The following is a 57671-nucleotide window of genomic DNA, read 5'->3' as shown; positions in this document are numbered from 1 at the left end:
AGCTCTTTTTGGTATACTAGGCGATGAGGGATGACCAAAAGGAGAGACAGCATGCTAGAAGAGTTGATTCGCTTTACGGCAGACGAATTGGATGAAGGGCATACCGTACGGGACGTTTTGCAAAAACGTTATGGGGTATCTCGCCGTTTGCTCATTCGCGCCAAATTTAAAGGAAAAATTACACGCAACGATCAGCTGGTCTTCGTCAACGAGAAGCTGCAAGCAGGCGATGAAATTGTCGTCATGGTGCAAGAGGATGCGGAAGAAACGGTGGCACCTGAGGAAATGCCGCTTGCGATTCGCTTTGAGGACGATGATTTGATGGTGATTGCAAAGCCTGCCGGACTGGTCATTCATCCTACAGGTAACCATGCAAGTGGCACGCTTGCAAACGGAGTGGTCGCTTACTGGAAAAGTCGCGGGGAACACCGGAGATTTCGCGCGGTTAACCGTTTGGATAAAGATACATCAGGTCTTTTGATTGTCGCGAAAAATCAATGGGCTCATGAGCAGTTCAGCAGGATGCAGCAGGATAGAGAACTACATCGTACCTATCACGCGATTGCAGAAGGGGAAGTTCAAGCGGATGAGGGGACACTAGATGGACCGATCGGGCTTGCCGAGGATTCCTTTATTACCAGAATGGTGCGCCCAGATGGACAAGCAGCTCTGACCCATTATCGTGTCATGGCGCGAAGAAACGGGATGACTCACCTGGAGGTAAAGCTGGGAACGGGACGTACCCACCAAATTCGGGTACATATGAGCCATTTCGGGTATCCGCTGGCAGGTGATGATCTGTATGGCGGCGGTCGAGAGTACATCGGGAGGCAGGCGCTGCATGCCGCACGTCTGCGCTTTGTGCATCCCCGTAGTGGTGAGATGATGGATTTTACGGAGCCGATGCCTGCAGATATGCAGGAGCTGGCGAGACGCTTCTTATTGTTGTAAAAGGAACGGGAAATGGCATAGGCAAAAAATTTCGTCATTTTCCTCTGGAAAGTTGAAAGCGTTTTCGATATGATGAGAGTAAGAAATGATAAAACATGAAACAGTGGAAACACTGGGACGACAGCTGGTTGTCTGCGGGGGAGAATCCCGCAAAGATTTTTTTCGTTAGCAGACAAAGCCCAGCTTGCGCCTGACGCATGTTTCGGAACGTTTGACAAGGGGGTATCCCGCGTATTTGTCATGCAACCGATTCGGCTTGGGGGTGAGCTGGGCTTTTTGTTGACTTGAAAAGACGAAGGAGGAGAGAAGCATGGCTTTTTATCAACGTATGGGGGAAGTACCCAAAAAGCGACATACGACCTTTTACAAGCCAAACGGAGAGCTTTACCGGGAGCAAGTGATGGGCACAAAAGGGTTTTCCGGGATTCAGTCCATCTTGTATCATCACAATCCGCCAACACAGGTTCGGGAAACACGTAAATATGCGGATGTCCGGCTGGAATTTGTCGAGCAGGAGGAGTTAAAGCATCAGCATTTTCAAACCTTCAATCTGGAGCCAGGCGGAGATCCGATCTTTGGCAGGAAGTATCTCATGGGCAACAATGACGTCGTAATGGGCGTGTGCGCGCCGACAGAGCCGATGGATTACTTTTATCGCAATGCGGATGGGGACGAGGTGGTATTCGTACATCAGGGGGAAGGGGAGCTACAAACAATTTTCGGTACGCTCGCCTACAAGCCAGGCGATTATCTCGTCATCCCGATTGGTACGACATACAGGATCGTGCCATCGGTTCAGAGTCGGTTTTTAGTGATCGAATCACAAAATGAGATCGTTCCTCCCAAGCGCTATCGCAATGAGCACGGACAATTGCTGGAGCATTCGCCATTTTGCGAACGGGATATACGCGTGCCAGAAAAACTGGAAACGAACGTGGAAAGCGGGGATTTTGAAGTCCGCGTAAAACGCCAATCGGTCGTTTACAGCTACTTTTTTGATTTCCATCCGTTTGATGTGGTTGGCTGGGATGGCTATTTGTATCCGTATGCGCTCAGCATCCATGATTTTGAGCCGATTACAGGACGCATTCATCAGCCACCTCCAGTACATCAGACCTTTGCTTGCCAAAACTTTGTGATTTGCTCGTTTGTGCCGCGGATGTACGATTATCATCCTGATGCTATTCCGGCGCCGTATTTTCATAGCAATGTAGAAAGTGATGAAGTGTTATACTACGTGGAAGGCAATTTCATGAGCCGGAAAGGGATTTATGAAGGCTCGATTACGCTGCACCCGATGGGCATTCCCCACGGACCTCATCCTGGCAAAGCCGAAGCGAGTATTGGCAAGAAAGAGACGAAGGAGCTGGCGGTTATGCTCGATACGTTCCACCCGCTGCGCGTCACTCGGGAGGCACTGCCGATTGAAGATGGGGCATACATGTCAAGCTGGATGCCGCCACGTGATTAGAGAAGAGGGAGAGAGGCATGGAAATTTCCATTCAAGAGATCGATCGTCAGGACAAATACAAGCTGCTAATCGGATGCATCATCCCCAGGCCGATTGCATGGGTGACAACAGTTGGTAGTGACGGTGTCATCAACGCTGCTCCATTCAGCTATTTTAATGTTGCCAGTATTGAGCCGATGATGGTTTCAATCGCTGTCATGCGCAAGCCAGGGAGTCTCATGAAGGATACGGCCAGAAACATTCAGGAGACGGGAGAGTTTGTCGTCAATATGGTCGATGTCTACAACGTCGATGTGATGAATCAAACATCTGCCGACTATCCTTCGACTGTCAGTGAAGCAGAGGCGCTTGGACTTGAGCTCGTGCCATCCGCTCTGATCAAAGCACCGCGGCTTGCTGCTTCGCGCATCCATTTTGAGTGTAAGCTACATCAGATTGTAGAGCTGGGATCACCTACGACAAGTGACTTGATTCTGGGAGAAGTCATCCACGTGCAAGTGGCAGATGAATTGTACCAATCTGGCAGAATTGACGCCAAAGCATTCGCGCCTGTCAGCAGGCTGGCTGGGCATACGTACGCCGAGTTGGGCGAGCTGTTTGACCGCCCCCGCCCAGTATATACACCAGAGAACGATCAAAAATAAGCAGTGAATTCGTATCCAATGAGAAAAGACCGTTCCTTTATAGGGAGCGGTCTTTGCTTGTGTTTGCCCAGCCCTACTCCAGGCCCGGATAATGAGAAACTGCGTCTGGTCGGATCCAGCGATCGTATTCGCCAGAGGTGCTTGCGTTGACAGGTGGGCCATAGGGTGTGGCATTTGGCTCATGACCTAGGGGATGCACGACGTTTTGCTGATAGTAAAAATTGCGATCACTTTGAATGAATGATCGGTCTGCCTGATTGTCAGGAGTGCAGCCCCCGAGCAGACAGACAGCTACTATTATGAGCAGCGGCATCAGTAATCACCTCTTTGGTAGCGTAAACCTGAACCGGCTGTTTCATGCAGGCTTGACCAATATCCGTCCAGGGACGGAGGAGAAATCCCTCTACGGACCATTTTGCCGAAATCGCCCAAAGGGTATCCTGTAGATACAAGGAAAACGGATACTGTAGAGAGGACGGAATGCTATGATGGAAAGACGCTTATATCGCTCACAACAGGATAAAAAGCTATTTGGAGTCTGTGGTGGAATTGCTCACTTTCTCGGAATTGATTCTACATTAGTTCGGTTAGGAGTTGTCGTTTTAGCAGTAACGACAGGAATTCCGATTTTGATTTATATTCTTCTGGCGATGATTATGCCGAAGGAGCCGCGCTCCATTTTTGGCTCGGACGCCTATGACATGTACAATCCTCCCTATCACTCTGGAGCGAGGATGAACGATCTGGATTCTGAGATCGATCGTTTGGAAAAACGTGCACTGGTGCAGGAAGTATATCGCCTGCGAGAGGAATTGGGTAAATATAAAGGGATATAACAAAACGGTCACATCCACTTTTATGAAAAACGTCGAGACGTTTTTCACAGAAACAGGAGACTTTGGACCCTACGGGGACGAGTCTCCTGTTTGGGTAGAAAATGAAAATAAGGCATTTCGACTCAAAATGGTTGGTAACAATTGGAACAATCCGCATAACATGTAAGGTGGATAACGTACATAGGGAGGGAAAAGCAGTGTATCTTGGCGTTTTTGATTTACATCAGCGTTTAGAGCAGACCCGAAAAGTTTTGCGGGAAAAGCAGCATCTGAAAAAGCTGATTGAAGAAGATATTCAAGACCTGGAAAAAGACGTAAAAGATCTTGAAGCAATGACTGAAAAGAACAACTACGCAACAAGTATTCAGCGGTAACAGGAAGCAGAAAAGTGGCGGCTGCGCAAATGTGCAGAAAGGCCACTTTTTTATTTTGTGGAAGTAAAGCTGGACAAGCCATCGTAATCCTGATGGCCATTACGCTGCTCACTGCCAAGACTAAGTCCGTTACGAGCGGTGTTGAATCGGTCCATTCAGAGACAAGAAAAAAGCGGCCACTCACGAAGCAGCCGCTTTTCTCTCGATATATATTGTCGTTCGTCTTACGATTTCCAAATGTCTGCGACAATCTCGAAGGAGCGGATGCGATCCGCATGATGGTACATTTGCGTAGTGATCATCAGCTCGTCGGCTTGGGTCGCTTCCAGCAATTCCTCAAGTCCCTGCCCTACGGTGTCTGGGCTGCCGATGACCGAAGAGCGTAGCTGGGATTGCACCGAGATCTTTTCAAATTCGGACCATATTTCATCCATATTGTCTACTGGCGGCTGAATCGGCTGGAGGTTCCCGCGAACGATATTCAAAAAGGCCTGAAAATGAGAGGTCGCCAGGCGCTGTGCTTTTTCATCCGTATCCGCAGCCATCACGTTAACACCGACCATCGCGTACGGTTTGTCCAACATCTCGGAAGGGCGGAAGCAGTGACGATATGTTTGCAACGCAGTCTGCATGTAGTTGGGTGAAAAATGGCCGGCAAAAGCAAACGGCAGCCCGAGCAGGCCGGCGAGTCGTGCAGAAAAGTCGCTGGAGCCGAGCAGCCAGATCGGGATATTCAGCCCTTCGCCAGGAATTGCCCGTACACCTGTTGACGCACCTTCCGTTTGTGGTCGGAAATATTCGCGTAGCTCTTCCAGAAGCTCCGGGAAGTCCTCGCCGCCGATGCGCATATCACGACGCAGAGCACGAGCCGTACGCTGATCTGATCCTGGAGCACGGCCCAGACCGAGGTCGATCCGTCCGGGGTAAAGTGATTCAAGCGTACCAAACTGCTCCGCAATGACCAGCGGAGAATGATTCGGAAGCATGATTCCGCCGGAGCCGACGCGCAGCTTTGTTGTCCCTCCGGCGATATGACCGATAAGGACGGAAGTGGCAGAGCTGGCTACACTCGGCATCGAATGATGCTCAGCAAGCCAGTAGCGCAGGAAGCCCCATTTTTCAACGTGCAAAGCCAAATCAAGGCTGTTGCGAAAGGAATCTGCGGCTGTTCCTCCCTGTATGATAGGGGCAAGATCTAGAACAGACAAGGGAATATCGCGCAATGTCCGGGAATGATTTGTATCTGACATGAGTAAGTGACCCTCCTTTGACGATGAGCGGGACGTGTGTGCCAGGGCATCTGCACCCTGGAATGATGGTACTAAACGTACTTGCATGATACGTACCAGCCATTTTCATGTCAAGGCACCGATGTTCTGTGCAGCACATTGGCCGAAAAGAAAGAAGCCTTGTACCAGATTATGTACAGAGGCTTCTTTTTCTCTTGGTATCCCTATTGTTTGGTTAGAATGACTGGCCCATCCGCTGTAATGGCAATTGTATGCTCATACTGTGCGGACAGCTTTCCGTCACGAGTGCGGGCTGTCCAGCCATCTTCATCAATCGAGACATGATACGTCCCAATATTGAGCATCGGTTCAATCGTGATAACCATGCCTTCCTTCAGGCGTTGGCCGCGTCCGGCAGGTCCAAAGTGAGGTACAAAAGGCTCTTCGTGCATTTCCTGACCAATTCCGTGGCCTGTAAAGTCGCGAACAACCGAGTAGCCTTGGGCCTGAGCGTACGTCTGGATGGCATGGGAGATGTCTCCGATCCGGTTTCCGACGACGGCTTGCTCGATGCCAAGATATAGTGATTTTTCCGTAACTTCCAGCAGTTTTTTCGCTTCCGGGGAAACGGTCCCTACTTCATAAGACCAAGCTGAATCAGCGAGCCAGCCGTCTTTGCGAACTACCATATCAATCGTTACGATATCACCGTCACGCAGGGCCTCTTTTTTCGGAAAACCGTGGCAGATGACATCATTTACCGAGCCGCAAGTCGCATATGGGTACCCGTGGAAGCCTTTTTGCTCAGGGGTTGCACCGTGCTTCGCCAAAAACTGCTCAGCGAATTGATCAATGTCCCACGTCGAAATACCGGGACGGATCATGGACGCTATTTCGCGATGACACGCGGCAAGGATTTTGCCCGCTGCCCGCATCAGTTCAATCTCTTCAGGTGTTTTGAGGATAATCATTGACTCTCTCCTTGTCCTCGTTGTAAATTCTATGGCTCTCTTCAGTATATAGTGTAGACTTGTTTTCGGCTAATTGCCACAGTCAAAACAGCATGGTAGGATGAGGGAGAAATAATCAACCTGGGGGTAGGTAGCATGGACAAGTTTCAGGAACATCTGGCGAACTACCAGATACATGTAAAAGAGGACGTGGAAAAACGCGTTGCTTTTATTCGTGAACAAATTGATGGACCTGGGCTGGGCGGGGCAGTAGTCGGTATCTCTGGCGGCATTGATAGTGCAGTTACAGCGGCTTTATGTGTACGTGCCTTGGGACGCGATAGGGTAATCGGTGTATGGCTGCCAGCTTATTCCCTCGACGTTCATGCAGTGGACTCCCAGAAATTGGCTGATGCGATTGATCTGAATCTCGTGACGATTGATGTAGGTCCTGCGTACGATGCGCTCGTTCCTGTTATCGAAGGCGTACTGCCATTGGATGACAAAACAAAAGGAAATACCAAAGCACGTCTTCGCATGACGACCTTGTACGCCATTGCGAATCAAAAAGGATACCTCGTTGCAGATACTTGCAATCTTAGTGAAGTCCATGTCGGCTATATGACCAAGGGTGGCGACGGTCTGGCTGACTTTAATCCGGTTGCGAGCCTGACGAAGCATGAAATGAGAATCCTGGCAGCGGAGCTAGGTGTTCCCGATTCGATTATTACAAAGCCACCTTCTGCTGATTTGTGGGAAGGCCAAACAGATGAAGATGAAATGGGCTTCACCTACGAGGATCTCGATCGTTATTTAATTACTGGCGAGACACGACCAGAAGCAAAAGAGCGAATCGATTACTTGCACCGCATCTCGGAGCACAAACGCAACCTCATGCCAGGTATTTAGCATGGGGCAAACATACAAGCTGTTTACCAGCTATTTATGGCAAACGACGAGTACGGTCGTGTCAACAGAGGAGCGCATTTACCTGATTGATCCAGCGTATTTTCCGCAAGAGATCGATGGGATTGAAGGCTATGTGCAAAGCGTTCGGGAGGGGCGTGAGCTGGTTCTCGTGTTAACACATGGGGATTGGGATCATATTGCCGGCTACCCAAAGTTCCTGGATGCCAAGCTTATCGCACAAAAAGAAATCCTGGAGTCCGGACGGATGGAAAAGAAGCTGAACAAAGTGAAGCGATTCGACGGCTCGTATTATGTGGTTCGACCGTATGAGTTCGAGGTGCCTTCCTTTTATAAGCTTGTGGATGCAGCCGAGGATTGGCAGGAGGTGTATTTCATGCCTGTTCCAGGTCACACTCCGGATCAGCTGGCGACGCTTTTTCGGGACCAGAAGCTGCTCGTAGTTGGGGATATGCTCTCCAATTTGGAATTTCCGTTTATCGACGATAGTGCGGCCTATTTGGAAAGCCTCGAAAAAATCGAACGGCTAGTGAACGAGGGAAAGGTAGAAGAACTCATTCCCGGGCATGGAGTTCCAGTCAAAGGACGCGAAGACATTCTACATAGAATCAAGCGGGATCGACTGTACCTAAACGAAGCAAGAGCCATCATTTTCGAAGGTCTGGCGTCAGGAGCCGAGGAAAACGAGCTGGAGGAGCGGTTTGGGCAGATGACATACGATGACCAGCCGATCGACCCGTATCTGCTTTCGGCACATGAGCAAAACCGAAATCAACTGATGAAAGAAGCTGTTTCGCAGAAAGGTTGATTCTTGGGCAATTTTGTACGATAATAGAGGTTATGCATAGATCTCTCTAGAAAGAGGTGGAACAGATGTCGACGACTGAATTGATGCTGAAAACGAGTCTGGAAGGACGCGTGAAGCGTACCTTGCAAACGTACTTCCGTCGCCCCAACCTCGTGTTGGTGAGCGAGAGTCTGGGAGCGAACGGCCTGTCCCCAGAGCAAGTACAAGTTACGTTGGAGCTGTTGAATCAAGAGAGTACTGTTGCCGAAATCATGGAGCAACTGCGGGATAAAGGCTACTTCGCATAACTTTGTGAGCAGGAAAAAGACCGGTATGACAACGGATTTGTTGTCAACAACCGGTCTTTTTGTTTTGTCTCACGTAGTAGTGCGACCATGTGATAAAGAACGACACATCCTTTTCCGACGGTAGAACTGCAGTGCGGCAGAAACGAGGAAGTAACTAGAAAAAGCAACGATGAGCCCCATGACAGCACTGCCTGTGAAATACGCGAGTCCTTTTTCCTTCATCCAGATCAGCCATTTTTCCCAAGGCTCATTATTGTGGACGAGATGCTCCTGCAAAGGCTTGCCCGTGATCGCATATCCAAGATTGTAATTAATGACCATAAAAATAGGCAGGACGAGCTTGCCAATCACAAAAGCAATCAGGCTTGCGGGCAAACTGGCACGAAACAGCTTGACCAATGGGAACAGCAACAAAAATGCCAGCCCAAAGGTGGGAAGGGTAATAAATTCTACAAAAATCCCAACACTGAAGCCGCGAGCGACAAAGGATGGGGCCCCTTTCATGCGAATCAGCTTGTAGTATTCAAGTTTCAGCTTGCGATAAATTTTTGTCCACATGGTGTCTGTACCTCGTTTGTCACGTCTCAATTTTTTCATTATAACCAAATGGTGTTTTACTACTCAGCGAATTGCAGCGACAAATACAACGTAACGAAAACATGGATGATTCGTACTTGATTGTAGAATAGAAAATAGTTATCTGAGAAAGTGTTACCTAGGTAACCGTACACAGATGCTAGTTGGTTGTCAACTGAGCATGTGATTTGTGAATACTTATATATTTTGGCATAATGAAGAGGGCAGATTCGCTGGAAAAGTGGTGAAGGTTGTGACAGATGTAATGGCGACAATCGGTGATTCGATTTCGCAATACGGATACGGCGCTTTGTTTGGATTATTTTTTCTAGGGATACTGGGAATGCCACTGCCAGAGGAGACCTTGCTCGTATTCTCAGGCTTTCTTGTTTCGACAGGTAAGCTGAAGTATTGGCCAACCCTGCTTGTTTGCTTTCTTGGTTCAGTCTCCGCGATGACAGCTGCCTACTGGATCGGAAGAACGTTAGGCTTTGCTTTTCTGGAGCGGTATGGGAAACGCCTAGGCATGGGTTACACCCTTTATAAAAAAACGGAAGACTGGTTTAATCGAGTAGGCAAGTGGGCTTTGCCGATGGGATACTTTATCCCGGGTGTTCGGCAATTCACCGCCTATTTTGCCGGAATTACACGGCTACCTTTTCCTACCTTCATGATCTATACGTATTTGGGTGGATTATTTTGGAGTATTTTGTTTGTGACGCTTGGATGGCAACTAGGGGAGCGTTGGGAGGCTGTCTTTGATCTTATTTCCCGCAATCTCGCTATTTTCTTCATAGCCCTGCTGGTTATCATCGCTGGCGTGTCGTATATTCGCCGTAAAAGAAACATGAAAAAACGTATGCAGGAGGAATCGAAATGAACGAGGAAGACAGAAATCAAGACAAGCAAAACGAAAATTTACCTGCTGTCAGAAAGCCGGTTGAGCTGATTCCGGTTGAGCTGCCTGAGCCTCATCAGCGCTTCTACGACAAGCTGCGTGCAAAAATTGAAAGCTTTATCAAAGACAAGGGCGTCAACGAAACGGTCGCCAATTACATCCTGCTCGCCCCGGATTTGTTCGTCCTGCTTGCACGTTTGATCATGGACAAGCGGGTAGGCGGCACATCCAAAGCCATCGCTGGTGCCGCAGTTGCTTACTTTATTGCACCGATTGACTTTATCCCTGAGGCGCTCGTTGGCGGCTTAGGTCTTTTGGATGACGTTGTTCTTTCGGTGTATGCACTCCGTAGAATTCTCGTTGACGTAGATGAAGTTATTGTACGGGAGCATTGGAATGGCGAAGACGATTTGCTTGCGGTAATTACCAGAGTGATCAAAGCAGCTGACGATCTGGTTGGCAAAAAAATCGTGAAGAAGCTGGAAGAGATCGTGTTTCGAAAAAAATAAGGCGTAGGATGGGACGAGTCGATGAAATATCTCGCGGATTATCAAGAAGGAGAGCGTGTTGTCGCGTTTTGCCTGGTAAAAAACAAGGAAGCTGGTGTCGCAAGCAATCAAAGTGAGTATCTCAATCTGGAGCTGGGAGATCGCTCTGGTACACTCATGGCCAAGGTGTGGGATGTAAGTGCGGAAATGAAAGAAGCCATTGCAGTGAAGTCAGTTGTAAAAATTGATGCTGCGGTTCAAATGTACCGGGGGAAAAAGCAACTGGTCATTCAACGAATCAGGCCAGCCTCGGCTTCGGATGAGGTTCTGATGGAATCACTTATTCCGGTCTCGCCTGTACCTGTTGATGAACTATGGGACAAGCTGGAACAGAAGATTCACGGCTTGCAAAGCGGTACGCTAAAAGCAATTATCAACGAAGCGCTAGCAGATGGTGAGATTCGCGAGAGAATCCGTCATTACCCTGCCGGAGTTCGGATGCATCATAACTACTATCACGGCTTATTGGAGCACATCGTTTCCTTGCTCACTGCTGCAGAAAGACTGCTTCCGCTCTATCCGCAAGTGGACAGAGATGTTCTCTATGCTACCTGCATCATGCATGATATCGGCAAGCTGTACGAGCTGTCTGATCCAGTAGCTCCTGATTATACAACACCGGGTCAATTAATCGGTCACCTGGTTATGGGAGTAGAGATGGTAAGCAGTATTTGCCGCAAGCTGGATATTCCTTTGGGTGATGCTGAGGTTCTGCATCTGAAGCATTGCATATTAAGCCACCACGGTGAAGTTGAAAATGGCTGGGGCAGCGCAGTTTCGGGCAAGACACCAACTGCTGTCCTGTTCCATTATCTTGATCAAATTGACAGTAAAATGAATGCCTTGGGTCAAACGCTCGCAGACATGGGCGAAGAGGATGAATGGGCATATGCTGGTGTATTGAAAAGAAAGGTTTGGCGTGGATATTAAGTCAAGGCTGCTGCACAATGTGTAGCAGCCTTCATTTTTGTATGAGTAATGATGAAAAACAGTAACGTTTTTCACTTCCTATACGTCATCGGAGTGATGGATATATTGGGAGGGAAATGAAGTGAAGGCACGAAGCAAAGAGGCAGCACTTTTGCTGATAGCAAGTGTTTTGACAGTAGCAGGAACGGATGTGAAGCCAATCATTGTTCACGCTTACGTAGAGAAATCGAGCGAGGATACAGTTGAATTGCCACCAGACGTGATCGAAACACTGGAAGAGCTGCAAGAAAATTATTTGCCAGCCATTCAAGACTTGCATGTCAATTATTTTGGGAATCGAAGCGACTCCTATATCCTGAACCTATCTGACCAGAAAAGTGCTATCAAAGCAGGGGCTTCCTTGAATCTCGTCATCGATTCTGGTCACAATATTTCCTCCCTAATCTATACAGACCCACACAGAGACAGCAGGAAAAAGCCGGAAAAACAAAAAAACTACAAAATTGCAGTCGATTTTCTCCATAAAAATATGTGGGAAGATTATGTTGTCGCTACCCAACCGATGTTATCCAGCAATCGCGGATCAACGCGTGACAATCTTCTGGTCGTACCTTTATATCCTAGACTACATGAAGTACGTGTATGGAAAGAAGTAGGACAAGTCATGGTTGATGCCGAGGGGCAGATCGTGCTTTATCGCAAGAACGAAGAAAAATTGCCTCTAGAAACAGAGGTTGTGAATCCGAAGCAAGCGATTTCGAAAGACAAGGCAGAAAAGGTCTTTGGAGATGAGCTGACGCTGGAGCTTGCTTATGATACCAAAAGCGGCAAGCTTGTTTATGCACCGAAAAACGTACCGATCATTGACGCGCTGACAGGGGAGGCTGTCCCATCTGTTACTATAGAGAGCAGAAAGACGTTGAGTCTCAAAGGAACAGCGGACAGCTCCAGCTGGAGGGACCAAAAGAAGCTGGAGAAGCTGCTCGTGGATGATTTTCAGCTCGCTATCCCCACATTGAACTATAAGCATGTGAACGAGACGAGCAAGGATAGGACCACGGATCTTTACCAATGGCTGAATCCGGTTTACGAAAGTGCAACGGTTGCTGTAGACCGCCAAAGCGGGCAGCTTATCGAGCTGAAGCTGGAGGGAGCAACAAGGGACGGTAACGATAAAAAGTGGACCGAAGCTGAAGCGGAGAAGCTCGCTGTTCAATTTGTGGAAAAGTATATATTGTCCACGGAAAAATCATTTGTAGTGAAAGCCTCAAGACTGGTAGACAATTTGCCGGGCTGGGTAGATCAAAATCACGTCCAGCGGATATTCAGCTATCAGTTTTATCCGCATGTGAACGGTATCACGACGAAGGAGCCATTGTACACTGTTGATGTGGATGCCAAAAAAGGGAAGGTAGCTATGGCTAAGGTAGCGGAACTATCCAGCCTGCCAGCAAGTCTTGCGCAGGGCAAGCTGGTTGACATGGAAACGGCCAAAAAGGCTTTTCTAAAGCAGTCGAATGTTTCACTGGCGTACTGGTATCCACAAGCTAATACACAGACAGCCAAGCTGCCACAGCTAGTATATGCCCCCACGCTAGAGATGCTATCGACACAAATCAATGCTGCAACTAGCGAAAAAGAAGAAAGCTGGCTTGAATGGATTGAATAAGATTGCTCCCGGCCAAAGACAATTCTTTGCCGGGATTTGATTTTTTAACGTAAAAGAATGTACAAGCGATCCGCAGTACCTCCATCCATTGGTATCGATTGAGGTTTCTTATTATCGAAATTGATAAACACTTTCTGTCTAGTAGGATTTTTTTGCTTTTTGTAGAATATCTCTTTGATTCCCATTTGATTTGGCAAACAATGCCGATCACGAGAAGGAGAAAGTGCATGAAACGGCCAACCTATACCCTACCAAGTATTGTCAAGAAGGTATTCCGGTCTGGTGAGCGCTCCCTCCCCCGGACGGAGATATGCTCCCGGATGGAAGCGAATGAGCTGAATGCTTTTTTGGATCTGGACAGCACGGCACTCTTAGAGAAAGTGCTGCAGATGGATCAGTCACCAGTGCGGGTTGCCAGTTCTGAAGCAATTGTGGAACTAACTTATCAGCCACATCAATTGTATGATCTGGCGTACCGTTTTTTGCGGGATACTGGGGCACCAAAAAAGCTTGAGCAGATCGTTGCCGAGCTGCGCAGACAAACCCAGTTTGGCTGGAATCAAATTTTGCGCATGCTGCAATTGGAAAAGGACACCCGCTTTGTCCAGTATCAGGGAGATATTCGCTGGTTTCTGGCTGAGTGGACACTGGGAAATGACCAGGTCTATGAGTTTTGCCGTAAAAATGGTATCACTCAAGTGACATCCCGCTCCTTGATTCACTTTCTGGAGCAAGAAGTAGGGATCGCTGGAGACGCGGCTTTTTTACCAGTCCTTGATGATCGCTTCCGGATCGATGGTGAGATTTTGTACATCATCGCTCGTAGTGAAGATGACATTGAACAGCAAATCGAGGAGCAAATGGACGAGCCAGCGGCAGCAGAAGTTGCCGTGACAGCTGAAGCCATTGATTCTGAAACGATAGCGAATACCGAGTCTATGTTAGAGGTAGCTGTATCCGAATCCGCTCAACCAGTTTTGCATGAAGAACAAAAAGAACAGATGAAACCGTTAATTACCAAGGAGGAAATAACAATGAGTAACGCAATTAACCAACAAGTCCTTGAGGAAGTACAACAGCTTTTGCAAGAGGCAATCAGTCGCTTGGAGACTCGCCAGCAAGATATGTCCCAAGAAGTTGTTGCTCACTTTCAACAAAGTAACATGCAAGCTATAGAAGTGTTGATGAAAGAGAAACATAAGCATGAGCAGATTGTACTTGGTATTCAACAAGTGCTGGCTACTAGTGAACAACAATGAGTAAACTTGGGGCTACGATCCGGTTGGAGCAAAGATTTGTCTTCTTGCGCGAAGTAATCGCGGGCTATCGGATTCGCCTTCAAGAAATGGAGCAGGAAGTGGTGGAGCTTTTCACCGCAAACCAGCTCTCTGCTATTTCAGCTTGCATGGGCGAGAAGCAGCGCATCGTCCGCTTGATGAACCGTTTGGAGCAATTTATTGCCCAATGGGAAGACAATGGTGATGTGGGTATCGCACACGATCCAAAACGAGAACACTTGAACACATGACGAAAAATGCGGTAAAATAGGGGGATTGTGTAGGATTCCCCGCGCATGCCGCGTGGGATGGAAAGGAGACCCAAACCCTCTATGTCAGTAGGAAGAAACGAACTTTGCCCCTGCGGGAGCGGGAAAAAATACAAAAAATGCTGTGGGGTCGTTACGCCGATAACGGAATTGCGTAGCCGTCACGAGCAAAAATTACAAAAAGAATACGCTGGCTGGGTGGAAAGATTGAACCATTTTGTTGGTGGGAATGTGACCAGTGAAGTGATTTCAGAAGCTCGCAAGCGTTTTGCAGACGAGATCGGTCTTTCCGAAGAAAGTGTGATGCAACCTGAGTGGGCAGCACATTTCTTCAACTGGTGCGTGCTTGATGTAAAAACAGGTGGCAGCACGCTGCTTGAGAACTATGTCAAGCAGCATGGACGTCGGATGGAGCCAGATCTGCGCCATGCCTTCGCCCAGTTGCATCTAAATGTATATGAAATCGTCGAAGTGGAACGTGATGTCCTGACGATTCAACAGCCCATTACCCAAGAAAAGCACTACTTGCTGCGCTCCAACAATTTGAATGTACAGATCGGACAATTTATTGTGGGACGCCTCTTGAATTTGGGACTGCGCAATATGCTGTTTTCAGGAAGCATCATCTTGCAGCCGCATGTAAAAGCACAGCTCATGGAATGGTTGAAAGAGCATCCCGAAGTGGTGGAAGCTGCTGACGATACAAGCAAACGTGTGTATACGACCGACCTGTATCGCTTCATTGTTCAGTTTGGTGAAACACAAGACCAGTCGCAGGGAGCAAAGGAAGATGCATTGCTTCGTCGCACCTATGCGTTGCCAAAGCGCGATCCGTTCCGTAAGAAGATCGAGGCAAACAGAGCGTTTGAACTGAAAAAACGCGATGGTGCTCGTGAAATTTGGGTATACGCGACACGGAAAGAAGAGCATCTGTTCCCTATGCTGAAAAATGCTTTGCTTGAATTGTATGAAGTACAGGCAGAAGTGCTTGTACAGGAAGACAAGCTCATGCTGGAAGGATATGCTTCTCAGCTGGATGAAGTAGCTCGATTGCTTGAACTGGTTGCATATGAAAACGAGGAAGAAATTCGTGTGTTGACGTCTACAGGCTCCAAGCTCTCGAAGGGCACTCTGTTCATTACCAGTCAGCCAATGCTGCCACCAAAGGTACTGCAATGGGCAGTTCAAACTTATTTCGCTGAAAAATGGCTGGTAACACCGCATGAGCTGCTGGATGATCTGGCGCCTGTTCTAGTCGCAGCGACAGACAATGAGGAGATGCGTGGCAAGCTCCAGGCACTGATGGATCAGATGGAGCAGGATAGCAAAGTGGGTCAAGGCTTGGCGCGATTCATTCGTATGGACATGCTCAGACCACGTCTTGCTTTATCAAATGAAAGCATTCACGTAAACAATCTGTTGAGCCGACCACTCATCGAAGGTCTCCCAGAGAGCGTGTATACCGTACATCCAGAGCGACTGGCTGACATCAATCGCTTCGTTCAAGAGATGACTGATGGCAAGTCGGAAGCAACTGTCAAAAAATACGACGAAGTGATGAATAACTTCCGTACTTTTGTCAGAGGGGCTTTTGGGCCTGCTTTTACATGGAATCAGCTGCGTCGTGAGGATGTGGCGTACTTCCTCATTCACGACATTTATACTCGTGCGGATGCTACGACCAAAACGTTGGCAACCAATCTGCTGTCTGTACTCACAGCATTCTTCAAATGGCTTGACAAGCAAGGAGACACGTCCTTGTACGCAGCACTGCAACCATTGTTTACAGAGCTCAAAGAGACTTTGCCAGAAACGTATCGACTGCGGGGAGTTCTGGAAAAAGAAGCGAATCAAAATCTCCTCCAAACGTCTGCTGGAATCGCGGAAATCGTGGATGAACCACTGATTCTGCAAGATCAGACTGCGAATGGCTGGGTGGCGCTTCGTCCAAATGGGGAAAAGATCAACCTCGTAATCGAGGTGGAGCAGGGACAGTTGCTCGCATCTGATTGGATCATTTCCGGTCTGTTTGGCAAAGGGGAGGATGGCAAATGGCGCCTGTTCGGTACGCCAGAGCTGTATCCACCTGTAGTAGCCCTGTTGTTAGGTGCACCAACTAGTGTACTCGTATAATAGAACAAAAGAACCCGAGGAAGCCTAGCTTTCCTCGGGTTCTTTGCAGTTATAAAAGGCAGTTAGGATTGGTTCCAGGCACGGACAGTCGCATCATTTGGTAACAAGAAGCCCAACATGCCGATTAAAGGCAGCCAGGAGCAAAGTGTAATGACAAAAGAAAGGCTATACGTATCGGCGAGTGATCCAAAAACGAGAGCACCCATGCCGCCCATCCCAAAGGCTAGGCCGATAATGAGACCAGATACTGTGCCAATTCGTCCGGGAAGAAGCTCTTGGGCATATACGACAGTTACGGAAAAGCTGGACAGCATAATCAACCCACTCAAAAAGAGCAGAGGAAATGTCCAAAATCCTGAAACGTACGGAGTCAGGAGTGTTAACGGAAGCGAGCCCAAGGTAGAGAGGATGAGCAAATTTCGTTTCCCGAAGCGATCAGAGAGTGGTCCGCCCAAAAAGGTTCCGATAGCCCCTGCCAAAAGGAAGCCAAAGACGACCAGCTGTGCGTTCGCATACTCCATGTCCTTGATATACATCAAATAAAACTGATAAAAGCTCTGATACCCGGCGTTCATCCAGGACCTGACACTGACGATTAGTACCAAAAGCCCGATAGCAAGTAATCGTTTGTCACGATGTCCATAGGCTACAGCGGTTGCAGCTGCTTTTTTCAAACGTTGTTGACCCCGAAACCAGAGAGCCACATATAAAAGTACCGAGCTGGCAACGAGTGCTGGCAATAAGAACCACATAGCTCCCGTCTGTCCCAGGTTGGCGAAAACAAGAATTGTCATTAAAGGAGCGAGGGCCTGACCAGCGTTACCTCCTACCTGAAAAATGGACTGTCCTAACCCGCGCCGTGGACCGGATGCCAGATGCGCAAAGCGTGATGCTTCGGGATGGAAGACTGCCGACCCGATCCCTACGCAGGCGACAGATAAGAGAACGACATAATAGTTCCCGGCAAAAGCAAGTGCTAGCATTCCAAGTCCAGAGACGATAAGGGCGATAGGGGGAAGCAGTGGTCGTGATTTTCGATCTGAGAAGTAGCCGACGATCGGCTGAAGGACAGATGAGGTAAGATTCATGACTAATAAGATCATGCCGACCTGCGTAAAGCTCAGTAACAGGTTTTTTTCTACAATGGGGAGCAGGGCAGGGATGACTGCCTGTAGACTGTCGTTCAGCAAATGGGCAATGCTGATCGCAAACAGCATGCGATAGACAGTAGGCGCTGCACTCCCCGAAGGTGTTGCTTGAATCGGTGTAGCCGAAGCGCTCATATTGGTTTCATCTCCGTCTTTTTTCGTCAAAACGGCTCTTCATCCTCCAATGAACTTTTTCACTGGATCAGAGCAACCGTCTTGTTTTTCCACTGTAGCACGGAAAGCCCTAGGCGTCATTACTGTATTAGTGAAATATGGATGTAGGGAATAACGGACAAGAGATAGCTGATCAAGGAAGTTTTTGCACAGGTAGGTAAACGGGCAATGATTGTCGAAAAAGAGAGGATAATCATTCGCTAAATGATGAGTACTAGGCGAAGAGGGGTGCTGTAATGCTGGAAGGGATGTCAGAATATTGGCTATGCGTAGGTGGAGCCAATGTGGATGTGCAGGGAGTCACTATTGCCAGATTGTTGCCTGGAACGAGTAATCCTGGTCATGTCCAGCAAGCGGCAGGCGGAGTAGCACGAAATGTAGCAGAAAATTTGGGCTGGCTGGGCCAGGAGGTGCAACTATTTGCTCTGCTAGGAGAGGATGCAGACGGCGAATGGCTACGACATATTACCGCGAAAAGTGGCGTAGCTACTCATGGCATGTTTCTTATTCCGGGCAAATCAACGGGGCGGTATTTGGCGATTCGCGATCTGGACGGCGATTTGTACGCTGCTGTTGCCGATATGGATGTGAATGAAGCTTGGACAGATGCTTTGGTTCAAAGCGGATTGCAACGCTTGCCGCAAGCAGCCGGATTGTTTATGGATGCGAATCTTCCGCAAATGGTGATGCAAACATTTCTTCAGGAAGCAAAGCGTCTCGGGAAAAAGGTTATTGTTGATCCCGTCTCGGTTAAAAAGGCAGAGAAATGGCGAGGTATGCTGAATGGAGTTCATTTGCTCATTTCCAGCATTGATGAAATCGAGCAATTGAGCGGACAATCGCTGTACTCCTTTTATGACGTGGAGCGTTGCGCTCGCAAGCTCGTAGAAGAAGGAATCGGTAACGTTATGGTTATATGTGGAGATGCCGGATTATGCCTTTGTGATCAAAACGGCTCATCGTGGCTGCCTGCTCCTCCCAATCCGATTAGAGAGGCAGCAGGAGATGCGTTTGCTGCCGGAGTAATTTATGCTCAAAATAAAGCTGCGTCCCTTTCCGAGCAGGCCGCATACGGGATTGCCCTAGCAGAGCTATCCGCCCAGCAAACGGGCATGTATGACATCGATCATTTGGTGAACCGAAAAGATTTCTTTGCCTCTACCCAAAAGCAGTGATCGGGAGCTGGGATGAGATTACATACATTGACGCACACTACTCGGTAGTCTTGTACGAGGAGGAGTGTACCATGGAGAAGAAATCTAACGATGTAAACGGCAAACAGGAAAGCCACGTTCGCCAAGGGGGCGATTCTCATCGCTCGAAAAACAAGAAGGCGGAGGGTCCTGTGCAAGGCTTCAGCCAGGCGCCTCGCGGGTTGCAGTAAATCCGAATAGTACCCGTTTAAAAGTTTCCCCTATCGACAAAAAGATGGGGGATTTTTAATTGATGGGAACATTTTTCTACAAATGAAGACAATGGTATGGTACAATACCTGAATCAGACTATTACCAACAGAAGAAAATATTAGTGCATCCAGCCATGTGGCACTGTTTTGTATTGTGCCCTATTTTCTTTTGTAAAAAAACCTCATTTGAGGTCTGCTCCTGACAAGAGCAGCCGCCATTGGTGGAAAAATTGACGCGTATCGGATCGTTTTTTGAAAGAATGTGGCATCCAAGTGTAACAACTAAACATTCTGATACGTCTTAAAAAGCGTGCGCGAACAAGGAGACTGATACATATGCCAGAAACTGTTGCAAAAACACGCGCTTCTGCCCCCCGAAAAAAGCAACCGACACGTAATCGAAAAGTACGTCGATTTTTGTTTTTCTTTAGCTTGATAGCCCTGTTGTTGGTTGGCGGTGTGGCTGGAGCAATTTATTGGAAAATTGAAGACACTCTGAATGAAGTAACGAATCCAACGAACAATGGATTTACATCCACTGTTTCTCAAAATGTCGATCCGGTTTATCACTCTGACAAGCCAATGTCTTTTATCGTTCTTGGCTCTGACAGCCGTCCGGAGACAGGCTCGATGAACACAGATGTGATGATTGTGGCAGTTGCGAATCCAAAAACCAAGAAAGTGACGATGGTGTCGATCCCGCGTGATACAAGGGTGAAAATTCCAGGCTATCGCGATTATCACAAGATTAACTCCGTTTATGCAAACGGAGAGGCAGAACGCCGTCAGGCAGAACGTAACAACAAGGTTCCGACTGAGGACGGAATTTCCTTAACGAAAAAAACAATTAATGAAATTTTGGGTATTCCGATCGAGCATTATGTTGCCATCGATTTTGACGGCTTCAAAGCAGTGGTTGATGAGCTCGGCGGTGTTGAGGTAAACGTAGATCGCAAGCTGGTCTATGATGATCCGACTGACAATACACACATTAATCTGAGTCCTGGCTTGCAAAAGCTGAATGGGGAGCAAGCATTGGGCTATGTTCGACATCGTCATGACAATCGCGGTACTAAATACTACTCCAGCGATTTTGATCGCAACAGACGTCAACAAGAGGTGATTAAAGCCATTGTGGACAAGGTCGCTTCTGTTGAGGGATTGACCAAGGTATTTAACATCATGGATGTAGGTGCGAAGAATATACATACAGACCTGTCTAAAGATCAAATCAAAGGATTGGCATTTGACTTCAAAGGCTTTAATGCCTCAACTGTCTCTGCACTGGACAATGGCGCCTACTGGCAGGGAGGATATACGTATCTTGAGAAAGAGAAGCTCGAAGAAATACGTAGCTCTCTACAAGCGGAGATGGGAGTAAGCGGCTCTGTAGTTGCTCAGATTAACAACTCTCCCGTTCTCGGCTCTGGTGAAGCAGCGGTAGCAGCATCGAGCAGCAATGCATCGAAGAAAAAGAAAACGACTGAGACTGCGGCTCCACCACCAAAGAAAAAGACTCCGGAAGAAGAGGAAGCTGAGGCGACACCACCTGCAGATGCTGGGGACCCTCAGGATTCCCTTGACCAGGTAGCACCGCCGGCAGATATTGTGAGCCCAGAGCAGTCGGGACAATCAGGACAGACTCCTCAGAAGGAGCAAAATCAACCGACGACAACAGTCCCACCTGCAACCAATGGCATTGTAGCTCCACCGCCTGATATTATGCAGCCTTCAGGACAGGAAGCAGGTTCTGTTACACCGCCAGGTATCTAAAGCATTTTCCAATGAATAATCATACGCATGCAAAGCACCCGTTCAAGTAGAGCGGGTGCTTTTTTTACTATTATGCGGCCACATCTACTCTCTGAATTCGAGAGAGGTTTTCTTATTAGTATAAAATACTCACTTTTCAAAATGTTTTTTTATAAAATAACGTGAGGAGAGGTTTAGAAAACACCAAAAGCATGGTACAATAATAATATGCTGATAAGACAGAGTAATCAGATAATTAAATGTATGACTGGAGGGATTTGGATGACTATTTTCTTGGTGAATCTGTTTCTGGTGATTGCTTTCGTGTACCTGATCAGCCGCCAACAAAATGAAGAATTGGTGTACGATGAAGATTTTTTCCTCCAGAACCCCTCAGCCTTGGAAGAATATCAGCAAATGCCGATTGATTTCCAACACGCCTTTTTCCGCAAGCATAAAGAGTGGATCAAGGAAAAATATATGCGCGGAGAGAGCTACATCCTGGGCTACTGTCCCAACAAGGAAGTGCGTCGCGCCTGGTTATCTGAATTCATGAATCAAAAAAATATCAACAACAATCCAACCCCTTCGTCTTGAAGGGGTTTTTCATAATATTTTTGGGTGCATTTTCGATCCCATCTAACTCGTGATATACTTGCTTGCAAAAGGTCAACTAGAAGCAGGAGGAGTAACCGCGGTGTTGCAATTCATGGTGGAAAAACTAGGTGAGCATTTATCTGCTCATGGAATGATAACAGATATTGTTTTACGCTCAGACCGTTCGCTGGTAGCAGAAGAGGAACTGCAGGAGGTCATCATCTCCTTTGCGGCCTCAGAAGAAGAGCATGTTCCGGTGGCATCCATCCATCTTTTTTCCTTGCCAGATCAAGCAAGCTGTGAAGTGGAGGTAGAGGTGTCATACCCTGGAGTGCTGGGGAGCAATCAAAATGACCAGAGCGAACAATTGTGGGAACGAGCTCGAGTGATGATACCAGAAATTTCGTTAACGGAAAAGCGTCGCTATCTCGAACCAGGGAAAATGGCAGAAGCTGTGATGATACTCGGCTACCATTTTGTTGTGGAGCAACCGATTACAGAAGACGAGGAGCTGCAGCTTGAGAACGTACTGGAGCGATTCTCGTCAGATTTGGGAAAGCTGGTTAGCTTGTCGAAATAAGCAGAGGATCAGCGGACATAGGAGAGGGAAGCAAGCTGTTGGCTGGAGAGATAGCTTTGCGTACCAATCAAAAGAAGCTCGGGAAGATTCTCGGGCTTTTTTGCATGTTGTGAGGCAGTGCCAGGAAGGATTTCAAAACATGCACAGCGAATCACAGTAGAATAATGAATGAGCATTCACTCGTAACGAGAGGGGGGTTCGTTGTGGGATTGAAAAAAGTGTTTGAGCCTATTCAGATCGGTACGCTGACCTTGCCAAACCGAATCATGATGGGTTCCATGCATGTGGGATTTGAAAAGCTTGAGGATGGTGTGAACCGACTGGCCACCTTTTATGCCGAGCGTGCCAGAGGAGAAGCAGGCTTGATTGTAACAGGGGGGGCTGCTGTCCTGCCCGAAGGCGGTATGGGGGAGCCGTACTGTAACGTATTTCGGGATGAGGATATTGAACCGCTGCGACTCATCACTACCCAAGTACATGAAGCCAAAGGTCGAATCGCTTTGCAGTTGTTTCATGCTGGCAGGTACGCACACAAGGAGCAAACGGGCTGTGATCCGGTAGCACCATCACCGCTGCAGGCACCGATTAATCGAACAAAGCCACGTGAGCTGAGTGCGGATGAAATTGAGCAAACGATCCAAGCCTTTGCAGAAGGAGCCGTTCGCGCGAAAAAAGCAGGCTTTGATGCGGTTGAAATTATGGGCTCAGAAGGATATTTGATTAATCAATTTTTATCGCCTGTCACGAATATACGGCAGGATGAGTGGGGCGGTGACTTTTCACGGCGAGCCCGATTTGGTGTGGAGGTAGCAAGACGCGTACGCCAAGCGGTAGGACCCGATTATCCGATTATTTTCCGCATGTCGGGCATCGACTTGATTCCAGATAGCACAACGATGGAGGAGACCTTGCTATTTGCTGGTATGCTGGAGCAAGCCGGGATGGATGCGCTGAATATCGGCATCGGCTGGCATGAATCACGGGTACCAACCATTTCGATGATGGTCCCGCGGGGCGCCTATGTCTGGGTAGCACAGCATGTCAAGGAGGCAGTGAGCATACCTGTGATCGCGAGCAACCGGATAAACGATTTGCGTCAGGCGGAGACTATTCTTTTAGACGGACGCAGTGACTTGGTTTCGATGGCTCGTCCGTTTCTGGCTGATCCACAAATTGTGCGTAAAAGCCGAGAGACTCGGTATGATGAGGTAAACACATGCATTGCCTGTAACCAGGCCTGCCTCGATCATATTTTTGACAACAAAGTAGCCTCCTGTTTGGTCAATCCTCTCGTAGGCAGAGAGCAGGAATGGGCTCTCATTCCTGCAGCCTCACGAAAAAAGGTGGCGGTTGTAGGAGCAGGACCGGCTGGGCTAGAAGCGGCAAGAGTGCTGGCGGAGCGCGGTCATCAGGTCGTAGTCATGGAGAAGAGTCAGCAGATCGGTGGGCAGCTGAATTATGCTCGCCAAGTACCAGGCAAGGAAGAATTCAATGAAACACTCCGCTATTACAAAGCACAGCTGAGCAGGCTCGGTGTAGAAATCAGGCTTGGATGTATGGCGAGAGCAGATGCACTGGAGGCTGAAGGCTTTGAAGAGGTCGTCGTCGCAACAGGCGTGATCCCGCGGCGGCCTGGGATTCCAGGTGTAGATCTGGCCCATGTAGTCAGCTACGACCAGGTTTTTGAAGGGCAAGTGAAGGTAGGACGCACGGTTGCGATTGTAGGGGCTGGGGGCATCGCCTGTGATTTGTCCCATCTGCTGCTGCAAGATGAAGTAATTTCGCCAAAGGTTGCTGATTACTTGCGGGAATATCAGATCCTTTCCGAAACAGGGATTAAGCAGTTGAAACCAAGAAAACGGAAAATCTATATGCTTCGGCGTGGCAAACATGTGGGAACCGGGCTTGGAAAGACGACGCGTTGGGCGGTGCTCGCCAGTCTGGGACGGCATGGGGTCGAAATGATTACGCAAATGACATACAAAAAAATTACGCCTGATGGAGTGCTGATTAGCCATCAAGATGAGGAGCAGTTGATCTCTGTGGAGACGGTCATTGTTGCAGCAGGTGCCACTTCGAATGACACACTGTTTCATGCCCTGCAAGGCCGGTTGTCAGTGCACGTTATTGGCGGCGCGAGAGAAGCGGGAGAGCTGGATGCCAAAAGGGCCATTCTGGACGGCTCCACGGTAGGCAGAATCATTTAATGATAAATATGTTTTTCTATTCCGAAAATAAAGAGTGTGGTGTATGATGATTGGAGTGTGTCGTCTTTTCAGAACTTTTGTCGAAAGACTTTTCATCGTGTGCATCTTCTTGCAAAATGGTATCATACTGTTCAAAATCATTTGATTGGGGGCTCTCGCCTTGATGAATCATAATGGCATACTTTTGGGGAAACGTTACTTTCTGTACTCTACAGCTCCGATAATAGAGGTGGAAGGATGGACGTTTACGGTTGCCCCAGGTTTTAAGGTGATTGCAGGCGGCAGCGCTAACCCACTCCAAACATTAATCAGCGTTTATTGTGAAAATGAAAAAGTAGCCCAACTCGTGCTTCATCATAGACGCAGTGATTCGGATGTCACTGTACAGGCCGTTTCCAGTGATTTACTGCTGGAAATTGCTCCAGCGACACGAACCGTAAGTGTGGCAGAGAAGCAATAAGGCACCCGGCTGGGTGCTTTTCACTTTTTCATTCCTTATACGAATCGATTGCTACGCTAGGGGGCAGAAATCATGAAACTGAACGAGTGGAAAGCAGGAGAGTTTGAACTAACCTGGTTGAAGGGCGGGCTCACTCAGCTGGACGGTGGGGCCATGTTCGGGGTTGTACCGAAGCCGCTATGGAGCAAGCGATATCCATCGAATGAGCAGAACCAAGTTCCGCTTAGGGCTGATCCGATTCTAGTCGAAGCGCATGGCAAACGGATTTTAATTGAATCTGGCATGGGGAATGATCGATTAACGGACAAGCAGAAGCGCAATTTCGGTCTGGTCGAGGAATCGCAGCTAGTTGAATCGCTAGCGAGTAAGGGCCTGACACCAGAGGATATCGACATCGTCATCATGACCCATATGCATTATGATCATGCGAACGGGCTCGTATCGTGGAAAGACGGTCAGCTTGTATCTACGTTTTCCAAAGCAGTTATTTACGTGCAGGAGCTTGAATGGGCCGAAATGAGAGAGCCGAATATCCGTTCCCGCAATACATACTGGGAGGAAAACTGGCGCCCGATTGAGCACCAGGTACAGACCTATGCGGAGAGCTTGGAGGTTTTGCCAGGTATCTCTCTCCACCATACGGGCGGACATAGTCATGGACATGCTATCGTGAGGATGGAGAGTGACGGTCAGCTCATTCTACATATGGCCGATATTATGCCGACTCACGCGCATCAAAATTCCCTATGGGTCATGGCTTACGATGATTACCCGATGACCTCCATTTTTGCTAAGGAAGAATGGATCAAGAGAGGGATTAGCCAAGGAGCATGGTTTACGTTTTACCATGATGCACTGTATCGGATTGTGAAATGGAATGAAGCTGGAGAGCTTGTCGAGCATATTGAGGTGGAGCAGTAAAACCGGGGTTAGTCCTGATAAACGCATCAATGTAACAATATTTGACAATTTACTGGAAGGGCTCGTATAGTTAGGAGGAAAAAACATAGAGGATTGAGGGAAAATCGTTGGGGAAAATGTTCTTGTTCTCGATTTTGTGGTGGCTGACAGGAAATCCTTTTGTCGCCCTGCTCATTATTTTATTGCTTCTATACTTTCTGGATCTACGCTTTGTCCGCTTGCTCCCTGACGTAACCAAGCCTTACCGGAGATGGAGACGTTTATCCACTTTAAAAAATCAGCTGCGTCTCAATCCGCATGACACCCCTGCCAAACTGGAAGCTGCCCGCCTGCTTATGGAGAAACGGCAATTCAGTGAGGCATTGACCTATCTGGAGGAAATTTCTTCATTGATGCAGGATTCTCCCGAATATTTGAGCGACAAGGGCAGCTGTCTCCTGAAGCTAGGCCGCACAGAAGAGGGCTTACAACTAATTGAGCAAGCATTGGGGGCGAATCCGCGAGTCAAATATGGTGAACCTTATTTACTCGTAGCTGAGGCATATGCGAAACAGCAGCAGATGGAAAAAGCCATTGCGAGTCTAGAAGAGCTGGCGAGGATGAACATGTCGTCATGCGAGGTGTACTATAAACAAGGCGAGCTGTATAACGAATTGCAGCAAAAGGAGAAGGCGAAGCGATCTTACCTGGAAGCGGTTGAAGTATATCGAGGATTGCCTTCCTACAAACGCCGCACGGAAAGACGCTGGGCGCTTCTGGCGTGGTTGAAAAAATGACGCATTGTAAATCGAGTCGGGGAGTCAATCATAAAAAACAGCAAGGCTGACCACGGGGCCAACCTTGCTGTTTTTTGTCCATTCGTAAATTATAGCTTAACAGGCTCACCTGCAAATACTTCCAATTCCATTGGTACCGCGAAAAAAGTAGGAGCTTGCTTCACAAACGCCTGAAAATCAGCGCTTGCATTATGTGCCGCAACTGCCGCAGCGTCCTTCCACTTTTCTACCATGGTGTAGTGATGCTCGTGTTCTGTGCTTTTCAAAAGGGTGTACCCCACATTTCCTGCTTCTGCTTTGCTGGCAGCAATCAGACCTTTGGCTGCTGTCAGAAATGCTTCTTCCTGTGCTGGGAGAACTTGCAGATGGGCATGTATAATCAACATCGTTTTCAACCTCTCTTCCAGGAACTGGTTTATTTCCAGGTTGTCACTGTCTCAACGGGCAGACGGTAGGAGCGGTGTCCTTCCTTCGCTGCTTTCCCGATACTGATCAGCATAATCGGTTGGTAGCGATCCTTGTCCATACCAAACGCTTCCGCTATTTGATCCTTTTCATAGCCGCCGATCGGGTTGGTGTCATAGCCATAAGCACGGGCAACCAGCATTAATTGCATCGATACGAGACCGGCATCGATAAAATTGACATCCCGCAGAACAGCAGGTGGCAGATTGTTGTAGTAGGGCTTCACGGCTGAAAGCTGCATGTCCTTCACTTCCTGTGGCATATATCCGAGCTCGACAGCCTTGCCAAAGATCTCATCCATATATTCCACATTGTTCATGTCGACAAATACGGCAATAACGGCGGAAGAGGTGAGCACCTGCGTCTTGTTGAAGCGTGCCAGCTCTGCAAGCTTTTCTTTCCCTTCCTGACTTTCGATAACCAGAAAGCGCCAAGGCTGCAGATTAACTGAAGATGGGGCGCGTGTGGCTCCTTCTAAAATTTCGGTCATTTCCCCGCGGCTTATTTTTACTTCGGGATCATATTGCTTAACAGACCGACGACCAAACGTAATTTCACGAAAATCATTTGTTCTCTGCAGTGTGCTCTTCATGTTGAATCCAACTCCTTTATGCCTAATTAAATGTTATTTTGCATCCGTTTGAGAAAATCCACTAAGACTTGTGTTTCATCTTCGCTGAAGCCTTCCAGAATCTGCTGGATAAAATTTCGTTTCTCTCTTTTGTACCCTTCAATCCGCTGATGCCCTTCATTAGACAGACGAACGAGGGTTTCGCGGTTATCAATTGGATTCTTGTGCCGCGTCACCATGCCATCCGCTTCAAGTTGCTTCAGATGGCGAGTAATAGCGGCACTGTCGATATGGATGTGCTTTTGCAACTGGGACTGATTGATTTCGTTACATTCGCAAAGAATTTGCAAGATTGCGAGACGAGTAGAGCTGATTCCCGTACAGCGTTCGAACTTGGGACTGATTTTGTTGGTTAAACCAACGAGCAGAGTTAGAATCTGCTCCTCTTCCAATTCCTTGTGTGTCATGAAAAATGCCTCCCGGGGGCAATATGAATAGGAATACAACCCTAATATTTGACGCATCAATAATTGATAGCTCAATTAATATAACATCTTATTTTATTGTTTGCAACATCCTGCAATACCACCTAAACTTTTGGGGTCTTAGTGGTTTCGGGAGTGAGTTTGCGACTCATAATTCCCTTTGGAAAAAATTTCATGTGGGTCCTTGACCATTACGTAACGTAACGGTTTATAGTGTAGTTACCGGTGAAACGCTAGCGATCAAGAAAGGGGCTGATCATGAAGCGGCAGTGGAGGGTTGGAGAACTTGCAAAAATGGCTGGAATCACAATACGAACTTTACGTTTTTACGATCAGATTGGCTTGTTTTCGCCATCCGGCTATTCGGCGTCCGGATATAGACTTTATACTGAAAAGGACATTTCAAGCCTCCAGCAAATCTTGTCCCTGAAAGAGTTAGGGCTATCACTGGAGGAGATTAAAACCGTAATGGCAGGAGATCAACTTAGCCTGTCAGACATTGTTACCATTCAAATTGACCGCTTGAAAGAAAATATCCGCATGCAGCAGAAGCTCTTGCTGGAGCTTGAGAATGTATCAAGTCGGATGCAAAGGAACGAACCGTTTACCGTAGAGAATTTCATGAAAATCATGCGGAATATGAGAATGAATCATGAGAAATATTTCGCCGAGAGAAAATCGAATATGGATTTTCACCTCGACCGACTAGGTGAATATTTAGACGAGCATCCGGAAGAACCCGGATAAGGAGGTTTCGACTGTGACTGAAAGATCTGCTAAACATTCCACATTTGTCATCGAAAAGAACTATAAACATTCCCCTGCCCGCGTATTCGCTGCATGGGCGGGTCAAGCAGCTAAAGCCAGCTGGTTTCCTAAAGCCGACGAGTTCGACTTCTGTGTTGGCGGACGTGAATTCAATCGCGGTGGTCCGCCTGGAGGACCCGTTTACACATTTGATGCCTGCTATCAGGAGATCGTTCAGGATCAGCGCATTGTATACTCATACACGCTGGATATGGAAGATAAACGGATATCCGTCTCCGTGACGACGGTGGAATTCGAATCCGTTGACGGCTGCACTCGCTTGATCTATACCGAGCAAGGCGTTTTCCTGGATGGTCTCGATACACCTGAACAGCGTGAGCATGGAACGAAGTTGATGCTGGATCGGCTAGGAGAGGTCCTGGAGGGCCAATGAAAGGTGCTGCGCTTGAATCGAGTATCCGGGCCGGTTTAAAGGAATGGATTGGACTTGCCGTGCTTTCACTGCCTGCCATACTCATTTCGGTAGATTTGTCCGTAATGATTCTCGCACTTCCTCACATAAGCATGGCTCTCGGCGCTGACAGTACTGAGCAGCTATGGATCATGGACATATACGGTTTCATGCTCTCGGGGTTTCTGATCACGATGGGCACACTCGGAGATCGGCTCGGCCGCCGTAAGCTGCTGATGATCGGTGCAGCGGCATTCGGTTCGGCTTCGGTGATGGCCGCTTGTGCCAACACCTCCGGAATGCTAATTGCAGCACGGGCACTGCTCGGCATAGCCGGGGCGACGGTATCGCCTTCGTCCCTGGCTTTAATCAGCAATATGTTCCGCGATCATAAGCAGCGCTCCCTCGCCATAGGCATATGGTTCATGTGCTCCATGGGAGGCATGGCGCTTGGCCCTATAGTCGGCGGGACGATGCTGGAGCATTTTTCATGGGGGTCGATTTTTCTACTCGGGGTTCCAGTCATGGCGTTGCTGTTATTGACTGCGTCCCATCTTCTGCCCGATTATCGGGATCCCGCACCTGGCCGCTTGGATATGACCAGCGTCATGCTGTCGATGTGCACCATTTTACCGGTAATTTACGGCCTCAAGGAAATCGCTAAGCAAGGTCTTGAGACCCTGCCGCTCATTGCCATCGCGGCTGGAGTCGCTTTCGGCACCTTATTCGTAAGGAGGCAGCAACGGCTAGACAGTCCGCTAATGGATTTACGCCTATTTGCAAACCCCACCTTCAGCACGGCGCTTGGCGGCATGTTCGGTATCACTTTGACAGGCGCATCCATGCTCTTCATCGCACAGCATCTTCAATTTGTTGAAGGACTATCGCCGCTCCGGGCAGCGATGTGCATGCTCCCGGGAGTTGTTGCGTCTATGACGGGCATGTTACTGTCGCCTCTCATTGCTCGGCGGATCCGACCGTCGCTCCTTATCGGGGCAGGCCTTGCCTTCTCGGCGACTGGTTGTATGATACTGTCCCAGGTAGGGGCGGGATCTGGGCTCTCTACCCTGATCGTCGGGTATATCTTTTTTAATGTGGGAGTAGCACCGTTTGCGAGCTTGTCCAGCGATTTAATTGTCGGCTCGGCCCCGCCAGCAAAAGCCGGTTCGGCGGCGTCCTTACTTCAGACGAGCGGTGAATTCGCATTCGCACTAGGTATCGCCGTATTAGGCAGCATCGGTACATATGTGTACCGCACGCAAATTGCCGGCTTCATACCGAGAGATATTACGATGTTAACACACGGAGCTACTCTCGAAAGTCTGGCTGGGGCAGTCACGGCGGCAAAAGCATTGCCCGAACCTATTGCCTCAACAATTCTTCATGGAGCCCAAGTAGCATTTACCAACGGCATGCATGCGGTTGTGGCGGTTAGCGGTGGACTGATGATCACTATCGCTGTTCTCACCGTGATCAAGTTTCGGCATTTACCTCCCATCGGACAGAAAAAGCCAGGTGAGATGTAATTGTCTACACAAGAATAAGCGCAGGCTTAATGATCTGTTTTGTCCGCGACGGTCTAAAACTTTATTCGCATGATCGGGTCAACCAGTGATTTCTGGTTGGCCTTTTTTCTTAGACGTTTTTTAGATGGCAGTTGCCGGGATCTGACGAAGAGTTGTGAAAGCAAGGCTTTTCAGCCCTAGAAACTGGTAAAACATAGGAATATGAGGATTGCCTCTTGTGTCAGGTGTATTAAGTGATATAATACACTACATACGCAGGGAAGGGCAGGAGGAAAGCCCATGGAGGAACAAAAGATTGGCTCACTGCGGTTCAAGATTGATTTTAGTCAGCCGCTGTATGAGCAAATCCTGGATCAAGTACGAAGCGTTATTGCAAAAGGAGAAATCGAATTGGGAACAAAAATGCCATCCGTACGAGAGCTGGCACTAGAGCTTAGGGTGAATCCAAATACAGTTATGAGAGCCTATCAGGAGCTGGAGCGTGACGGATTAACAGAAAAACGCCGGGGACAAGGAACCTATGTCACTTCGTCGGCAGGACGCGTGCAGCTGTTTCGGTCGGAATTGGCATCGAGATATATGGATTCTTTCGTGGAGCAAATGGCGAGCTTAGGCATACCCTTAGCCGAAATACAGGACTACCTTAGCAAAAAGTATCCGAATGAATCAGGAGGAACCAGATGATGGTGCAGCCTATTGTCAAATGTAATCAGTTGACGAAACGCTATGGTAAAAAATACGCGCTCGACCACCTAGACCTTGCGATTCCCACCGGACGAATCGTCGGCGTACTCGGTCCAAACGGTTGTGGTAAGTCCTCATTGTTTCGGGCAATCACTGGGTTGATCACCCCCGATGCAGGAGAGATCAGGGTGTTAGAGCAATCGCCGGGGTGGCAGACAAACAGTCACATCGGTTACCTGCCCGATCGAGCCCGCTGGTATCCACGGCATACTGTACTGCAGGCGTTTGAATGGGGAGCAACCTTCCTGCCAGGGTTTGATCTGGAAGCAGCCAAAAAATTTGCCTCGTCCATGGACGTCGACTTGGAAATGAGCCTGGCTGGCATGAGCAAAGGCCAGGAGGCAAGAGTGATGTTGATTCTTTGTATGTCCCGCGATGTTCCGCTCATCATTTTGGATGAACCGTTCGCCGGGATCGATTTAATTTCCAGAGAAGCGATCATCGCTGGTATGATCGATTATTTGGAAGAGCGGGAGGTGTCCATCCTGATCAGCACACATGACATTCAGGAAGTGGAAGGGCTGTTTGACTATATCGTGCTCATGGATCAGGGAAAAGCAATCTGGTCAGGCGAAGCTGATGAGTTACGAGCGCAATATGGATCTCTCCATGACGTATTCCGGATGTTCTACAAAAGGGAGTGGAGTCGATGAGCTTGCGCCTGTTTTTGTCGCTCGTCCATCATGAGTGGAAGCTGAAGGGAAGCTGGAGAAAGCTGGACCGCTCGCAAGGCTTTGGGTACGGCAGGACGATCTACCTGGCTCTTCTTGCCCTCGTCGCTGTCGGAGTGGCCACTTATTTTGCAATCCACGGCCAGCTCAAGTTGAATCAGCTGTGGGGTGTTGCGATCGGCTTCCCATATATGCTAGTCGTCATGGGAGTACTGATGCTGAGAAGAGAATGGGAGAACGGGACATTCGGGTGGTGGCTCACCTTGCCTTACTCCCGACTGAGCCTGATAGGTGCCAAGTTCTTCGCTGCCTGGCTGCGGACAGTGGCAGTTTCATGCTGCGTGTATGTGTTGATTTCACTGTTTGCGGGAATCATTGCCCTGTTGGTAAAAGGATATTCGTCTGAGGACGTATGGTTGACCATGTTGACCGGACTCCCATTGCTGACGATCGTCATTGGCTTTAGTCCGTTTATCCTTTCCCTCAGCCTTTTGCTGGCAACGATTCATTACACTACACTGCGCCTGCTCAGTCCGGTTCTTTGGGTCGTTATCATAGGAGGGTTGAGTACTTTCTACAGCGGGTTTCAGACATTCATTCCAAGCTATCATGTGGCGCACCGGTTATTCAACGACCAGCCCGGGCTCTTGATCCCCAATCTGTGGGCCTTGCTGATCAGTTGGATCGTTGCTTATCTTTTCATCCGCATTGCGGCCTATCTGCTTGAGCGGAAACTGTCAATCTAGCAACCAAGAGGAATACAGTCACTACAATTTCTTGAAGAAAGGACGGAGGATGCCATGCAATCCGTTTTACCCATCGTATTTGTCGTATTGATCGTAGGTCTCGGAATTTGGCTCAGAACCAGAAGAGGAAAGAAGCCCATTAAGGGGAAAGGCTACAGGATATTGATTCCAATTGGGGTGATGCTTGTGGGTGTGCCATGGGGCTTGTACCAGCTCATGCATATCCCAGGCCAAACGTTTCATATGCCGGCGGTTTGGGAGCTGCTCATCGCTGTCGTCCTCGGTGTCATCTTCGGTACAGTCATGCTGAAGCAGACCGAATACGAGAGAAGAGAGGATGGGTTGATCTATGCAAAGCCAAACCGGAATCTCAAGTTCATCCTGATCGCGATCGTACTTATTCGTCTCGTGTTGACGCAGTACTTTACATCCATAGACGTCGTCGAATTGTCTATTCTCATGATGTGTATGGGCGTTCTTTATGTAGGGATCTGGAGAATCGGTAGCTACATCAAATTCACGAGAACCATTTCGAGTACGTAAACGGCAGCAGGCAGTCGGGTATCAATACCCGGTTTGTTGCACCCTATCGAATTTTCGATAAGTCTCATAGAAATTTTTCATAATAAAAAAACCTCTAGCGAGGCACGTACGCTGAGGAGCGACCGCGTTTTAGCGGTAGCTTTTTATGCGTACAGGAAAGTTTAAGCAAAGATGCTTTTACACTGAGAAGCACTTAAACATTCCTGTACGTTCGAAAAATTTTGAATGATGATTGACGAAGGCATGACTCCTCACTACAATGAGTACAACGTAGAGCGTCTGTTCTGGTAGACAGGAAGATGCAGAACAGTTGCGAGGAGTGCGAGAGAATGGGTTGGTTGAAAGCGCGTTTGCAGGAGTTTCACCCGATTGTCTGGTCGTTGGTAGTCGGTACCGTGTTTGTCAGGGCTGCCAGCTCGATGAGTATGCCGTTTTTGTTCTTATACTTGTCCAACAACACGGATATGGATTTGGCGATGATCGGCTTGACGATCGGGGCAGGTCCACTAGCTGGAACAGTGGGGGGGTTTATAGCTGGGACACTGTCTGACAGGATTGGCCGCAGACGGGTCATGCTGGGAGCCTTGTATGTTTGGACGCTTGTGTTTGTAGGTTTTGCGCTCAGTAAAAATCCGATGGTGCTGCTGCTGTTAAATATGGCAGGTGGTCTCTGTAGATCGTTTTACGAGCCGGTCTCACAAGCACTCATGGCGGATGTGACGCCGCCAGAAAAGCGGTTCCGTGTATTCAGCTTGCGCTACACTGCGATCAATGTGGGGGTTGCGGTAGGACCGATAGCTGGGGCTGTGCTGGCCAAAACATCAGTTGCCCTGCCGTTCCTGATTACAGCTGTTATTTATTTGTTTTATGTCATCAGCTTGCAAGGCTTATTAAACAAGTTTGGCATAAAACAAATCGAGGGTCAGAAAAAAGAGACAGTGACGTTTGGCAAAGCGTTTAGCGTAGTCGTCAAGGATAAGGCGTTTCGCTTGTACATGATTGCAGGTGTGCTAGGAGCAATCGGCTATTCGCAAATGTCTTCGACGCTGGCAAAATTCTCGGAAATGACAGTTGTTAACGGCACTGAGCTGTTTGCGATCCTCATGAGTGTCAATGCGATCGTAGTTGTACTGATGCAGCTGCCATTGACGAGCTGGGCAGAAAAAAAGACGCCTCTCACGGCCATTTTCGTGGGAAACGTCATGTATGCGCTTGGTGATGTCGGATATGCCTTTGCTAGCTCATGGCTGTTCTTTATCGTGGCGATGGTGCTGTTTACCTTTGGAGAAATCTTGACCTTTACAGCCGGCGATGTCCTGATTGACCGGATGGCTCCCGAAGGCATGCGTGGCAGCTATTACGGCGCCAAAAGCTTCAGTAACCTGGGACAATTCATCGGCCCGTGGATGGGCGGCATTTTGCTCGCATCGTATGGTGGCACCACATTGTTCTTGATTGTCGCTGCATTTTCCATGGTTAGTACGGCGTTCCAGTGGGCAGGTCAGCGGGTTTATCTGGCCAGTACCGGAAAATCTCTCAATTACTCGCGAGCAGACTCACTCTAAAGCTTGCATGATGCGAGTCGCTATACGTGCATACCCCTCTGTATTCGGGTGAAAATGGTCCGTATACAAATAGGTCTGTTCTTTTCGCAGGAATAAATCGTAGGTAGGAACTACGATCACATGCGGATAGCGGGAAGCGATCTGGGATGCCGTATTGTTCCAATCGAGTACAGGCTTGATCGTATCCAAACCTGTTTCGGTATCGCCAAACGGATTGTACAGCGATGTATAGACGATGGTAGCGTTTTTGTTTACCGAACGAATTTGACGAATAATCTCTTCGTAGTTGGTCGTAAGCCTGTCAATGGCTGCGGCCACTTTTTCTATTTCGAGGGAATACAGACCACCCGTTTGCCGGAAAAGGTCGTTACCTCCGATCGTAAACAAAATCAAATCGGCCTCGGTCAAGAGCGTTTTTACTTGCTGCTGGGACATTTGTGCGAGAAGATCAGTCGACTCCTGGCCGTTGATGGCGAGATTGGTAAACGTAATCGATTGACCATTTTGCTTCTCAAGCGCCTGGCGAACGAGTCCCACATAGCCCTGCCCGTTTGCATCACCTGCGCCACGCGTGAGTGAATCACCCAAAGCTACGACCTTGTGAACTCCTGTTGAGGGCAAGGGTGCCGAGGGCTTACTAGCTTGGGCTGGCGAAGTCGCGTTCGCAGGAGCCAGCTGGCTGGGGTTCATTGCGAGCACAAATCCGGTCGCAAATAGTAAAAAGGAAAGAAAGGACAGAAGACCTGCCGTGCGCCAAAGAAGTTGGCCGGATGTGCGCATGGGGTACCCTCCTATTCGATGTTGGATAGTATTGCATGGTATAATGTGGCTACTTACATCTTTTGTCAGTGTACCATAAACAGTATGCCTCCGTCAGGCGATGGGGCGTCAGAAGAATAGGAGGGCACACATTGGCCGAAACAGTCCTCGCGGTAAAGGGATTAAAAAAAGCGATCGGTGGCAAGCCGATCATTCACGATATTACATTTGATGTTTATTCGGGTGAGGTTTTTGGTTTTCTAGGTCCAAACGGTGCGGGTAAAACAACGACGATTCGGATGCTGGTAGGATTGGCAAAAGCCGATGGGGGAGATGTGCGCATTGCAGATATTTCTCTGCAGGAGCAGTTCCCGAAAGCGATCGCCCAGGTCGGCTGCATCGTAGAAAATCCCGAGCTGTACAAGTTTTTGACGGGCAGAGAAAACCTAGAGCAATTTGCGCGCATGAGTGGCGGAATATCGGCACAGCGTATCGAGGAAATCGTTCGTTTTGTTGATTTGGAGCGAGCGATCGATGACAAGGTAAAAACGTATTCTCTCGGCATGAGGCAGCGGCTCGGCATCGCCCAAGCCTTGCTCCACAGACCTAAAATTCTCATATTAGACGAGCCGACAAACGGTTTGGACCCAGCCGGAATTCGCGAGCTGCGCCAGTTTATCCGCCGCCTCGCCGAAGAGGAGGGGCTTGCTGTCTTTATCTCCAGTCATTTACTCAGCGAGATTGAGATGATGTGTGACCGAGTGGCGATTATTAGCCAAGGAAAGGTTATCTCGGTTGGCGTAGTAAAAGAGCTGATGGAGCAGTTTGCCGACCAGGTGGAGTGGACAATTCCTTTGTCGCATATGGAGATGGCCGCATCTGTATTACGGGAATTAAAAGCAATTACAGAGGTGTGGCAAAGCGGGGAGGGACGCTTGAAAACACGGATGGACATCGAGCAGGTAAGTGCAGTGAACCAGACGTTGGTAGGTAAGGGAGTGCCTGTTACGGGGATCGCGACAAAGACCGTGACCTTGGAGGACCTGTTCCTCACTTTGACGGGGGGAGGTAAGGAGCATGGGACAGAGCATGGTGGGACTCGTACAAAATGAGACGGTAAAATTGCTGCGCCGCCGTAGATTTCTCGTTGTCGTGCTGATTTTGGCGATTTTGATTCCGATTTTTACATACGCTCAGTATCGATCTGTAGTGACTGCTCAGGAGCGAATGGGAACGACCGATTGGCGTCCCTTGTTAACCCAGCAGATCGTCGATATGCAAAACCGACTGGCATCGAGCCGGTTGCCCGAGGAATGGCGTGATTTTATTAAAATCAGGATTCAACAGCAGCAGTACTATCTCGATCACGACATCAACCCGATGGCGCCTGGTGGACCTACATTTGCACGGGGCTTTATGGATCAGGCCATTTCTATGTTTTTACCGATGATCATCGTGGTACTAGCTGTTGATCTGGTATCGGCGGAGTTCAGTGAAGGTACGATCAAGCTGTTATTGACGAGGCCGGTCAGGCGGTGGAAGGTACTGACGAGCAAATATATTACCTTGCTGTTATTCACTTCGTTGACCGTGCTGACGACGCTTATCCTGGCGTATTTCATGTCGGGTGTAGTCTTTGGTTACTCTGGCTGGGATCTTCCGATTTTGACCGGCTTTGAGGTGACGGGCGGAGAGCTGTCGACGACCGGGGCATTTATGCTGCCGCAATGGCAGTTTCTTCTGATGCAATATGGGCTCGGCTGGTTTGTTTGTATCGTGGTAGGGACGGTAACCTTTATGGTTTCGGTGCTTGTGCGCAGTGCAGCAGCCGGTATGGGAATTATGATGGCGGCACTCATCAGCGGAACGATTCTCACTCAGATGGCGTCATCATGGGAATCCTCCAAGTACTTATTTGTGGTGAATCTGCAGCTGACCGATTATTTGAATGGGACACTGCCCCCGATTAAAGGGATGACGCTACCCTTTTCGCTCGCAGTCTTATCAATTTGGGCGATTGCGGCTTTAGTGGTCGCTTATCTGGTTTTTACCCGACGAGATGTGACTTCTTGATTTGGGGAAATGGAAACTTTTTCTCGCGATGTACGTATTACCTTGTTAGAGATGTACAGACGAGAGGAGCCTACTTGATTACATGGAGATGCTTTGGAAGTGTGGAACAGTAGTGGTAACGAGCATGATGGAGCTTTGGGCAGCGATCCCGCTTGGATTTGCCTTGCAGCTACCACCGCTGATCATTGGGATATGCAGTGCTATTGGTGCGGTTGCCAGTGCCGGGATTGTCATATTTTTGGGCGGCTCTCTGCGCAGCTGGCTGATTCAGCGCATAGAGAAGAAGGGGAAAAAGCAAGGACGAATGGCTCGTATTTGGGAAAAATACGGAGTGATTGGTCTGGGCCTGGCCTCGCCGCTACTTACCGGAGCGCCGCTTGGGGCTGCAATCGGAATTTCGCTTGGAGCACCGACGGGCAAGCTCATGTGGTGGATGACGATCGGAATCCTCATTTGGAGCGTCATTCTTACCGTCGCCGTTGCATTTGGTCTGCTTCAATTTTTGACCCCATAATAAGCATACATGAACCGCCTCGGCTTTGGATTGCGCAGAGGCGGTTTTTTCGTACATGCGGACTGCTGTTTCGAGATTAATGTATAATAAAGGGATGGAAAGAGAAAGGAGTTGCCTATCAATATGAGCAGTACGAATCCACTCTTAGAAGCGTATAATCGAACGGCATACCCACTCATTGGGCATGGAAAAAGAAACATTCAAGTATTGAAGGACGTATTGAATGAGTTAGACGGTGATATGGATAGTGATGTATATGGTAAAGGCGCCCTCATAGAAGATTTTCAAAACAAAATTGCCAAACTTTTAGGAAAAGAAGCCGCTGTCTTTTTCCCAAGCGGAACTATGGCGCAGCAAATAGCGATGCGAATTTGGTCTGAGAAAAAAGGAATCAAAAGAGTTGCTTATCATCCGCTGAGCCATTTGGAAATTCATGAAGAAGAGGGACTCAAGCATCTGCACGGGATTGAATCAGTGCTGCTCGCAGATAAAGACAGACTGATTCAGATCGATGATGTGCGCAATATGGACACGAACATTTCCTGCTTGCTGCTGGAATTACCGCAGCGTGAGATCGGCGGCGAATTGCCTTCTTATGAAGAGTTGGAAGCGATCTCTGCTTTTTGTCGTGAAAAAGGAATTACTTTGCATCTGGATGGAGCTAGGCTGCTGGAAGTGCTTCCTTATTATCAAAAGTCGGCTGAAGAAATTTGCAGTCTCTTTGACAGTGTTTATATTTCTTTTTATAAAGGTGTCGGAGGAATTGCAGGCGCGATCCTGGCAGGTGACGATGCGTTTGTAAAAGAGTCGGTCATCTGGAAAAGACGGCATGGCGGGGATTTGATCAGCCTGTATCCGTACATCCTCAGTGCGGATCATTACTTTTCGCAAAGACAAGATCGGTTTAACCAGTACTACGAGGATGCCAAAGAGCTGGCCAGCCTGTATAACCAGTGTGATGGAATTAAGACGCGTCCCGTGATACCAGTATCCAATATGTTTCATATTCATTTTTCTCTTCCAAAAGCAAAGGTTGAGCCTGTTTTGATTTCGGTTTATGAGGAAACAGGTGTTGGCTTTATCACCCGTTTGAATCATATTGATGAAGAAACGAGCTATTGTGAAGTAAATATCGGAGATCAATATGCCGGCATTTCCAAAGAAGTCATTCATAACGCTTTTCAAATACTGAATCAGAGATTGCAAGCCGTTCTTCAGGAGAAATAGCCTGTTTGCAAGAATAGACGGGTTCCAAGCAGGGGGAGCTGACGATGAGTGAGAAAGAGCGCCAATTAGAAGAGAGCTGGGTCACGAATGCCGAAGCGTGGACACAATCTGTACGGCAAAATCAGATTGAAAGCCGCAAGCTTGCGACTGATCAGGCAGTTATTGACGAAATCGTTTCGTTGAACCCGCGAAAAGTGATGGATGTAGGTAGTGGGGAAGGCTGGCTAGCACGGGCTTTACATAACCTGGGAATAGAAGTAGTCGGGATCGAAGGCAGTGGCGAGCTGGTTCAGGTAGCCCGATCTGCTGGTGGGGGAAGCTTTCATCAGCTGAGCTATGCGGATTTCTGCCAACAACCTGCTCAATTTGGCACTGATTTCGATCTCGCTGTTTGCAATTTTTCTCTCCTGTCTGAAGAGATAACAGAGCTGCTGCAGGCACTCTCTACGATCCTAACGACGCAGGGTGCCATCGTCATCCATACGTTGCATCCCTATCATCTAGCTCCTGACGATCGCTATGAAATCGGGTGGAGAGAAGAATCGTTCACGAGGATGGGGGAAGGCTACAAAGCAGCGATGCCTTGGTATTATCGGACGATGAGCGCCTGGCTCGGCGAGCTGCCAAAGGCTGGTCTTGAGCTTGTTCGCTGCACAGAGCCTATCCATCCACGTACAGGAAAACCGCTCTCTTTATTGATTACAGCCAAACCGCAAAGAGACAGGGAATAGACCCACTGACAAGTCTGAAAGCGAGGGATTTTCAATGGAAAATAAAAAAGAAGCGCTAGTCCCAGAACTAGACGATCTGCTGTACAAATTCACAGAGCTTCTAACAGGGGAAGCCACTCCTGAACGTGTCGAAATGGTAAAGGTGTGGTGCCTCTATACGCATATGTCCAAAGCGATGCCACCACTTATTCAGCACTGGGCGAGTGAGCCGGATCATCAGGATGCTCGCAATCAAATCCGGGAAATCATTGAGCAGATCAAGCAGTGGAACCAGACGAAAAATCAAAAGCACTAATGCCACAGGAAAAACACCAGTCAGACACTTTGTCATAGACTGGTGTTTTCGTTTTTCATAGGCTGTTAACTCACAAATACCGGGCTATTACTCGTACTAGCCTGGCCGGGAACTCTTGAAGATCGGTAATGTCCAAAAACCTCTCATTTCCGTAGATTTCACTGATGACATTCTTGTCTTGACCAATGGCAGCTGCCAGAAACGTAATTCCCCGTCGTTCATACCTCTCTATCGTCTGCTTGATGTCATTTGCGGCATGATTTCCAGTATAGTCATCCATTGCTCGTGGTTGTCCATCACTTATGCTGATAAGCAGTTTCGTTTGATGAGGCAGTATCGCTAATCTTTCTGCCATGATGCGCAGTGCCATTCCGTCACGATTGTTGCTTCTGGCAGAAATTTTCATTAGCCGGAATCGATCATGGGCATCTGGCTTGTCAAAGTCCGTATAGGCAAAGATCGACATCTGCTCCAGCTTGGAAACATCGGCTGTATCGCCATAGATTAAGATGGGAATCTGACACATTTGGCAATACTCGTAGACTGCAATAACTGCTCGCTTGGCTGCTTCCAGCCTCCCAAAAGCGGACATAGACGCTGATTCGTCAACCCGTATTCCAACAGCAAGGGAAGGGGAGTCGGTAGGAGGGCGTTTCTTGGAAAAGTACCGATAATCCCTGTAAGCAACGCTGTCCGCTTGAAATTTGCTTCCATAATAATGATTTCGTGCAAATTCAGAGGACATTTCATGCTCAAGGAGGGGGAGTGTCCCTCTGGCGATTTCCCGCACAATCGGCATAAGTCCCTTGCTCAAACGGACGTAATCCTGTTGATTTTCTAGATCGTACTCTGGGCGATGAACAATAAGCTTCACATTTTGATGGATGGAATCGGAGACAATCTCTCTGGCCGTCTGGTTCAGCTTTTTACGAAAATCACGTTCTTTTTGCTTTGCTTCCTCTGAAATCGGATCGGGGTTTGCCTGGTGATAGGTGGGAGAGCTGTTTCCTTCAGAATCTGAGCTTTCCATTTTCGCAGTATCATCAGAAGTAAAAGAAGAGCCTTCGTCGCTATCTGCAGACATTTTTAGAATGATCCCGTTTTTCTCTGCATGGTCGTCTTTGTCAAAAACGGTATCGTCTATGTTTCCAGATGACTTGATCTCGACTTCCTCATCTCGATTTCGTTCGTTTTTTTTTTCGTCTACCGAGGCTTCTTCCAAGTTGGCAAACAAACCGTTGTTTCTCAGTGCTTCTTCCAAAAGCTTGATCTCTTCACTATCGGTTGTGATCTTGTAGATGACTTTATGATAAAGGGATTCTTTTGCAGAAGCGCCTCTGGCAACGGCATCCGTCCAGTAGAAATAGGAGCGCATGCCGGCCACACCTTTAATCGCATTGGCCCTTGTTGTTTTGTCCAAGACAATAATGATGTCGGCTAAAACAGCCAGTACTTTTTCATCTGTATAACCCGTTTTGGACATCGCCCGTTCCATCATGATGTCTTTGGTTGGAAGGTCCATTTTTTCTGCATGCTGAATCCTGTCGCGCAGTGCTTCGTTAAGTGGCCTGGACCCGGCATAGCTGCGATTTGCCGTGATGACCGCGATGAAGTCCGGATGCCTGCGTACAATCTCTGTTGGGAGATTGATACCGCCATCTGGCTCAAGTGCAGAGTTGAGCGCCATTAACACGGCAGCATCCCGAATGACATTTGGTTCTTGTATTTCCAAAAGGTAGCCATTCTTGTAGGCTCTCACGATTTCGGAAGGGTAGAAGCGATATACTACAGCCTTGTTTTCCGTGGTTTCCTCAGCCAGCTTCAGTAATCGCTTTATCTTTATGGCGGCAGCCTCTTGCGTCATCCCCAGGGCGTTCACCAATATTTCCGTTGCGCTGTGAAAACCATCGCTTTCGTACAACGTTGTCAAAGCGCTTTTGTCCGCATGCTCCAGCCTTTCTAATCGGTCGGAAGAAATGACCGGCAAAATAGCACCGATGATATCCGATTTATCCATATCGGCAAAGCATGTCACTTTTGTATATGGAAGTCTGAAATTAGCCGACAATGCTTTGGCAAGCTGCGTTTTACCGGAACCGGCGTCACCCTCTAATAGAATGTTGGTGATTTTCATTTCTTCGCGGTCCCAGTTGCGCTTTACTTCTGCGCTAATCCGCTGTTCAGCTTCGCTGACCGTATGCGATACAGGCTTTTTCCAGACAAGCTTTTGTTCGGCATCGGTCAGGTGTCGTGCCGGGGACAACACATATTGCTCGTAGTTATTCATAAACATTGCTCCTATTCGTCATGATGCAGGTCTTTTCTGTTCCGTGCTGCTTTTCTGGACAATAATCGGCGTCAAGAACAGCGCCCCAGCAACAGTCAAAGCACCGCTGATAATAAATACCGTCATCAAGGAAACCGTATCCTTCAGATAGCCGGAGAGGAACATGCCGATCACCATCATTCCCATAAAGACTGGCGTAATCGTTCCAGATACACGTCCAATGAATGGCCCTTCTGTATTTCGCACAATCAGCGTCTGGATGCCGCCTTGAATGCAAGGATAAAACATGCCACTGAGTACCAAAAAGACGAGGGTCACCCAAATGGTCGTTGACACGCCTATACCGATTGTGCAGACAGAGTTGATGAGGAGACCGATCATGAGCAGCAGCTGAGGCTTCACCTTTTTGGCGATCCCCATAATGGCGATCCCACCTACCAGCATTGCTGCCCCATTGGTCATCACCAGCCACTGCAGAAATTGTTTGTCTTGCCCCAAATTTTCCATGGCAATGAATATGTGAAGGGGCTGGGTCAGACCTGCTGCCAATCCAACTGCTGCGAAAGTCAGGCTAAGTGTTCGCAAGGATTGGTTGTTTTTGATATAACCTAGTCCTGCCTTCATTTCCTGCAAAAAGCTGGATGTGTTGCTGGACCGCGGTTCCTCTGCGTCCCGAGGGAGAGTACATAATACTAGGGACGACCCCAAGAACAGTACGGCAGTCAAAATAAGAGGTAACTCGATTCCGGACTGGATGAAGATAAAGGTTCCGATCACCGGACCCAAAACAGTAAAGACGGCGACAATCGTTTGAGAGAGAGCCATCACGCTAGGCAGTTGTTCGCCTGGCACATGCCGCTTGTACAGCTTCATGGCAGACGGCTGCGAAAATTGAGACAAGCTGGCGGAAACAAACGATCCGATCAGAAGGGCAATCCAACCGCCATGCATAATCGCTAGCAGTACCGCTACGACGGACAAGGCAGACAGCAGATCACTCCAGACCATCGTCCGCTTTGGACGCCAACGATCGGCAAAAGTACCGCCTATGATGGCAAAGAGAAAGATCGGTGCAAATTCGGCAACGGAAATAAGTGATATCGATATCGGATTATTATTGGTCAATTCTGTTACATAAAGCAGGACGGCATAATTTCGAATCCAGATTCCAAGCTGCAGCAGCACCCTGGAGAGGATAATCGTTCGAACGTAGCGATTGGAAAACACGCTAATACCCCATTTCTTTTAATAATCTTGACAACGTACGCAGTCTTTCGCCGATCAACTCATCATCATTGCTCAGAGCTTGGCTAAACCGCTTCATGTCTCCGTTGATGTTCTCATTGTCCGTACATACTGCCACGGTCATGGCGTCTCCTTGCAGGCCGATGCGCTCAATGACAGGCTGCTGCAGATCGTATAAATGCTCATACCGATAGGCATCGCGAAAATGCGCTAGGGAACGGCAGATCAAAATGGACAGGTCAAGAACACGGTGGAGAGGCAGCTCATCAGCTTGGACGGAGCCATTCTCTTCTGGATTTTCTGTATTTCTCCAAACCTTGGCTGAAATATCGGCTTTCCTGTTATCACTTGATTGGGATACCCCTAAAGATAGGCATGTAGCATCTGTATTACGGGCAAATCGGCCATCAATTTTATCATAGTTTTTAGATGCGATAACGGGGGTGTGGTTGGAAGCTGTTGTTTTTTTCATGGCTTTCAATCTCCTCATTCATTTGATTTTTTTATTAATGAATTTAACAAACGTATTTATTTTTGGTTTGTTATTTAACAAACATTTTAACTAAACGTCTATAAAAGTCAAGTGTTTTTCTTTTTCGTCGAATCTGCTTTTTGCAGTACCCGAAACAAACAAAAAAGGACACAGACCCGTCTGAAACGAGCTGTGTCCTTTTTTCTATTGCTTTACGGTTTCCAGGTAATTTGTTTGGCTGCATCAATCAATTCATCCAGGGGAACGCCATGGGCTGTGAGTACCACGTAGACAGATTGATTGTTTGTCTGTGCGTTAAAATGAACAGCATGCTCGACAACAGAAGTCTTCGTGTCGTGTTGTTCATAGGATACGGCAATAGCCTGTTCTCCATTGACGGTGAACAATTGAGTAGCCGAGAACGTGCCTGGGATAGAGAGGCTGCGTTTGCCCTGGGTATTGCGCACGACCTCGATTTTGATCCAGTCCTTGTTGCGGTTGTAGTTTGCAGAGAGGTGTGCAACCTTCGTACTGGTTTCGGATTCATACTGGATGGAAATGTCGCTCATCGCAAATCCGTTCGTAGTCGTTGCCATCACCGGCACCGGCATGTCGGAAGCTTGTACAGCCGTGTCCACATCCGAAAAGGTAGACAAAGTAATCTGTTGTTTAGCAGCAGGCACAGCAGGACCGACCAACGCATTTTCAGTTGAGCTATCCGGTTGTGACTCAGGAACAGCTGCAGTGGTTATTCCAAATGCAGCATGCTCGCTATCAGCAGCCGATGGGTTCGTATCAGCAGTCGCTCCTGCTGGCGGCTTGTCGATCGGAGCTGGAGCCACCGCAGTGGAGCTCTGGCTATTAGTTGTTGGATCGGAAGCAGGTTTTTCTCCGTTATTGCGCGCAACCATTGGAACTCTGCTTTCTTTATTGGTCGCACGCGATTCTGGAGGAGCTACTTTGGACTGTTGATCCCCCATAGCAATCGATCCCTCTAGTGGGGAAGTAGCAATTTTTGCTTGAGCTGGTGCTGCTGGCGGTGTGTTCTGTGTAATCGCCTTATCTCCCTGGGCGATCTGTTGCTTCATTACTGGAGCTTCGCTTGGTGCTGCACTTTTTTCTGCCGCTAACTCTGGAGGTGAAGAAGCAGGCGCACCTGGCGATGGCTGATCCGTAGTGGTGAAAGCCTCAGCGCTATTAGATGCATTAGTTGGACTGTTTTCCGTCTGAGAAGCGGTTTGTATTTGATCCGATTGAAGCTGCTGATAGCCCATAAATCCTACTGCTAGAAGAACAGCAGCTGCGCTGACCCAGGCAAATGAAGGGAAGCCTTTGGTCCGACGCTTGCTGGTAATTGGTGTAGGTGGTTGTAGAGATACCGCTGCAGCATGAGGGGGCACATTTTGCCCGGCAGTCTCGTAAATTGCCTGCATGATTCTCTCTTCCAGGTTCGCTTGTGGTAAAGGAACCTCTTTCAAGAACTGCACCTCCTCTTCTGTTGTCATTTGTGTCTCAATCCAGACGATGCAATCCTCACAAGTTTCTATGTGGGAGAGCTTGTCGCTATCCGTGTCATCTAGATCTAGCCATGCTTTTCTAAATGCCTGGCAGTTCATGTACGAGCCCCCCTTCTTTGCGGGTTAACAATTTTGCGAGTTCCTGGCGAGCGCGAAGGTAGCGAACGCGGGCGGTAGACTCGGCAATGCCGAGGAGTGTTGCGATTTTTTCGAACGGATATTCATGCGTGCACCGAAGCACGATTACTTCACGATAGGAGTCCGACAGCAAGGCAAACGCCTCTTCGATTTCACGACGCTGTTCTTTATTCATGAGCGATTCCTGCGGAGATTCGTCACGAGTAGTAGATGGTACATATGCGAGCTGTTCGTCGGAATCGTGAAATTTGCGTCGGCGCAGGAAGTCGATGCTTTTATTTCGTGCCAGCGTATGTAGCCAGGACGAAAATTGACTGTCCCCGCGAAACGTAGAGAGCTTCTCATACGCTTTTACAAAAACTTCCTGGGTAATGTCCTCTGCATCGGAGCGATTGTTCACCATTTTGTAGATAAAGACGTAGATCATATGCTGATATCGCTGGATGAGGTCGCGATACCCTTCGATGTCGCCTTGAAGAATCCGCTGAATGATTTCGGCGTCGGATTGCATTGAATCTCCGGCCTCCCTTCCCTCTATGAGACGCTGGTTTTTTTAAAACGTTTCAGACCAGCGACTCCATCTCTATAATATCGTATGGATAGCCTTGTTCTACGAGAAAAAGCTGGCGATGGAGCGAGAATTCCTGCTCTCTCGTATCTCTTGTGACTAGTGTATAAAAATGCGCTTTGTTATTGTCTGTCTTTGGTCTGAGTATGCGTCCCAGACGCTGAGCTTCTTCTTGTCTGGAGCCGAATGTACCGGAAATTTGAATCGCCACATTGGCGTCCGGTAAATCGACAGCGAAATTGGCCACCTTTGACACGATCAGGCGCGTGATTTCCCCTTTTTTAAACTGGCTATACAAAGCTTCTCTTTCTTTTTCCGGCACTTTTCCTGTGATGAGCGGCAGCTGCAAGGCGGTAGCCATCTGGTCCAGTTGATCCACATATTGGCCGATGATTAGCACACGATCATGTGCATGTCGCTCAAGTAATTGGCGAACCACCTCTAGCTTTCGGGGATTCTCAGCAGCAATTCTAAATTTTTGCCGGGCACTGGCATGGGCATACGCTTCTCGCCACTTTGCTTCAAAGGGGAGACGGATTTCCTTGCAGCGTGCTTCGGCAATCCAGCCCTGCTCCTCCATTGTTTTCCAAGGAATCTCGTATTTTTTCGGACCGATCAGCGTAAATACCTCTTCTTCTCGTCCGTCTTCCCGAACGAGGGTTGCCGTCAGACCGAGGCGCCGAGTAGCCTGGATGCCGGAGGTCACACGAAAAACAGGAGCAGGCAATAAATGAACCTCATCGTAAATAATAAGGCCCCAATCACGCTCTGAAAAGAGTCTCATATGAGGAAATTCTTCTTCAGAGGCAGGGCGGTAGGTCAAAATTTGATAAGTCGCCACAGTAATGGGTTTTACTTGCTTATTATCACCTGTGTACTCGCCGACCAAGGAGGGGTCAAGCCCGGTCTTGTCCAGCAGCTCTTGAATCCATTGGCGGACAGAAGTGGTGTTGGTGGTTAGGATCAAAGTGGCTGTCTGTAATTGGCAAATCGCTCCTAGGCCGATAACCGTTTTTCCGGCACCACAGGGAAGGACGAGCACGCCACTTCCTCCGATTGCCTCTCCGCCTGAATAAAAAGCGCTGACAGCTTGCTCCTGATACGGACGAAGTGAAAAGGGTCTGCCTTGTGAGCTCACTTCGGGCAGACCGATCGGACAGGCTTCACCCGAGTTGTAGCCTGCAACATCCTGCACGGGATAGCCTAGCCTGATCAGCTCCTGCTTGATCAAGCCGCGTGCATAGGGCTTCAATTTATACGGTTCGTCAAATAGCTCTGCAATCGATTTATAGGAGAAGAGCTCCGCGAGCAGGAGTGGGTCCTCACTGGTTAATACGAGCGTGTCATGTGATTGTTCCAATTTGATCAGACCGTATTTTCGCATCGTCTCAGAAATTTCTTTGACAATGGTCGGCGGGACACCGTATTTGCTATATGTACCAAGCGTTTCTGACACTTGTTCAGGCTCCATGCCGCTTGCTGCCGCATTCCAAAGTGACAGGGGGGTAATGCGGTACGTGTGGATGTATTCCGGGCTTTTGATGAGCTCAGCAAAGCCATGGATGGCTTGTCTTGCTTCGGTAAATAATGGGTGCTGCGTTTCCAGTAAAATCGTTCGATCGCTCTGAACGATCATAGGTAGATCTGGACGGTAAGACATGAGACTCACCTCATTAAAAAAAGCATAATGAATCAGAACTATGGTATCACAATCACGAAAAGAAAGAAAAACGAACAGGTAACATTCGACCCGTCATGGGAAAGAATAACCCAAAGTACCGACGGAAAGGATGAACGTGGGACATGGCAGTATGGGGCAGCTTGTTTAATCTTTTTTTGGTCGTGATCCTCGTCCTCCTCAACGGGTTTTTCGTGGCGACCGAATTTGCGGTTGTTAAGGTAAGGGAATCACGTATCGCGCAGCTGGTAGCAGAAGGGAACCAGAGGGCCGTTCATGTCGAGCAGGTCATCTCCAATCTGGATGCGTACCTGTCAGCCTGTCAGCTTGGAATTACCTTGGCCTCACTTGGGCTTGGATGGTTGGGTGAGCCGGCGATTGCGAAGCTGCTGCATCCAGTTTTTCACTATTTTGGTCTAAACGATACGTTGGTCACGAGCATTTCCTTTATATTGGCGTTTTCGGTAATTACCTTTTTGCATATTGTCTTGGGTGAGCTGGCACCAAAGACTCTGGCGATCCAAAAGACAGAAATGGTTGTGCTTGCGATTGCGGGGCCCATTTCGTTATTTCATAAAGTCATGTACCCGTTTATCGCTCTTCTCAATTGGTCGGCTAGCCGTATTCTTGCTCTTTTTCATATTTCCATGGAGCCGCACCAGGAAGCTCATACAGAGGAAGAGATTCGCATTTTGGTCAATGAGAGTCATAAAAGCGGGTTGATCGACAATACCGAGCTGATGCTGGTTGACAACATCTTTGATTTTTCCGAAACGATGGCACGAGAGATTATGGTTCCGCGTACCGATATGGTCGTTTTGAATGTGCGCGATCCATTTGAAGAAAATGTTAGGCTGGTTCAAAATGGACGATTCACTCGCTACCCGGTTGTGGACGGAGACAAGGACCACGTGGTTGGGAGCTTGCATATCAAGGATATGCTGACAGGACTGCTGGAGGGAGAGAGGAACGATCTCGAGACATTGATGCGCTCGATTTTGACCGTGCCAGAAACGATTTCCATTAGCCGTCTGTTAACCATGCTTCAGAAACAGCGAGGGCAGATGGCGATAATTATTGATGAGTATGGTGGAACGGCAGGCCTCGTTACATTGGAAGATATAATGGAAGAAATTGTGGGAGATATTCAGGACGAATTTGACGATGAACGGCCAGAAATCGAGCAACGGGACGACCTGCTTTCCCTCGATGGACGAATGCTGCTGGAAGAAGTCAGCGATTATTTGGATATCGATCTGGAGTCGAGCGAGGTGGATACGCTGGCGGGCTGGATTTATATGCAAATTGATCATCCGCCGCGTGTGGGGGATATGGTTCGCGTGGGGAATTACGAGTTTCTGGTAAATGAAGTCGATCATTATCGAATCACGCGGGTAGTGGTAAAAAAACTGGAAGAAAATACGACAAACTCCGAGGAAGAGTAGTAGTGATTCGACAAGTTAGTCTAAAAGAACCAGGCTGGCTTTATTTTCTGGGAAAAACCGCATAAATTATTGAGCAAAAGAACTTTTCATCGTGAAATAATATGCTATAATTGGACACAAGTTGCCTTAGAGCAACTATCAGACAGCTTCGTTGCCAGAGGGTGACGAAAGCAAGCAGAGCCTAGAGGAGGAAGTATAGATGAGACGAGTAGCAACTATGGGACTGACCGCATTGTTGGCATTTTCATTGGCAGCATGTGGCAACCAAGCAACAGGGGGAAAAACAGAATCGACAGCAGCAAATGCTGGCGCGCAGCAGACTGTGAAGCTAGGATTGACGCAATTCGTAGAACATCCGGCGCTGGATGCAATCCATAAAGGAATTTTGGATGGCTTGAAAGACTCCGGTTTTGAAGAGGGCAAAAATCTGGAAGTAGATTCGCAAAACGCCCACGGTGATATGAATAACACTGTCTCCATCGCCCAGAAGTATGCAGGTGATAAAAAGGACATGGTGATTGCGATTGCTACGCCGTCAGCACAAGCAGCAGCCAAGGCGATTTCTGATAAACCCGTGCTTTTTAGTGCCGTAACAGACCCAATCTCGGCTCAACTGGTCAATACGCTGGAAAAACCAGACAAAAATGTGACCGGTACGTCAGACAAAGTTTCCATGGAACAACAACTGAAGCTGGTCAAGACCTTCATGCCTGAGCTGAAAAAGCTCGGAGTAATCTACACCACATCCGAGGTAAATTCGGAAGTGCAGGTGAAGGACTTGGAGGAAGCAGCCAGCAAAGAAGGCGTAGAAATTGTCAAAGCGGGTATCTCCCAACTGTCAGAGGTACAATTGGCAGCTCAGGGGCTCGTTGGAAAAACAGACGCCATGTTTATCCCGATCGACAATACGGTAGTTTCGTCATTTGAAGCAGTCCTCGGAGTGGCAGAGCAAAACAAGGTTCCTGTTTTTGCCTCTGACACAGATACCGTAAAACGCGGTGCTGTTGCCACTTATGGTATTGATTACTATCAAATTGGCAAACAAACAGGTGAAATGGCTGCACGTGTACTGAAAGGCCAGACTGTAGCAGATACTCCTGTAGAAGTTTCCAAACAGGCCGACTTATACATCAACGAAACAGCAGCTGCTAAGTTTGGTCTCCCTGTAACTGAGGCACTCAAACAGCAGGCGAAAGAAATCATCAAGTAAAAAGAGAGCTTCATGCTCTCTTTTTATTCTTTTAAAAGTTTTTTAAACGTGGTAAGATTAGAAAAAAATTTTTTCAAGGGGGATATTTATCAGATGTTGAAACAGAAAAAAACTAGCAAAATTATTCAGAGTATTTTATTTCCTTTGGTGCTTTTGTCCGTCACCGCGTGTGGACAGCAGGGTGCTGCTCCAGCGAGCAATCAACCTGCGGCTCCTGCTACCGAAACATCTGCTCAGGCCCCTTCAACTGAAACCAAGCAATTGACGATCGGGATTTCTCAATTTGTAGAACATCCTGCGCTGGATGCTGCCCGTGAAGGCTTCGTCAAGCAACTGGCGAAAAATGGATTTGAAGATGGCAAGCAAGTGAAAATCGATGTGAAATCCGCGCAAGCGAGCATGGATACAGCAATCTCCATTGCACAAAAATTTGAGGCAGACAAAGTAGATCTGGTACTTGCAATCGCAACGCCAACTGCACAAGCTGCCGCTCAAACGAGCAAAGAGATTCCGATTCTCTTTACAGCAGTAACTGACCCAGTAGAAGCAGGTCTCGTAAAAGCGATGGATAAGCCAGGCGCTAACGTAACAGGTACTTCTGACATGAACCCGGTAGAAGAGCAATTGAAGCTCATCAAGGAACTGAAAGCAGATGCAAAATCAGTGGGTGTTATTTATAGCTCCGGCGAAGTGAATTCCAAGGTTCAAGTAGATGCAGCAAAAGCAGTTGCTGACAAGCTTGGTCTGACCATCCGTGAAGCAGCGATTACAAGTGCTACTGAAGTTAAGCAAGCGGCTGAATCAATGGTAGGCAAGGTAGATGCTTTCTATGTACCAACAGACAACATGGTCGTATCCTCCATCGCAGCAGTCCTGGGTGTAGCTGAATCACAAAAAATCCCTGTTATCGCTGGTGAAGAAAACTCTGTGAAGAGCGGAGCGATTGCTACTTACGGTATCGACTACACCAAACTGGGTGAGCAAACAGCTGATATGGCTACGAAAATCCTGAAGGGTGAAGCGAAGCCTGCGGACATGGCAGTTGAAATGCAAGCAGACATGAAACTCGTATTGAACAAAAAAGCAGCGGAAAAAATGGGAGTGACCATTCCGCAAGCTATGCTCGACCGCGCAGGAGAAGTGGTAGAGTAATAAACGCAGCAACAGGAGGACTTCTTCATGAATTTGGCAATAATGGGAGCAATCGAACAGGGTTTGCTATTCGGTATTTTGGCCCTGGGCGTCTACCTTACCTTCCGCGTACTAAACGTACCTGACTTAACTGTTGACGGTAGCTTTGCCTTGGGCGGTGCTATTGCAGCTAAGTTTATCATTGATGGAACCAATCCGTTTCTGGCCACCCTGCTGGCGTTTGTCGTCGGCGGGTTGGCGGGAGCCTTTACCGGTATTTTGCACACCAAAGGCAAAGTCAACGCATTATTGGCAGGGATTTTGACAATGATCGCCCTGTACTCAGTGAACCTGCGTATCATGGGCAAAGCCAACCTGCCGCTTTTGCGTGAGGATACACTCTTTACCTTCGTTCAGAATCTGAGCATCCCGAATCTGACAGTCGGCGGAGTGACCTTGATAACCGGAGTTGCCTTGGTATTTTTGATTGGTGTAATGGTCCTCAAGTTTATTATTGACTGGTTCCTTCATACAGACCTTGGACTGGATTTGCGCGCTACGGGTGATAACCCGAAGATGATTCGCAGCTTCGGAGTGAATACCGATACGACGACAATCGTCGGTCTGGCTCTGTCTAACGGTCTTGTAGCTGTATCGGGTGCGTGGGTAGCCCAGTACCAGGGCTTTGCAGACGTCGGTATGGGGATCGGTATGATCGTAATTGGTCTTGCTTCTGTTATTGTTGGGGAAGTACTATTTGGAAGCTCCTCTATTTTCCGCGTCACGCTTGCAGTCATTCTCGGTTCAATCGTGTATCGCCTGGTTATCGCTATGGCGCTCCAAGCAGGCTTGAACCCGTCTGACATGAAGCTGATCACTGCCTTGATCGTTATTATCGCACTGACGGTTCCGACCATTGCCAAGGGCATTTGGAAAAAACCGGCGATGCGCGCGGTGAAGGGAGGAAGCAGCGATGCTTAAAATTTCTGGAGTCAATAAAGTATTTAATGCTGGCACGGTCAACGAAAAGATCGCACTGCGCAACGTGAATCTCGATGTGAAGCCCGGTGAGTTCATCACCGTGATTGGTAGTAACGGCGCGGGTAAGTCCACGATGATGAACATGATCTCCGGGGGCATGATCCCGGATAGGGGTACGATTGCAATCGACGGCAAAGATGTGACTCGCATGGGTGAGCATCAGCGAGCAGGGCTTATCGGTCGCGTATTTCAGGACCCGATGGCAGGAACAGCTCCAAACATGACCATTGAGGAAAATTTGGCCATCGCGTTGGGCCGAGGAAAACGACGCTCGCTTTCCTTCGGTGTCAACAACGATAAGCGGGAGCTGTTCCGTGAGCAGCTGAAGCAACTCGATCAGGGCTTGGAAAACCGTTTGAAAACCAAGGTCGGCTTTCTTTCCGGCGGACAGCGTCAGGCGCTCAGCCTTCTGATGGCTACCTTTACGGAGCCGAAAATCTTGTTGCTGGATGAGCATACGGCGGCACTCGATCCAAAGCGTGCGGCACTGATTGTCAATTTGACCGAGAAGGTTGTCAATCAATTTAAGCTTACAACCATCATGGTTACACACAACATGGAACAAGCACTCAATATGGGAAATCGCCTGTTGATGCTGCACGATGGGGGTATCATTCTGGATATTCCTGAGGAGAAAAAACGCACCATGAAGCCACAGGATTTGCTGCGAGCATTTGAGATCGCTCGCGGTGGAGAAAGCTTAAACGAAGATCGTTTCCTGTTGACGTAAACATAATCTACTACCAGCCTTCCTGTTTTAACGGGAGGGCTTTTTCTTTGCTTCGAAGATAGGAATGGATTGCCCACGCTCCTACTAGCAAGATGGCTGCTACGATTGTAAACAGCATCGCACCTCCATAATGGAGCAGTACGAGACTACCCAGGTACGGACCCAAAGAACGGGAAATATCCCAGTGAGTACCCGTAATGGCAAAGTATCGCCCTCGCATCGATACAGGGGAGATGCGCGTGACAAACGCCAATAGCTGGGTGATTCCGATACTCTCCCCGATCACAAGCAGCAGTTGAAGGGCGATCAACGCAGGAGCACTGTCCAGGAATGCATAGCCGAGTGCCACTACGAAAAAGCACAGGTAGGAGCCCGCAATTAGCAGACGAGGATTCAGATGCTGTGTCCATTTCACCAGCAAAAATTCAAAGCAGAGCAGCAGTATTCCTTTTACCGATATGAGTAGTGCCAATGTTTGCAAGTAATTAGGCAACGTATTTTTCAAATGCAGCTGCAGATTTGTTTCCGTCTGTGCATAGAACAGGCTGATCGGCAAGGACAGCATCATGATGGCGAGTGCAGGTCGATACGCCTGTAGGGAGCCAGCAGCAGGCTGACCCGCGGCTTCGGTCTCGGTGAGCTGTGGCAGCACGGTATTTGGAATTTTCCACAAAACTGCAATCGTGTACAGAAATAGCGAGATAGCGGTAAACAAAAAGGCAAGCGCAGGATCAAACTGATAAATCATGACACCAACCAATGGTCCGATTGCTGCCCCGATGCTATGCGCCGTGTTGAGTAGTGCAAAGGCACTGGCCATTTGCGTAGCGGAAACGGTGTCAGCGAGATGCGCACGACTCACGGGAATGAATAGCGAGCGTCCAGCACCATTCAAAAGGTACAACAGGGCAAAGGCAGCCATCGAATCAGCCCAGGCCATTCCCAGCATCGCTATGCCTTGTAAGAACAGGGCAACGACCATCACGGGCTTACGCCGGAAGCGGTCGGTTATTCCACCAGCAACGACCGTAATAACGATTTCCGAAAGGGGCTGCAGGCCGATCACAATCATGGTCATCGTAATCGAGCTGCCGATTTTCTCGCTCAAGTACAGGACTAAAAACGGAGCGATCATGGCGCTCGACAACGAGGTGAGCAATTCTCCGAACAGGCGAACCCAAATCACTGGCGGATAGGTAGAGATAAATCGATGAATAGAGCGTAGAGGATTAGTCATGAGAAGGGTCCTTTCTATCACATCTGTTTGATATGATCTGGTTTCATGGTACAAAGGGGGCTAAGGTAAATGGATACTGCTGCTGCAAGCCGATTTTTATAAATTGTACGGTGGCGCAGCGCGGAGAAAAAGCGTACGATTATGGTTGATATTTTTTCATGTTTTTTTAAGTGATTGGTGGTGTTCAAAAGTGCAGCTAGTGGAGCAGTACATTCGATTATGCGCAGGCTTTCCCGAAGAAGCTCTGGGACAGCCGCAAGAAATAGCATTGGCGGAAGTCGCGACCCGTTTGTTTTGTACCCTGCGCAACGCAACCTTAACATTGAAAAAAATGCAGAAGCAGGGCTGGCTTATTTGGCAGCCAGGAAGAGGGAGAGGGAATCGCTCTGTACTCACTTGTTTGCTGTCCCCGGTTGATGTGGTTTTGAGTGTTGCCAAAGAAATTGTGCAAAAAGGGGAAATCAAAGCATCGCGGGAATTGATCGATCAGTATCAAAAAGAGTGGCCAGCACTTGCGGAAGAGTTCTCACGATGGATGAGTAGTCAGTTTGGACTTCATGTGACGAGGGAAAAGGAAAATAGTAGAGCCGATACACTGCGTCTGTTCTTTGATCATCCGTTTCAAGGACTCGATCCGATTCACGTCCTCCTGCGCTCACAAACTCATTTGGTCAAGCATTTGTTCGATTGTCTCGTCCGTTTTGATCCAGTCACGAAGAACATTGAGCCACATTTGAGCTTTTTTTGGGAGGTAGACGAGACGGGACGGGAGTGGACCTTTTTTCTGCGCAAAGGCGTCTTATTTCATCACGGACGCCAGCTTACGGCAGATGATGTCTGTTTCTCCTTTCAGCGATTGCAAGAGGAGAGGTCCAAGCATCGCTGGCTGACGACCGCCATCTTATCCGCTGTCGCAAAGGACGATCATGTCGTTGTCATTACACTTGATGCGCCCGATGAGCTCTTTTTAGAGGCGCTTAGTAAAGAATACATGTCCATCGTTCCCCACGATTATGCTGATCAGATGGGAGCGCAGTTTGCGCAGATGCCAGTGGGGACAGGACCTTTTCGCGTTGTGCGCAATGATGACTCGATGCTGGTTTTGGAGGCGTTTCAGCCTTATTTTGGTGGTCGTCCGTTTTTAGATCGGATTGAAATCTGGTGTGTGCCTGAGCTGCCTGAGGACAAGAAAATGGCGAAGGGATTGGACCGTACACAGCTTCTGCTGCCTGTCACTACGGGAGATCATAAGCTCGAACAGGACGAAATATCGTGGAGAGGACTTGCGAGGCAAGAGCACTGCTTTCAATACGTCAGCTTCAACGGGGCAAAAAATGGCCCGCTGCGAAATCATGCCTTTCGTAAATCGCTGGCGGGAATCCTTTCACCGAGTGAGCTGTGCGACGACTTGAAGGGAATGAGGGTGCCTGTATTTGCCTGGGGGACAACCGGCCCCTTTCTCGAGCGCAGTGATGAGCTGTCCGATGATTCTGCTCAAGCATTAAAGTCGTGGGATGGGAAAGGGTATGAGGGAGAACTGCTGCAACTGTATACGTATCCAGATCTGGATCATGTAGAAGACGCAGAATGGATTCAAGCAAAATGTATGGCACACGGGGTGAATATCGAGATCGTGTATGCCGAGCCTGAGGAGCTAGCGAAGCCAGCTGTTCTTGAGGCAGCGGATCTCGTTGTAGATAGCGCCAATGTAGATGAGCGAAGCGAGCTGTCCTTACGGGAGTTTTTATATGCGGATGCCTTGAGTATCACACATCATTTAAATGAGGAACAAAAAGAAGCAGTGGATCGAATCATGAGATGGATGGGACTAGCCAAAACACGAGAGGAACGGCAAGCTTTTATGACGAGGATGATAGAATTGCTTGATGAATGGCATACGTTTGTTCCGTTGTATTCGAATCGAGTAGAGATGCTTGCACATCCTCGTCTTTCAGGAGTCAGCCTGGATGCATATGGATGGGTAGACTTTACTCATGTTTTTGTCAAGACTTAGCGGAAAATGTCACAATTTAGTGTGAAA

The 57671-nt window shown here is 48.4% G+C and carries 60 protein-coding genes; 44 read left to right on the top strand and 16 right to left on the bottom strand.

Annotated elements, in window-relative coordinates; genetic code table 11:
* Positions 1–51 precede the first annotated feature (51 nt).
* The 3 genes from SB752_RS23160 (at position 52) to SB752_RS23150 (ending at position 3066) form a co-directional block, all read left to right on the top strand.
* A complete protein-coding gene (locus SB752_RS23160; protein WP_410717893.1) occupies positions 52–951 on the top strand; it encodes an RluA family pseudouridine synthase in 900 nt (299 codons plus the stop codon).
* A 310-nt stretch (positions 952–1261) separates the two neighbouring features.
* The gene (locus tag SB752_RS23155; protein WP_410717892.1) at positions 1262–2422 is read left to right on the top strand and encodes a homogentisate 1,2-dioxygenase; all 1161 of its coding nucleotides are present in this window, start codon (positions 1262–1264) and stop codon (positions 2420–2422) included.
* A 17-nt stretch (positions 2423–2439) separates the two neighbouring features.
* A complete protein-coding gene (locus SB752_RS23150; RefSeq protein WP_410717891.1) occupies positions 2440–3066 on the top strand; it encodes a flavin reductase family protein in 627 nt (208 codons plus the stop codon).
* Between the two features lie 73 nt (positions 3067–3139).
* Here SB752_RS23150 and SB752_RS23145 read toward each other — a convergent pair whose 3' ends face one another.
* On the bottom strand, positions 3140–3379 hold the full coding sequence (locus tag SB752_RS23145; RefSeq protein WP_410717890.1) for a hypothetical protein: 240 nt from the start codon (positions 3377–3379) through the stop codon (positions 3140–3142).
* A 172-nt stretch (positions 3380–3551) separates the two neighbouring features.
* Between SB752_RS23145 and SB752_RS23140 the strand changes: the two genes are divergently transcribed.
* Both SB752_RS23140 and SB752_RS23135 read left to right on the top strand, forming a co-directional pair.
* Positions 3552–3902, top strand: a complete 351-nt coding sequence (locus SB752_RS23140) for a PspC domain-containing protein (RefSeq protein WP_410717889.1) — start codon at positions 3552–3554, stop codon at positions 3900–3902.
* A 197-nt stretch (positions 3903–4099) separates the two neighbouring features.
* Entirely contained in the window at positions 4100–4276 is a 177-nt protein-coding gene (locus SB752_RS23135) for a hypothetical protein (protein WP_410717888.1), read from the top strand.
* Between the two features lie 224 nt (positions 4277–4500).
* Here the strand turns inward: SB752_RS23135 and SB752_RS23130 are convergent, their stop codons facing one another.
* On the bottom strand, positions 4501–5526 hold the full coding sequence (locus SB752_RS23130) for an LLM class flavin-dependent oxidoreductase (protein ID WP_410717887.1): 1026 nt from the start codon (positions 5524–5526) through the stop codon (positions 4501–4503).
* A gap of 203 nt (positions 5527–5729) precedes the next feature.
* Entirely contained in the window at positions 5730–6476 is a 747-nt protein-coding gene (gene map / locus SB752_RS23125) for a type I methionyl aminopeptidase (RefSeq protein WP_410717886.1), read from the bottom strand.
* Between the two features lie 135 nt (positions 6477–6611).
* Here map and nadE point away from each other — a divergent pair, with 135 nt between their 5' ends.
* The 3 genes from nadE (at position 6612) to SB752_RS23110 (ending at position 8477) form a co-directional block, all read left to right on the top strand.
* On the top strand, positions 6612–7364 hold the full coding sequence (gene nadE, locus SB752_RS23120; protein ID WP_410717885.1) for an NAD(+) synthase: 753 nt from the start codon (positions 6612–6614) through the stop codon (positions 7362–7364).
* Between the two features lies 1 nt (position 7365).
* Entirely contained in the window at positions 7366–8190 is an 825-nt protein-coding gene (locus SB752_RS23115) for an MBL fold metallo-hydrolase (protein WP_410717884.1), read from the top strand.
* 65 nt (positions 8191–8255) lie between these two features.
* On the top strand, positions 8256–8477 hold the full coding sequence (locus tag SB752_RS23110) for a hypothetical protein (protein WP_410717883.1): 222 nt from the start codon (positions 8256–8258) through the stop codon (positions 8475–8477).
* 69 nt (positions 8478–8546) lie between these two features.
* On the opposite strand, the gene SB752_RS23105 is transcribed toward SB752_RS23110, so the two are convergent.
* Complete coding sequence (locus tag SB752_RS23105) at positions 8547–9035, bottom strand: DUF2062 domain-containing protein (protein WP_410717882.1); 489 nt, start codon at positions 9033–9035, stop codon at positions 8547–8549.
* Between the two features lie 208 nt (positions 9036–9243).
* Here SB752_RS23105 and SB752_RS23100 point away from each other — a divergent pair, with 208 nt between their 5' ends.
* The 7 genes from SB752_RS23100 to SB752_RS23070 all read left to right on the top strand — a co-directional run bounded on the left by SB752_RS23100 (position 9244) and on the right by SB752_RS23070 (position 16777).
* Positions 9244–9933, top strand: a complete 690-nt coding sequence (locus SB752_RS23100) for a DedA family protein (RefSeq protein ID WP_410717881.1) — start codon at positions 9244–9246, stop codon at positions 9931–9933.
* Positions 9930–10460, top strand: a complete 531-nt coding sequence (locus tag SB752_RS23095) for a YkvA family protein (RefSeq protein ID WP_410717880.1) — start codon at positions 9930–9932, stop codon at positions 10458–10460. The genes SB752_RS23100 and SB752_RS23095 overlap by 4 nt, the downstream gene beginning before the upstream one ends.
* Positions 10461–10481: 21 nt before the next feature.
* Positions 10482–11429, top strand: coding sequence for a 3'-5' exoribonuclease YhaM family protein (locus SB752_RS23090; protein WP_410717879.1), 948 nt, complete (start codon positions 10482–10484; stop codon positions 11427–11429).
* A 121-nt stretch (positions 11430–11550) separates the two neighbouring features.
* Positions 11551–13098, top strand: a complete 1548-nt coding sequence (locus SB752_RS23085) for a YcdB/YcdC domain-containing protein (protein ID WP_410717878.1) — start codon at positions 11551–11553, stop codon at positions 13096–13098.
* A gap of 227 nt (positions 13099–13325) precedes the next feature.
* A complete protein-coding gene (locus SB752_RS23080; protein ID WP_410717877.1) occupies positions 13326–14357 on the top strand; it encodes a hypothetical protein in 1032 nt (343 codons plus the stop codon).
* Positions 14354–14626: a hypothetical protein gene (locus SB752_RS23075; protein ID WP_410717876.1), complete on the top strand. Its 273-nt coding sequence runs from the start codon at positions 14354–14356 to the stop codon at positions 14624–14626. Before SB752_RS23080 ends, SB752_RS23075 begins: the two co-directional genes overlap by 4 nt.
* A gap of 81 nt (positions 14627–14707) precedes the next feature.
* Complete coding sequence (locus SB752_RS23070; protein ID WP_410717875.1) at positions 14708–16777, top strand: YecA family protein; 2070 nt, start codon at positions 14708–14710, stop codon at positions 16775–16777.
* A gap of 62 nt (positions 16778–16839) precedes the next feature.
* On the opposite strand, the gene SB752_RS23065 is transcribed toward SB752_RS23070, so the two are convergent.
* Positions 16840–18060, bottom strand: a complete 1221-nt coding sequence (locus SB752_RS23065) for an MFS transporter (protein WP_410717921.1) — start codon at positions 18058–18060, stop codon at positions 16840–16842.
* Between the two features lie 275 nt (positions 18061–18335).
* On the opposite strand from SB752_RS23065, the gene SB752_RS23060 reads away from it, so the two are divergent.
* The 9 genes from SB752_RS23060 (at position 18336) to SB752_RS23020 (ending at position 26797) form a co-directional block, all read left to right on the top strand.
* The gene (locus tag SB752_RS23060) at positions 18336–19274 is read left to right on the top strand and encodes a carbohydrate kinase family protein (RefSeq protein WP_410717874.1); all 939 of its coding nucleotides are present in this window, start codon (positions 18336–18338) and stop codon (positions 19272–19274) included.
* Positions 19275–19345: 71 nt separating this feature from the next.
* Positions 19346–19483, top strand: a complete 138-nt coding sequence (locus tag SB752_RS23055; RefSeq protein WP_410717873.1) for a hypothetical protein — start codon at positions 19346–19348, stop codon at positions 19481–19483.
* 357 nt (positions 19484–19840) lie between these two features.
* On the top strand, positions 19841–21277 hold the full coding sequence (locus SB752_RS23050) for an LCP family protein (RefSeq protein WP_410717872.1): 1437 nt from the start codon (positions 19841–19843) through the stop codon (positions 21275–21277).
* 261 nt (positions 21278–21538) lie between these two features.
* Positions 21539–21853: a hypothetical protein gene (locus SB752_RS23045; RefSeq protein WP_103109970.1), complete on the top strand. Its 315-nt coding sequence runs from the start codon at positions 21539–21541 to the stop codon at positions 21851–21853.
* A gap of 100 nt (positions 21854–21953) precedes the next feature.
* A complete protein-coding gene (locus SB752_RS23040; RefSeq protein WP_410717871.1) occupies positions 21954–22433 on the top strand; it encodes a hypothetical protein in 480 nt (159 codons plus the stop codon).
* A 203-nt stretch (positions 22434–22636) separates the two neighbouring features.
* The gene (locus SB752_RS23035; RefSeq protein WP_410717870.1) at positions 22637–24640 is read left to right on the top strand and encodes an oxidoreductase; all 2004 of its coding nucleotides are present in this window, start codon (positions 22637–22639) and stop codon (positions 24638–24640) included.
* 163 nt (positions 24641–24803) lie between these two features.
* Positions 24804–25100, top strand: a complete 297-nt coding sequence (locus SB752_RS23030; protein ID WP_410717920.1) for a hypothetical protein — start codon at positions 24804–24806, stop codon at positions 25098–25100.
* 72 nt (positions 25101–25172) lie between these two features.
* Positions 25173–26021, top strand: a complete 849-nt coding sequence (locus tag SB752_RS23025) for a YtnP family quorum-quenching lactonase (protein WP_410717869.1) — start codon at positions 25173–25175, stop codon at positions 26019–26021.
* 107 nt (positions 26022–26128) lie between these two features.
* Positions 26129–26797, top strand: a complete 669-nt coding sequence (locus SB752_RS23020) for a tetratricopeptide repeat protein (protein WP_410717868.1) — start codon at positions 26129–26131, stop codon at positions 26795–26797.
* Positions 26798–26886: 89 nt separating this feature from the next.
* Here the strand turns inward: SB752_RS23020 and SB752_RS23015 are convergent, their stop codons facing one another.
* The 3 genes from SB752_RS23015 to SB752_RS23005 are packed head-to-tail and all read right to left on the bottom strand — an operon-like array spanning position 26887 to position 28300.
* Complete coding sequence (locus SB752_RS23015; protein WP_410717867.1) at positions 26887–27183, bottom strand: putative quinol monooxygenase; 297 nt, start codon at positions 27181–27183, stop codon at positions 26887–26889.
* A gap of 29 nt (positions 27184–27212) precedes the next feature.
* Positions 27213–27854 (bottom strand): nitroreductase family protein, encoded by a 642-nt coding sequence (locus SB752_RS23010; RefSeq protein WP_410717866.1) that lies wholly within the window; start codon positions 27852–27854, stop codon positions 27213–27215.
* Between the two features lie 26 nt (positions 27855–27880).
* The gene (locus SB752_RS23005) at positions 27881–28300 is read right to left on the bottom strand and encodes a MarR family winged helix-turn-helix transcriptional regulator (RefSeq protein ID WP_410717865.1); all 420 of its coding nucleotides are present in this window, start codon (positions 28298–28300) and stop codon (positions 27881–27883) included.
* Positions 28301–28576: 276 nt separating this feature from the next.
* Here SB752_RS23005 and SB752_RS23000 point away from each other — a divergent pair, with 276 nt between their 5' ends.
* The 8 genes from SB752_RS23000 (at position 28577) to SB752_RS22965 (ending at position 35332) form a co-directional block, all read left to right on the top strand.
* Entirely contained in the window at positions 28577–29065 is a 489-nt protein-coding gene (locus SB752_RS23000; protein WP_410717864.1) for a MerR family transcriptional regulator, read from the top strand.
* Between the two features lie 13 nt (positions 29066–29078).
* The gene (locus SB752_RS22995) at positions 29079–29519 is read left to right on the top strand and encodes an SRPBCC family protein (protein WP_410717863.1); all 441 of its coding nucleotides are present in this window, start codon (positions 29079–29081) and stop codon (positions 29517–29519) included.
* A gap of 59 nt (positions 29520–29578) precedes the next feature.
* Positions 29579–31063 carry an MFS transporter gene (locus SB752_RS22990; RefSeq protein ID WP_410717862.1) on the top strand — a complete coding sequence of 495 codons (1485 nt, stop codon included), beginning with the start codon at positions 29579–29581 and terminating at the stop codon, positions 31061–31063.
* Positions 31064–31342: 279 nt separating this feature from the next.
* The gene (locus tag SB752_RS22985; RefSeq protein ID WP_410717861.1) at positions 31343–31747 is read left to right on the top strand and encodes a GntR family transcriptional regulator; all 405 of its coding nucleotides are present in this window, start codon (positions 31343–31345) and stop codon (positions 31745–31747) included.
* Positions 31747–32460, top strand: coding sequence for an ABC transporter ATP-binding protein (locus SB752_RS22980; RefSeq protein ID WP_410717919.1), 714 nt, complete (start codon positions 31747–31749; stop codon positions 32458–32460). The genes SB752_RS22985 and SB752_RS22980 overlap by 1 nt, the downstream gene beginning before the upstream one ends.
* On the top strand, positions 32457–33224 hold the full coding sequence (locus tag SB752_RS22975) for an ABC transporter permease (protein ID WP_410717860.1): 768 nt from the start codon (positions 32457–32459) through the stop codon (positions 33222–33224). The genes SB752_RS22980 and SB752_RS22975 overlap by 4 nt, the downstream gene beginning before the upstream one ends.
* A gap of 54 nt (positions 33225–33278) precedes the next feature.
* The gene (locus SB752_RS22970) at positions 33279–33767 is read left to right on the top strand and encodes a cytochrome c biogenesis protein CcdC (RefSeq protein WP_410717859.1); all 489 of its coding nucleotides are present in this window, start codon (positions 33279–33281) and stop codon (positions 33765–33767) included.
* Positions 33768–34096: 329 nt separating this feature from the next.
* Positions 34097–35332 carry an MDR family MFS transporter gene (locus tag SB752_RS22965; protein ID WP_410717858.1) on the top strand — a complete coding sequence of 412 codons (1236 nt, stop codon included), beginning with the start codon at positions 34097–34099 and terminating at the stop codon, positions 35330–35332.
* Here SB752_RS22965 and SB752_RS22960 read toward each other — a convergent pair.
* Positions 35324–36112, bottom strand: coding sequence for a GDSL-type esterase/lipase family protein (locus SB752_RS22960; protein WP_410717857.1), 789 nt, complete (start codon positions 36110–36112; stop codon positions 35324–35326). The two genes, SB752_RS22965 and SB752_RS22960, sit on opposite strands and share 9 nt — an antisense overlap.
* A 131-nt stretch (positions 36113–36243) precedes the next feature.
* Here SB752_RS22960 and SB752_RS22955 point away from each other — a divergent pair, with 131 nt between their 5' ends.
* From SB752_RS22955 to SB752_RS22930, 6 genes are all read left to right on the top strand, one after another.
* Entirely contained in the window at positions 36244–37203 is a 960-nt protein-coding gene (locus SB752_RS22955; RefSeq protein WP_410717856.1) for an ABC transporter ATP-binding protein, read from the top strand.
* Entirely contained in the window at positions 37169–38164 is a 996-nt protein-coding gene (locus SB752_RS22950) for an ABC transporter permease (RefSeq protein ID WP_410717855.1), read from the top strand. Before SB752_RS22955 ends, SB752_RS22950 begins: the two co-directional genes overlap by 35 nt.
* A gap of 82 nt (positions 38165–38246) precedes the next feature.
* Positions 38247–38678 (top strand): small multi-drug export protein, encoded by a 432-nt coding sequence (locus tag SB752_RS22945; RefSeq protein ID WP_410717854.1) that lies wholly within the window; start codon positions 38247–38249, stop codon positions 38676–38678.
* Positions 38679–38801: 123 nt separating this feature from the next.
* Positions 38802–39905: a threonine aldolase family protein gene (locus tag SB752_RS22940; protein ID WP_410717853.1), complete on the top strand. Its 1104-nt coding sequence runs from the start codon at positions 38802–38804 to the stop codon at positions 39903–39905.
* 44 nt (positions 39906–39949) lie between these two features.
* A complete protein-coding gene (locus tag SB752_RS22935) occupies positions 39950–40636 on the top strand; it encodes a class I SAM-dependent methyltransferase (protein WP_410717852.1) in 687 nt (228 codons plus the stop codon).
* A gap of 34 nt (positions 40637–40670) precedes the next feature.
* On the top strand, positions 40671–40931 hold the full coding sequence (locus tag SB752_RS22930; protein WP_213025400.1) for a DUF2573 family protein: 261 nt from the start codon (positions 40671–40673) through the stop codon (positions 40929–40931).
* 70 nt (positions 40932–41001) lie between these two features.
* Here the strand turns inward: SB752_RS22930 and SB752_RS22925 are convergent, their stop codons facing one another.
* The 6 genes from SB752_RS22925 to SB752_RS22900 form a co-directional block, all read right to left on the bottom strand.
* Entirely contained in the window at positions 41002–43218 is a 2217-nt protein-coding gene (locus SB752_RS22925; protein ID WP_410717851.1) for an AAA family ATPase, read from the bottom strand.
* An 18-nt stretch (positions 43219–43236) separates the two neighbouring features.
* The gene (locus SB752_RS22920) at positions 43237–44445 is read right to left on the bottom strand and encodes an MFS transporter (protein ID WP_410717850.1); all 1209 of its coding nucleotides are present in this window, start codon (positions 44443–44445) and stop codon (positions 43237–43239) included.
* 1 nt (position 44446) lies between these two features.
* Positions 44447–44935 carry a DUF6530 family protein gene (locus tag SB752_RS22915; protein WP_410717849.1) on the bottom strand — a complete coding sequence of 163 codons (489 nt, stop codon included), beginning with the start codon at positions 44933–44935 and terminating at the stop codon, positions 44447–44449.
* 212 nt (positions 44936–45147) lie between these two features.
* The gene (locus tag SB752_RS22910) at positions 45148–46551 is read right to left on the bottom strand and encodes a hypothetical protein (RefSeq protein WP_410717848.1); all 1404 of its coding nucleotides are present in this window, start codon (positions 46549–46551) and stop codon (positions 45148–45150) included.
* Positions 46532–47101 carry an RNA polymerase sigma factor gene (locus tag SB752_RS22905; protein ID WP_103108784.1) on the bottom strand — a complete coding sequence of 190 codons (570 nt, stop codon included), beginning with the start codon at positions 47099–47101 and terminating at the stop codon, positions 46532–46534. Before SB752_RS22905 ends, SB752_RS22910 begins: the two co-directional genes overlap by 20 nt.
* Positions 47102–47153: 52 nt before the next feature.
* Positions 47154–48818 carry a DNA repair helicase XPB gene (locus SB752_RS22900; RefSeq protein WP_410717847.1) on the bottom strand — a complete coding sequence of 555 codons (1665 nt, stop codon included), beginning with the start codon at positions 48816–48818 and terminating at the stop codon, positions 47154–47156.
* Between the two features lie 143 nt (positions 48819–48961).
* On the opposite strand from SB752_RS22900, the gene SB752_RS22895 reads away from it, so the two are divergent.
* From SB752_RS22895 to SB752_RS22875, 5 genes are all read left to right on the top strand, one after another.
* Positions 48962–50281, top strand: a complete 1320-nt coding sequence (locus SB752_RS22895) for a hemolysin family protein (protein WP_410717846.1) — start codon at positions 48962–48964, stop codon at positions 50279–50281.
* Positions 50282–50480: 199 nt separating this feature from the next.
* Positions 50481–51491 (top strand): ABC transporter substrate-binding protein, encoded by a 1011-nt coding sequence (locus SB752_RS22890; protein WP_410717845.1) that lies wholly within the window; start codon positions 50481–50483, stop codon positions 51489–51491.
* Between the two features lie 93 nt (positions 51492–51584).
* Positions 51585–52643 carry an ABC transporter substrate-binding protein gene (locus tag SB752_RS22885; RefSeq protein WP_410717844.1) on the top strand — a complete coding sequence of 353 codons (1059 nt, stop codon included), beginning with the start codon at positions 51585–51587 and terminating at the stop codon, positions 52641–52643.
* Between the two features lie 27 nt (positions 52644–52670).
* Positions 52671–53603: an ABC transporter permease gene (locus SB752_RS22880; protein ID WP_103108788.1), complete on the top strand. Its 933-nt coding sequence runs from the start codon at positions 52671–52673 to the stop codon at positions 53601–53603.
* Entirely contained in the window at positions 53596–54393 is a 798-nt protein-coding gene (locus SB752_RS22875) for an ABC transporter ATP-binding protein (protein ID WP_410717843.1), read from the top strand. The genes SB752_RS22880 and SB752_RS22875 overlap by 8 nt, the downstream gene beginning before the upstream one ends.
* Positions 54394–54403: 10 nt before the next feature.
* Here SB752_RS22875 and SB752_RS22870 read toward each other — a convergent pair whose 3' ends face one another.
* On the bottom strand, positions 54404–55630 hold the full coding sequence (locus SB752_RS22870) for an MDR family MFS transporter (RefSeq protein ID WP_410717842.1): 1227 nt from the start codon (positions 55628–55630) through the stop codon (positions 54404–54406).
* A gap of 190 nt (positions 55631–55820) precedes the next feature.
* Between SB752_RS22870 and SB752_RS22865 the strand changes: the two genes are divergently transcribed.
* On the top strand, positions 55821–57644 hold the full coding sequence (locus tag SB752_RS22865; protein WP_410717841.1) for an SgrR family transcriptional regulator: 1824 nt from the start codon (positions 55821–55823) through the stop codon (positions 57642–57644).
* The last annotated feature ends 27 nt before the right edge of the window (positions 57645–57671 follow it).

The organism is Brevibacillus sp. SIMBA_040 (assembly GCF_046535075.1).
Lineage (GTDB): Bacteria > Bacillota > Bacilli > Brevibacillales > Brevibacillaceae > Brevibacillus.
Note: the sequence above shows the minus strand (reverse complement) of the source record. Positions and strands in the feature narration are given on the sequence as shown.

Coding starts and splice junctions, on each gene's coding strand:
- SB752_RS23130 (WP_410717887.1), bottom strand. CDS start 5,526: ATGTCAGATACAAATCATTCCCGGACATTGCGCGATATTCCCTTGTCT.
- SB752_RS23030 (WP_410717920.1), top strand. CDS start 24,804: ATGAATCATAATGGCATACTTTTGGGGAAACGTTACTTTCTGTACTCT.
- SB752_RS23145 (WP_410717890.1), bottom strand. CDS start 3,379: ATGCCGCTGCTCATAATAGTAGCTGTCTGTCTGCTCGGGGGCTGCACT.
- SB752_RS22960 (WP_410717857.1), bottom strand. CDS start 36,112: ATGCGCACATCCGGCCAACTTCTTTGGCGCACGGCAGGTCTTCTGTCC.
- SB752_RS22875 (WP_410717843.1), top strand. CDS start 53,596: ATGCTTAAAATTTCTGGAGTCAATAAAGTATTTAATGCTGGCACGGTC.
- SB752_RS22870 (WP_410717842.1), bottom strand. CDS start 55,630: ATGACTAATCCTCTACGCTCTATTCATCGATTTATCTCTACCTATCCG.
- SB752_RS22925 (WP_410717851.1), bottom strand. CDS start 43,218: ATGAATAACTACGAGCAATATGTGTTGTCCCCGGCACGACACCTGACC.
- SB752_RS23000 (WP_410717864.1), top strand. CDS start 28,577: ATGAAGCGGCAGTGGAGGGTTGGAGAACTTGCAAAAATGGCTGGAATC.
- SB752_RS23060 (WP_410717874.1), top strand. CDS start 18,336: ATGCTGGAAGGGATGTCAGAATATTGGCTATGCGTAGGTGGAGCCAAT.
- SB752_RS23050 (WP_410717872.1), top strand. CDS start 19,841: ATGCCAGAAACTGTTGCAAAAACACGCGCTTCTGCCCCCCGAAAAAAG.
- SB752_RS23105 (WP_410717882.1), bottom strand. CDS start 9,035: ATGTGGACAAAAATTTATCGCAAGCTGAAACTTGAATACTACAAGCTG.
- SB752_RS22965 (WP_410717858.1), top strand. CDS start 34,097: ATGGGTTGGTTGAAAGCGCGTTTGCAGGAGTTTCACCCGATTGTCTGG.
- SB752_RS23075 (WP_410717876.1), top strand. CDS start 14,354: ATGAGTAAACTTGGGGCTACGATCCGGTTGGAGCAAAGATTTGTCTTC.
- SB752_RS23155 (WP_410717892.1), top strand. CDS start 1,262: ATGGCTTTTTATCAACGTATGGGGGAAGTACCCAAAAAGCGACATACG.
- SB752_RS23110 (WP_410717883.1), top strand. CDS start 8,256: ATGTCGACGACTGAATTGATGCTGAAAACGAGTCTGGAAGGACGCGTG.
- SB752_RS22970 (WP_410717859.1), top strand. CDS start 33,279: ATGCAATCCGTTTTACCCATCGTATTTGTCGTATTGATCGTAGGTCTC.
- SB752_RS23115 (WP_410717884.1), top strand. CDS start 7,366: ATGGGGCAAACATACAAGCTGTTTACCAGCTATTTATGGCAAACGACG.
- SB752_RS22890 (WP_410717845.1), top strand. CDS start 50,481: ATGAGACGAGTAGCAACTATGGGACTGACCGCATTGTTGGCATTTTCA.
- SB752_RS23095 (WP_410717880.1), top strand. CDS start 9,930: ATGAACGAGGAAGACAGAAATCAAGACAAGCAAAACGAAAATTTACCT.
- SB752_RS23150 (WP_410717891.1), top strand. CDS start 2,440: ATGGAAATTTCCATTCAAGAGATCGATCGTCAGGACAAATACAAGCTG.
- SB752_RS22905 (WP_103108784.1), bottom strand. CDS start 47,101: ATGCAATCCGACGCCGAAATCATTCAGCGGATTCTTCAAGGCGACATC.
- SB752_RS23005 (WP_410717865.1), bottom strand. CDS start 28,300: ATGACACACAAGGAATTGGAAGAGGAGCAGATTCTAACTCTGCTCGTT.
- SB752_RS22935 (WP_410717852.1), top strand. CDS start 39,950: ATGAGTGAGAAAGAGCGCCAATTAGAAGAGAGCTGGGTCACGAATGCC.
- SB752_RS22880 (WP_103108788.1), top strand. CDS start 52,671: ATGAATTTGGCAATAATGGGAGCAATCGAACAGGGTTTGCTATTCGGT.
- SB752_RS22900 (WP_410717847.1), bottom strand. CDS start 48,818: ATGTCTTACCGTCCAGATCTACCTATGATCGTTCAGAGCGATCGAACG.
- SB752_RS23015 (WP_410717867.1), bottom strand. CDS start 27,183: ATGTTGATTATACATGCCCATCTGCAAGTTCTCCCAGCACAGGAAGAA.
- SB752_RS22915 (WP_410717849.1), bottom strand. CDS start 44,935: ATGAAAAAAACAACAGCTTCCAACCACACCCCCGTTATCGCATCTAAA.
- SB752_RS22980 (WP_410717919.1), top strand. CDS start 31,747: ATGGTGCAGCCTATTGTCAAATGTAATCAGTTGACGAAACGCTATGGT.
- SB752_RS23045 (WP_103109970.1), top strand. CDS start 21,539: ATGACTATTTTCTTGGTGAATCTGTTTCTGGTGATTGCTTTCGTGTAC.
- SB752_RS23160 (WP_410717893.1), top strand. CDS start 52: ATGCTAGAAGAGTTGATTCGCTTTACGGCAGACGAATTGGATGAAGGG.
- SB752_RS23055 (WP_410717873.1), top strand. CDS start 19,346: ATGGAGAAGAAATCTAACGATGTAAACGGCAAACAGGAAAGCCACGTT.
- SB752_RS22940 (WP_410717853.1), top strand. CDS start 38,802: ATGAGCAGTACGAATCCACTCTTAGAAGCGTATAATCGAACGGCATAC.
- SB752_RS22910 (WP_410717848.1), bottom strand. CDS start 46,551: ATGAACTGCCAGGCATTTAGAAAAGCATGGCTAGATCTAGATGACACG.
- SB752_RS22930 (WP_213025400.1), top strand. CDS start 40,671: ATGGAAAATAAAAAAGAAGCGCTAGTCCCAGAACTAGACGATCTGCTG.
- SB752_RS23080 (WP_410717877.1), top strand. CDS start 13,326: ATGAAACGGCCAACCTATACCCTACCAAGTATTGTCAAGAAGGTATTC.
- SB752_RS22975 (WP_410717860.1), top strand. CDS start 32,457: ATGAGCTTGCGCCTGTTTTTGTCGCTCGTCCATCATGAGTGGAAGCTG.
- map (WP_410717886.1), bottom strand. CDS start 6,476: ATGATTATCCTCAAAACACCTGAAGAGATTGAACTGATGCGGGCAGCG.
- SB752_RS23140 (WP_410717889.1), top strand. CDS start 3,552: ATGATGGAAAGACGCTTATATCGCTCACAACAGGATAAAAAGCTATTT.
- SB752_RS22895 (WP_410717846.1), top strand. CDS start 48,962: ATGGCAGTATGGGGCAGCTTGTTTAATCTTTTTTTGGTCGTGATCCTC.
- SB752_RS23025 (WP_410717869.1), top strand. CDS start 25,173: ATGAAACTGAACGAGTGGAAAGCAGGAGAGTTTGAACTAACCTGGTTG.
- SB752_RS22985 (WP_410717861.1), top strand. CDS start 31,343: ATGGAGGAACAAAAGATTGGCTCACTGCGGTTCAAGATTGATTTTAGT.
- SB752_RS23070 (WP_410717875.1), top strand. CDS start 14,708: ATGTCAGTAGGAAGAAACGAACTTTGCCCCTGCGGGAGCGGGAAAAAA.
- nadE (WP_410717885.1), top strand. CDS start 6,612: ATGGACAAGTTTCAGGAACATCTGGCGAACTACCAGATACATGTAAAA.
- SB752_RS23065 (WP_410717921.1), bottom strand. CDS start 18,060: ATGAGCGCTTCGGCTACACCGATTCAAGCAACACCTTCGGGGAGTGCA.
- SB752_RS23090 (WP_410717879.1), top strand. CDS start 10,482: ATGAAATATCTCGCGGATTATCAAGAAGGAGAGCGTGTTGTCGCGTTT.
- SB752_RS23010 (WP_410717866.1), bottom strand. CDS start 27,854: ATGAAGAGCACACTGCAGAGAACAAATGATTTTCGTGAAATTACGTTT.
- SB752_RS22945 (WP_410717854.1), top strand. CDS start 38,247: ATGGAGATGCTTTGGAAGTGTGGAACAGTAGTGGTAACGAGCATGATG.
- SB752_RS22885 (WP_410717844.1), top strand. CDS start 51,585: ATGTTGAAACAGAAAAAAACTAGCAAAATTATTCAGAGTATTTTATTT.
- SB752_RS22950 (WP_410717855.1), top strand. CDS start 37,169: ATGGGACAGAGCATGGTGGGACTCGTACAAAATGAGACGGTAAAATTG.